51 protein-coding genes (2 of these 51 cut by a window edge) are annotated in these 56,832 nt (G+C 67.5%); 25 read left to right on the top strand and 26 right to left on the bottom strand.

The window, feature by feature from the left end; translation table 11 throughout:
• Window positions 1-943: the 3' portion of a UDP-N-acetylmuramate dehydrogenase gene (gene murB / locus ACSHSS_RS09290; RefSeq protein WP_059782760.1), read on the top strand. The gene continues 107 nt to the left of window position 1, outside the view; only the last 943 of its 1,050 coding nucleotides appear in the window; the start codon falls outside the window, past its left edge; the stop codon is at window positions 941-943.
• A 126-nt stretch (window positions 944-1,069) separates the two neighbouring features.
• Here the strand turns inward: murB and argF are convergent, their stop codons facing one another.
• Complete coding sequence (gene argF, locus ACSHSS_RS09285; RefSeq protein ID WP_012212838.1) at window positions 1,070-1,999, bottom strand: ornithine carbamoyltransferase; 930 nt, start codon at window positions 1,997-1,999, stop codon at window positions 1,070-1,072.
• 415 nt (window positions 2,000-2,414) lie between these two features.
• Between argF and ACSHSS_RS09280 the strand changes: the two genes are divergently transcribed.
• A complete protein-coding gene (locus ACSHSS_RS09280) occupies window positions 2,415-2,744 on the top strand; it encodes a DUF3579 domain-containing protein (protein ID WP_006398493.1) in 330 nt (109 codons plus the stop codon).
• 142 nt (window positions 2,745-2,886) lie between these two features.
• Here the strand turns inward: ACSHSS_RS09280 and rpsT are convergent, their stop codons facing one another.
• A complete protein-coding gene (rpsT, locus tag ACSHSS_RS09275; protein ID WP_006398494.1) occupies window positions 2,887-3,159 on the bottom strand; it encodes a 30S ribosomal protein S20 in 273 nt (90 codons plus the stop codon).
• Window positions 3,160-3,463: 304 nt separating this feature from the next.
• On the opposite strand from rpsT, the gene murJ reads away from it, so the two are divergent.
• On the top strand, window positions 3,464-5,014 hold the full coding sequence (murJ, locus tag ACSHSS_RS09270) for a murein biosynthesis integral membrane protein MurJ (protein WP_006406421.1): 1,551 nt from the start codon (window positions 3,464-3,466) through the stop codon (window positions 5,012-5,014).
• Window positions 5,015-5,022: 8 nt separating this feature from the next.
• On the top strand, window positions 5,023-5,865 hold the full coding sequence (locus tag ACSHSS_RS09265) for a SirB1 family protein (RefSeq protein WP_006398496.1): 843 nt from the start codon (window positions 5,023-5,025) through the stop codon (window positions 5,863-5,865).
• A gap of 71 nt (window positions 5,866-5,936) precedes the next feature.
• Here ACSHSS_RS09265 and adk read toward each other — a convergent pair whose 3' ends face one another.
• The 5 genes from adk to ACSHSS_RS09240 all read right to left on the bottom strand — a co-directional run bounded on the left by adk (window position 5,937) and on the right by ACSHSS_RS09240 (window position 9,367).
• A complete protein-coding gene (gene adk / locus ACSHSS_RS09260) occupies window positions 5,937-6,599 on the bottom strand; it encodes an adenylate kinase (protein ID WP_217261856.1) in 663 nt (220 codons plus the stop codon).
• 207 nt (window positions 6,600-6,806) lie between these two features.
• Window positions 6,807-7,598: a 3-deoxy-manno-octulosonate cytidylyltransferase gene (gene kdsB / locus ACSHSS_RS09255; RefSeq protein ID WP_006398498.1), complete on the bottom strand. Its 792-nt coding sequence runs from the start codon at window positions 7,596-7,598 to the stop codon at window positions 6,807-6,809.
• A gap of 114 nt (window positions 7,599-7,712) precedes the next feature.
• A complete protein-coding gene (locus ACSHSS_RS09250) occupies window positions 7,713-7,907 on the bottom strand; it encodes a Trm112 family protein (RefSeq protein ID WP_006398499.1) in 195 nt (64 codons plus the stop codon).
• Window positions 7,888-8,916 carry a tetraacyldisaccharide 4'-kinase gene (gene lpxK, locus ACSHSS_RS09245; protein ID WP_059782756.1) on the bottom strand — a complete coding sequence of 343 codons (1,029 nt, stop codon included), beginning with the start codon at window positions 8,914-8,916 and terminating at the stop codon, window positions 7,888-7,890. The genes ACSHSS_RS09250 and lpxK overlap by 20 nt, the downstream gene beginning before the upstream one ends.
• A gap of 289 nt (window positions 8,917-9,205) precedes the next feature.
• Window positions 9,206-9,367, bottom strand: coding sequence for a hypothetical protein (locus ACSHSS_RS09240; protein WP_006406417.1), 162 nt, complete (start codon window positions 9,365-9,367; stop codon window positions 9,206-9,208).
• Between ACSHSS_RS09240 and xseA the strand changes: the two genes are divergently transcribed.
• A complete protein-coding gene (gene xseA / locus ACSHSS_RS09235) occupies window positions 9,366-10,748 on the top strand; it encodes an exodeoxyribonuclease VII large subunit (protein WP_445544858.1) in 1,383 nt (460 codons plus the stop codon). The two genes, ACSHSS_RS09240 and xseA, sit on opposite strands and share 2 nt — an antisense overlap.
• A gap of 232 nt (window positions 10,749-10,980) precedes the next feature.
• Window positions 10,981-11,559, top strand: coding sequence for a superoxide dismutase [Fe] (sodB, locus tag ACSHSS_RS09230; RefSeq protein ID WP_006398503.1), 579 nt, complete (start codon window positions 10,981-10,983; stop codon window positions 11,557-11,559).
• A 96-nt stretch (window positions 11,560-11,655) separates the two neighbouring features.
• Here the strand turns inward: sodB and chrA are convergent, their stop codons facing one another.
• Window positions 11,656-12,867 (bottom strand): chromate efflux transporter, encoded by a 1,212-nt coding sequence (chrA, locus tag ACSHSS_RS09225; protein ID WP_217061026.1) that lies wholly within the window; start codon window positions 12,865-12,867, stop codon window positions 11,656-11,658.
• Between the two features lie 102 nt (window positions 12,868-12,969).
• Window positions 12,970-13,677 (bottom strand): Crp/Fnr family transcriptional regulator, encoded by a 708-nt coding sequence (locus tag ACSHSS_RS09220; protein WP_445544857.1) that lies wholly within the window; start codon window positions 13,675-13,677, stop codon window positions 12,970-12,972.
• Between the two features lie 80 nt (window positions 13,678-13,757).
• Here ACSHSS_RS09220 and ACSHSS_RS09215 point away from each other — a divergent pair, with 80 nt between their 5' ends.
• Together ACSHSS_RS09215 and ACSHSS_RS09210 are read left to right on the top strand one after the other, a co-directional pair.
• Window positions 13,758-14,282 (top strand): Mpo1 family 2-hydroxy fatty acid dioxygenase, encoded by a 525-nt coding sequence (locus ACSHSS_RS09215; RefSeq protein WP_445544856.1) that lies wholly within the window; start codon window positions 13,758-13,760, stop codon window positions 14,280-14,282.
• Window positions 14,283-14,371: 89 nt separating this feature from the next.
• Window positions 14,372-14,977, top strand: coding sequence for a class I SAM-dependent methyltransferase (locus ACSHSS_RS09210; protein ID WP_445544855.1), 606 nt, complete (start codon window positions 14,372-14,374; stop codon window positions 14,975-14,977).
• A gap of 9 nt (window positions 14,978-14,986) precedes the next feature.
• Here the strand turns inward: ACSHSS_RS09210 and ACSHSS_RS09205 are convergent, their stop codons facing one another.
• Together ACSHSS_RS09205 and mdtD are read right to left on the bottom strand one after the other, a co-directional pair.
• Entirely contained in the window at window positions 14,987-16,261 is a 1,275-nt protein-coding gene (locus ACSHSS_RS09205; protein WP_445544854.1) for an EAL domain-containing protein, read from the bottom strand.
• Between the two features lie 136 nt (window positions 16,262-16,397).
• On the bottom strand, window positions 16,398-17,834 hold the full coding sequence (gene mdtD, locus ACSHSS_RS09200; protein ID WP_217261852.1) for a multidrug transporter subunit MdtD: 1,437 nt from the start codon (window positions 17,832-17,834) through the stop codon (window positions 16,398-16,400).
• Window positions 17,835-18,032: 198 nt separating this feature from the next.
• Here mdtD and ACSHSS_RS09195 point away from each other — a divergent pair, with 198 nt between their 5' ends.
• The gene (locus ACSHSS_RS09195) at window positions 18,033-18,344 is read left to right on the top strand and encodes a DUF2917 domain-containing protein (RefSeq protein WP_445544853.1); all 312 of its coding nucleotides are present in this window, start codon (window positions 18,033-18,035) and stop codon (window positions 18,342-18,344) included.
• On the opposite strand, the gene ACSHSS_RS09190 is transcribed toward ACSHSS_RS09195, so the two are convergent.
• Window positions 18,317-19,549, bottom strand: coding sequence for a citrate/2-methylcitrate synthase (locus tag ACSHSS_RS09190; protein WP_217061029.1), 1,233 nt, complete (start codon window positions 19,547-19,549; stop codon window positions 18,317-18,319). The genes ACSHSS_RS09195 and ACSHSS_RS09190 overlap by 28 nt on opposite strands.
• A gap of 139 nt (window positions 19,550-19,688) precedes the next feature.
• Here ACSHSS_RS09190 and ACSHSS_RS09185 point away from each other — a divergent pair, with 139 nt between their 5' ends.
• Window positions 19,689-21,080 carry a CoA transferase gene (locus tag ACSHSS_RS09185; RefSeq protein WP_445544852.1) on the top strand — a complete coding sequence of 464 codons (1,392 nt, stop codon included), beginning with the start codon at window positions 19,689-19,691 and terminating at the stop codon, window positions 21,078-21,080.
• Window positions 21,081-21,105: 25 nt separating this feature from the next.
• On the opposite strand, the gene ACSHSS_RS09180 is transcribed toward ACSHSS_RS09185, so the two are convergent.
• Window positions 21,106-21,852, bottom strand: coding sequence for a GntR family transcriptional regulator (locus tag ACSHSS_RS09180; protein ID WP_006398515.1), 747 nt, complete (start codon window positions 21,850-21,852; stop codon window positions 21,106-21,108).
• A 166-nt stretch (window positions 21,853-22,018) separates the two neighbouring features.
• Here ACSHSS_RS09180 and ACSHSS_RS09175 point away from each other — a divergent pair, with 166 nt between their 5' ends.
• The gene (locus tag ACSHSS_RS09175; RefSeq protein WP_105789570.1) at window positions 22,019-22,864 is read left to right on the top strand and encodes an aldo/keto reductase; all 846 of its coding nucleotides are present in this window, start codon (window positions 22,019-22,021) and stop codon (window positions 22,862-22,864) included.
• A gap of 19 nt (window positions 22,865-22,883) precedes the next feature.
• Here ACSHSS_RS09175 and ACSHSS_RS09170 read toward each other — a convergent pair whose 3' ends face one another.
• From ACSHSS_RS09170 to ACSHSS_RS09150, 5 genes are all read right to left on the bottom strand, one after another.
• Complete coding sequence (locus ACSHSS_RS09170) at window positions 22,884-23,897, bottom strand: HoxN/HupN/NixA family nickel/cobalt transporter (protein ID WP_105779608.1); 1,014 nt, start codon at window positions 23,895-23,897, stop codon at window positions 22,884-22,886.
• A gap of 132 nt (window positions 23,898-24,029) precedes the next feature.
• The gene (fusA, locus tag ACSHSS_RS09165; RefSeq protein WP_006398518.1) at window positions 24,030-26,135 is read right to left on the bottom strand and encodes an elongation factor G; all 2,106 of its coding nucleotides are present in this window, start codon (window positions 26,133-26,135) and stop codon (window positions 24,030-24,032) included.
• Between the two features lie 222 nt (window positions 26,136-26,357).
• Window positions 26,358-26,858, bottom strand: a complete 501-nt coding sequence (locus tag ACSHSS_RS09160; protein ID WP_006405897.1) for a DUF192 domain-containing protein — start codon at window positions 26,856-26,858, stop codon at window positions 26,358-26,360.
• Between the two features lie 158 nt (window positions 26,859-27,016).
• Window positions 27,017-27,229, bottom strand: coding sequence for a hypothetical protein (locus tag ACSHSS_RS09155; RefSeq protein ID WP_006398520.1), 213 nt, complete (start codon window positions 27,227-27,229; stop codon window positions 27,017-27,019).
• A 280-nt stretch (window positions 27,230-27,509) separates the two neighbouring features.
• Window positions 27,510-28,088: a pseudouridine synthase gene (locus ACSHSS_RS09150; RefSeq protein WP_059782739.1), complete on the bottom strand. Its 579-nt coding sequence runs from the start codon at window positions 28,086-28,088 to the stop codon at window positions 27,510-27,512.
• Between the two features lie 270 nt (window positions 28,089-28,358).
• Between ACSHSS_RS09150 and icd the strand changes: the two genes are divergently transcribed.
• Together icd and ACSHSS_RS09140 are read left to right on the top strand one after the other, a co-directional pair.
• A complete protein-coding gene (gene icd, locus ACSHSS_RS09145; protein ID WP_006398522.1) occupies window positions 28,359-29,615 on the top strand; it encodes an NADP-dependent isocitrate dehydrogenase in 1,257 nt (418 codons plus the stop codon).
• 274 nt (window positions 29,616-29,889) lie between these two features.
• The gene (locus ACSHSS_RS09140; protein WP_006398523.1) at window positions 29,890-32,115 is read left to right on the top strand and encodes an NADP-dependent isocitrate dehydrogenase; all 2,226 of its coding nucleotides are present in this window, start codon (window positions 29,890-29,892) and stop codon (window positions 32,113-32,115) included.
• 123 nt (window positions 32,116-32,238) lie between these two features.
• On the opposite strand, the gene ACSHSS_RS09135 is transcribed toward ACSHSS_RS09140, so the two are convergent.
• Window positions 32,239-32,463: a hypothetical protein gene (locus ACSHSS_RS09135; protein ID WP_012212852.1), complete on the bottom strand. Its 225-nt coding sequence runs from the start codon at window positions 32,461-32,463 to the stop codon at window positions 32,239-32,241.
• Between the two features lie 566 nt (window positions 32,464-33,029).
• Between ACSHSS_RS09135 and ACSHSS_RS09130 the strand changes: the two genes are divergently transcribed.
• Window positions 33,030-34,631: a multicopper oxidase family protein gene (locus tag ACSHSS_RS09130; protein WP_217261847.1), complete on the top strand. Its 1,602-nt coding sequence runs from the start codon at window positions 33,030-33,032 to the stop codon at window positions 34,629-34,631.
• Between the two features lie 488 nt (window positions 34,632-35,119).
• Window positions 35,120-36,952, top strand: coding sequence for a YadA-like family protein (locus tag ACSHSS_RS09125; protein ID WP_445544851.1), 1,833 nt, complete (start codon window positions 35,120-35,122; stop codon window positions 36,950-36,952).
• A gap of 246 nt (window positions 36,953-37,198) precedes the next feature.
• Here the strand turns inward: ACSHSS_RS09125 and ACSHSS_RS09120 are convergent, their stop codons facing one another.
• On the bottom strand, window positions 37,199-37,402 hold the full coding sequence (locus tag ACSHSS_RS09120) for a cold-shock protein (RefSeq protein WP_004196460.1): 204 nt from the start codon (window positions 37,400-37,402) through the stop codon (window positions 37,199-37,201).
• A gap of 542 nt (window positions 37,403-37,944) precedes the next feature.
• Between ACSHSS_RS09120 and clpS the strand changes: the two genes are divergently transcribed.
• The 4 genes from clpS (at window position 37,945) to ACSHSS_RS09100 (ending at window position 42,963) form a co-directional block, all read left to right on the top strand.
• Window positions 37,945-38,259: an ATP-dependent Clp protease adapter ClpS gene (gene clpS, locus ACSHSS_RS09115; protein WP_006398529.1), complete on the top strand. Its 315-nt coding sequence runs from the start codon at window positions 37,945-37,947 to the stop codon at window positions 38,257-38,259.
• Window positions 38,256-40,556, top strand: a complete 2,301-nt coding sequence (clpA, locus tag ACSHSS_RS09110) for an ATP-dependent Clp protease ATP-binding subunit ClpA (RefSeq protein WP_006398530.1) — start codon at window positions 38,256-38,258, stop codon at window positions 40,554-40,556. The genes clpS and clpA overlap by 4 nt, the downstream gene beginning before the upstream one ends.
• Window positions 40,557-40,659: 103 nt before the next feature.
• Complete coding sequence (locus ACSHSS_RS09105; protein WP_445544850.1) at window positions 40,660-42,039, top strand: amino acid permease; 1,380 nt, start codon at window positions 40,660-40,662, stop codon at window positions 42,037-42,039.
• 153 nt (window positions 42,040-42,192) lie between these two features.
• Window positions 42,193-42,963: a COG4705 family protein gene (locus tag ACSHSS_RS09100; RefSeq protein WP_012212856.1), complete on the top strand. Its 771-nt coding sequence runs from the start codon at window positions 42,193-42,195 to the stop codon at window positions 42,961-42,963.
• A 70-nt stretch (window positions 42,964-43,033) separates the two neighbouring features.
• On the opposite strand, the gene dut is transcribed toward ACSHSS_RS09100, so the two are convergent.
• The 5 genes from dut to ACSHSS_RS09075 all read right to left on the bottom strand — a co-directional run bounded on the left by dut (window position 43,034) and on the right by ACSHSS_RS09075 (window position 49,249).
• On the bottom strand, window positions 43,034-43,480 hold the full coding sequence (dut, locus tag ACSHSS_RS09095) for a dUTP diphosphatase (protein ID WP_006398532.1): 447 nt from the start codon (window positions 43,478-43,480) through the stop codon (window positions 43,034-43,036).
• 52 nt (window positions 43,481-43,532) lie between these two features.
• Window positions 43,533-44,744, bottom strand: a complete 1,212-nt coding sequence (gene coaBC, locus ACSHSS_RS09090; RefSeq protein ID WP_445544849.1) for a bifunctional phosphopantothenoylcysteine decarboxylase/phosphopantothenate--cysteine ligase CoaBC — start codon at window positions 44,742-44,744, stop codon at window positions 43,533-43,535.
• Between the two features lie 68 nt (window positions 44,745-44,812).
• Complete coding sequence (gene lspA, locus ACSHSS_RS09085) at window positions 44,813-45,313, bottom strand: signal peptidase II (protein WP_006398534.1); 501 nt, start codon at window positions 45,311-45,313, stop codon at window positions 44,813-44,815.
• A gap of 2 nt (window positions 45,314-45,315) precedes the next feature.
• On the bottom strand, window positions 45,316-48,153 hold the full coding sequence (gene ileS, locus ACSHSS_RS09080; protein ID WP_039219768.1) for an isoleucine--tRNA ligase: 2,838 nt from the start codon (window positions 48,151-48,153) through the stop codon (window positions 45,316-45,318).
• Window positions 48,154-48,256: 103 nt separating this feature from the next.
• Window positions 48,257-49,249 (bottom strand): bifunctional riboflavin kinase/FAD synthetase, encoded by a 993-nt coding sequence (locus ACSHSS_RS09075; protein WP_006398536.1) that lies wholly within the window; start codon window positions 49,247-49,249, stop codon window positions 48,257-48,259.
• A gap of 121 nt (window positions 49,250-49,370) precedes the next feature.
• Here ACSHSS_RS09075 and purN point away from each other — a divergent pair, with 121 nt between their 5' ends.
• The 6 genes from purN to nadC all read left to right on the top strand — a co-directional run bounded on the left by purN (window position 49,371) and on the right by nadC (window position 56,311).
• Complete coding sequence (purN, locus tag ACSHSS_RS09070; protein ID WP_006398537.1) at window positions 49,371-50,033, top strand: phosphoribosylglycinamide formyltransferase; 663 nt, start codon at window positions 49,371-49,373, stop codon at window positions 50,031-50,033.
• Complete coding sequence (locus ACSHSS_RS09065) at window positions 50,030-51,295, top strand: RsmB/NOP family class I SAM-dependent RNA methyltransferase (RefSeq protein WP_006398538.1); 1,266 nt, start codon at window positions 50,030-50,032, stop codon at window positions 51,293-51,295. The genes purN and ACSHSS_RS09065 overlap by 4 nt, the downstream gene beginning before the upstream one ends.
• A gap of 18 nt (window positions 51,296-51,313) precedes the next feature.
• Window positions 51,314-52,702, top strand: coding sequence for a mechanosensitive ion channel family protein (locus ACSHSS_RS09060; RefSeq protein ID WP_445544848.1), 1,389 nt, complete (start codon window positions 51,314-51,316; stop codon window positions 52,700-52,702).
• 197 nt (window positions 52,703-52,899) lie between these two features.
• The gene (locus ACSHSS_RS09055) at window positions 52,900-54,093 is read left to right on the top strand and encodes a DesA family fatty acid desaturase (RefSeq protein ID WP_006398540.1); all 1,194 of its coding nucleotides are present in this window, start codon (window positions 52,900-52,902) and stop codon (window positions 54,091-54,093) included.
• A gap of 203 nt (window positions 54,094-54,296) precedes the next feature.
• Window positions 54,297-55,433, top strand: coding sequence for a quinolinate synthase NadA (nadA, locus tag ACSHSS_RS09050; protein ID WP_006398541.1), 1,137 nt, complete (start codon window positions 54,297-54,299; stop codon window positions 55,431-55,433).
• Entirely contained in the window at window positions 55,430-56,311 is an 882-nt protein-coding gene (gene nadC / locus ACSHSS_RS09045) for a carboxylating nicotinate-nucleotide diphosphorylase (RefSeq protein WP_006416142.1), read from the top strand. The genes nadA and nadC overlap by 4 nt, the downstream gene beginning before the upstream one ends.
• 86 nt (window positions 56,312-56,397) lie before the next feature.
• Here nadC and nadB read toward each other — a convergent pair whose 3' ends face one another.
• Window positions 56,398-56,832 carry the 3' portion of an L-aspartate oxidase gene (gene nadB / locus ACSHSS_RS09040; protein ID WP_006398543.1) on the bottom strand. The gene runs 1,152 nt beyond the window's last position, so 435 of the gene's 1,587 nt are visible here — the last part of the coding sequence; its start codon lies off the right edge, out of view — the gene reads right to left on this strand; its stop codon occupies window positions 56,398-56,400.

Genomic DNA, 56,832 nt, shown 5'->3' with positions numbered 1-56,832 from the left:
CACACATCCCGCGCAGTTCGAGGCGCTGCATCGCGACGCGCGCGTCGCGACGCTGCCGCATCTCGTGCTCGGCGGCGGCAGCAACGTCGTGTTCACGCGCGACTTCGACGGCCTCGTGCTGCTCGATGAAATCGCCGGGCGCCGCGTCGTGCGCGACGACGACGACGCGTGGTACGTCGAAGCCGGCGGCGGCGAGAACTGGCATGCGTTCGTCGGCTGGACGCTCGAGCAGGGCATGGCGGGCCTCGAGAACCTCGCACTGATCCCGGGCACCGTCGGCGCGGCGCCGATCCAGAACATCGGCGCGTACGGCCTCGAAATGAACGCGTATTTCGATTCGCTCGTCGCGGTCGAACTCGCGACGGGGCGCAGCGAGCGTTTCGACGCCGCGCGCTGCGCGTTCGGCTATCGCGACAGCTTCTTCAAGCGCGACGGGCGCGGGCGCTTCGCGATCGTATCGGTGACGTTCCGGCTGCCGAAACGCTGGACGCCGCGGCTCGGCTATGCGGACGTCACGCGCGAACTCGATGCGCGCGGCATCTCGCCGGACGCGGCGACGCCGCGCGACGTATTCGATGCGGTCGTCGCGATCCGGCGCGCGAAGCTGCCCGATCCGCGCGAGCTCGGCAACGCGGGCAGCTTCTTCAAGAATCCGGTGATCGATCGCGCGCAGTTCGACGCGCTGCATGCGCGCGCGCCGGGCGTCGTGTCGTACCCGCAGCCGGACGGCCGCGTGAAGCTCGCGGCGGGCTGGCTGATCGACCGCTGCGGATGGAAAGGGCGCGCGCTCGGCGCGGCGGCCGTGCACGACCGGCAGGCGCTCGTGCTCGTCAATCGCGGCGGCGCGACGGGCGCCGACGTGCTCGCGCTCGCGCGCGCGATCCAGCACGACGTGCGCACGCAGTTCGGCGTCGAGCTCGAGCCCGAGCCGGTCTGCCTGTAGCGCGGACGGATCCCGGGCGACTGCGGCCGGCGCGCCGGTTTCCCGTGCCGTACAAAACGAAACGCCGATCGGACGATCGGCGTTTTTCATGCGATGCACGCGGCGCAGGCCGCGCAGCGCGCGCGTTCAGTGCTTGAGGCGGCCCAGCAGCAGGAACTCCATCAGCGCCTTCTGCACGTGTAGACGGTTTTCCGCTTCGTCCCACACGACGCTTTGCGGGCCGTCGATCACGCCGGCCGTCACTTCCTCGCCGCGATGCGCGGGCAGGCAGTGCATGAACAGCGCGTCCGGATTCGCGTGACCCATCATTTCCTCGTCGACGCACCAATCGGCAAACGCCTTCATCCGTGCCTCGTTCTCGGCCTCGAAACCCATGCTGGTCCAGACGTCGGTCGTGACGAGATCGGCACCCTTGCACGCTTCGTTCGGATCGTCGAACACCTCGTAGAACGGTGCGCTGTCGGGCGACACGAGCTTCATGTCGAGCGCGTAGCCGGGCGGCGTCGACAGGCGCAGCTTGAAGCCGAGGATCTGCGCGGCCTGAATCCACGTGTAGAGCATGTTGTTCGCGTCGCCGACCCATGCGACGGTCTTGCCCGCGATCGGGCCGCGGTGCTCGTAGTACGTGAAGATGTCGGCGAGCACCTGGCACGGGTGGTATTCGTTGGTCAGCCCGTTGATCACCGGCACGCGCGAGTTTTCCGCGAAGCGCTGGATGATGTCCTGCTCGAACGTGCGGATCATGATGATGTCGACCATCCGCGAGATGACCTGCGCGGAATCCTCGACCGGCTCGCCGCGGCCGAGCTGCGTGTCGCGCGTGCTCATGAATACCGCGTGGCCGCCGAGCTGGAAGATCCCCGCTTCGAACGACAGGCGCGTGCGCGTCGAACTCTTCTCGAAGATCATCGCGAGCGTGCGGTCGTGCAGCGGATGGTAGGTCTCGTAGTTCTTGAACTTGCGCTTCAGGATACCCGTGCGTTCGAGCACGTACTCGTAGTCTTCCAGCGAGAAATCCTTGAACTGCAGGTAGTGACGAATGGTTTTGGCGGTCATGAAACGAAATACGGCGGGCTTCACCCGGCGGCGACGCCGGACGGCGCCGCCGTCGGATGTGAATAACTCAAAGCAGCATAAAGGATTTTCCGTGCTTTGACGAGCCGCGCAGGCGAACGGGGAGCGATCGCGGCGCAGCGCGGCCCGCTGTCCGGGAGGGGCGGCGAAACGACGCGCGATGGCGCGCTGCGGTATAATTTCGAAGTTTTCTCCAGCCCGGCACGCAAGCCGTTTCGCGGTTCTGCCGGACACAAGCCGTGCGCTGCACAAATCCCGTGCGGCGTGCCGGCCGCACGTGTCGATCGCCCGTTTTTCGGCGCGCCCGGCGCGCGCGAGCCGCGTCGATTCCAGCTTTGTGTTCGCGTGCTCACGCACTGTCGCGTGGGTATCGCCGGGCCGTCACTTGGGTAACCACATGGCTGAAACCCCCCCGACCGAATACTTCATCCAGGGCGTCACGAAAGACGGGAAAAAGTTTCGCCCGAGCGACTGGTCGGAACGTCTGGCCGGCGTGATGTCCTGTTTCGGGCCAGGGGCGAGCGGGCCGAATGCGCGTCTCCAGTACTCGCTCTACGTGCGCCCGACGCTGCTCGGCGACACCAAATGCGTGATCCTCGACTCGCGGCTGCGCGATGTCGAGCCCATGGCCTTCGATTTCGTGATGAACTTCGCGAAGGACAACAATCTCGTCGTGACCGAAGCGTGCGAGTTGCCGGACTATAACGAGAAGAACGAGAAGAAGTGAGGCGCACGGGCGCGCTGCGCCTGTTGCGGCCTTGCATGACACCGCGCAGGTATGCAGCGCCCACGCAAAAAAGCCCGCCGAAGCGGGCTTTTTTGCGATCGCAGGAAACAGGAGTGCCCGCACGAGGCGGGCACGCCGGAATTTACGCTGCTGCCTGCAGGCCCTTGACGGCTGCGGCGAGGCGGCTCTTGCTGCGAGCGGCCTTGTTCTTGTGAACGATCTTCTTGTCGGCGATCGTGTCGATCGTCTTGACGGCAGCCTTGAACAGCTCGGCAGCCTTTGCCTGGTCGCCGGCGTCGACGGCCTTGCGAACAGCCTTGATCGCGGTACGGAATTTCGAGCGCAGCGCCGAGTTGTGCGAGTTTGCCTTCGCGGCCTGGCGGGCGCGCTTGCGTGCTTGTGCGGAGTTAGCCATGACGGTTCCTTATCCTGTCCTGTTTCCAGAGCTTGGAGCCTGACGGCCAAGCGCTGCTTTTCGATCCGTCCCCTGAGAACGATTGCCCAGGGGCGCATAAAAAAACGGTGATTTTAACCGAGGCCGAGACATGGAAACGGCAGCCGCCGTGCATGTAACAGGCTCAGAAACCGGCGATTATAGCAACAAAATCAAGCGCGTGGCAAGTTCGGCGTGATCCCGCCGGACACGGGCGCCGGCGGCCCGCCGCGTTTTCGGCATCGCGCCGCGTCCGGTCGCGCAACGTCCGTATAATAAGCGCCCCATGAATCTATTCCGAGCCCTGCTGACGGTCAGCGGCTTCACGCTGCTGTCGCGCGTGACCGGACTGGCCCGCGAGACGCTGATCGCCCGTGCGTTCGGCGCCAGTCAATACACCGACGCGTTCTACGTCGCGTTCCGCATTCCGAACCTGCTGCGCCGGCTGTCCGCCGAAGGTGCGTTCTCGCAGGCGTTCGTGCCGATCCTCGCCGAGTTCAAGAATCAGCAGGGCCACGATGCGACGAAGGCGCTCGTCGACGCGATGTCGACCGTGCTCGCGTGGGCGCTCGCCGTGCTGTCGATCGTCGGGATCGCCGGCGCGTCGTGGGTCGTGTTCGCGGTCGCCTCGGGCCTGCGCACCGACGGCCAGGCGTTCCCGCTCGCGGTCACGATGACGCGCATCATGTTCCCGTACATCGTGTTCATTTCGCTGACGACCCTCGCGTCCGGCGTGCTGAACACGTACAAGAGCTTCTCGCTGCCGGCGTTCGCGCCGGTGCTGCTCAACGTCGCGTTCATCGTCGCGGCGGTGTTCGTCGCGCCGCACCTGAAGGTGCCGGTGTTCGCGCTCGCATGGGCCGTGATCGCCGGCGGCGTGCTGCAGTTCCTCGTGCAGTTGCCGGGCCTGAAGAAGATCGACATGGTCCCGCTGATCGGGCTGAACCCGCTGCGCGCGCTGCGTCACCGCGGCGTGAAGCGCGTGCTCGCGAAGATGGTGCCCGCGACCTTCGCCGTGTCGGTCGCGCAGCTGTCGCTGATCATCAACACGAACATCGCGTCGCGGCTCGGGCAGGGCGCCGTGTCGTGGATCAACTATGCGGACCGGCTGATGGAGTTTCCGACCGCGCTGCTCGGCGTCGCGCTCGGCACGATCCTGCTGCCGAGCCTGTCGAAGGCACACGTCGACGCCGATGCGCACGAATATTCGGCGCTGCTCGACTGGGGGCTGCGCGTCACGTTCCTGCTTGCCGCGCCGAGCGCGCTCGCGCTGTTCTTCTTCGCGACGCCGCTGACGGCGACGCTGTTCAATTACGGGAAGTTCGACGCGCACACCGTGACGATGGTCGCGCGCGCGCTCGCGACTTACGGCATCGGACTGATCGGCATCATCCTGATCAAGATTCTCGCGCCCGGCTTTTACGCGAAGCAGGACATCAAGACGCCGGTGAAGATCGCGGTCGGCGTGCTGATCGTCACGCAGCTGTCGAACTACGTGTTCGTGCCGCTGATCGGACACGCGGGGCTCACGCTGAGCATCGGCGTCGGCGCGTGCCTGAACTCGCTGCTGCTGTTCCTCGGGCTGCGCCGCCGCGGGATCTACCAGCCGTCGCCGGGCTGGCTGCGCTTTTTCGTGCAGCTCGTCGGCGCGTCGCTGGTGCTGGCGGGGCTGATGCACTGGTTCTCGATCAGCTTCGACTGGACCGGCATGCGCACGCAGCCGCTCGAGCGCATCGTGCTGATGGGCGCGTGCCTCGTGCTGTTCGCTGCACTATATTTCGGTATGTTGTGGCTGATGGGCTTCAAATACGCTTACTTCAGAAGGCGCGCCAAGTGACGACCGCTATGACCCGCGTCCTCGACTACTTCAGCACGCTCGTGGCGGACGACGATAGCCTGCCCGTCACGGAAGCCGCGCTGTCGCTGGCGCAGGACGCGTACCCCGACCTCGATCTGCAGGGCACGCTCGCGGAGATCGACATGCTCGCCGCGCGGCTGCGGCGCCGGCTCGCCGACGATGCGGATCTGAAGCACCGCGTCGTCGCGCTGAACGACTTCTTCTTTCGCGAACTCGGCTTCGCGTGCAATCACAACGACTACTACGACCCCGATAACAGCCACCTGAACGCGGTGCTGAAGCGGCGGCGCGGCATTCCGATCTCGCTGTCGGTGCTGTATCTGGAACTGGCCGAGCAGATCGGCGTGCCGGCGCGCGGCGTGTCGTTCCCCGGACATTTCCTGCTGCGCGTGACGCTGCCGGACGGCGACCTCATCATCGATCCGACCAACGGCCATTCGCTGTCGGAAGCCGAGATGGTCGAGATGCTCGAGCCGTACGTCGCGCGTGCGGCGGGCGCCGTCGACAGCGCGTTGCGCGCGTTGCTGCAGCCGGCGACGAGCCGCGAGATCATCGCGCGGATGCTGCGCAACCTGAAGACGATCTATCTGCAGACGGAACGCTGGCAGCGGCTGCTCGCGGTCCAGCAGCGGCTCGTGATCCTGCTGCCCGATCATGTCGACGAGGTGCGCGATCGCGGCTTCGCGTATGCGCGGCTCGACTATCTGCGCCCCGCGCTCGAGGATCTCGAACAGTATCTCGGCGAGCGGCCGGACGCCGAAGACGCGACCGTCGTCGAGTCGCAGGTCAGCGAGTTGCGGCAGCGGATGCAGCGCGACGCCGAAGACTGACGCGGTACAAACAGGCGCAAAAAAAGCCGCCCGGAAGGGGCGGCTTGCGTAGCGCAACGTATGCGCGCCGATTACTTCAGCGCGTCGAATGCGCGCTCGCGGATTTCCTCGACGGTGCCGAGCCCGGAGATCTTGCGATACTGCGGCGCCTTCAGGCCGTTTTCCTCGCCGCGCTTCGCCCAGTCGCCGTAATACGTGATCAGCGGCTTGGTCTGCGCCTCGTACACCTCGAGGCGCTTCTTCACCGTTTCTTCCTTGTCGTCGTCGCGCTGGATCAGCGGCTCGCCCGTCACGTCGTCCTTGCCTTCGACCTTCGGCGGATTGAACTTCACGTGATACGTGCGGCCCGACGCCGGGTGCGTGCGGCGGCCGCTCATCCGTTCGACGATTTCCGAGAACGGCACGTCGATCTCGAGCACGTAGTCGATCGCGACGCCCGCTTCCTTCATCGCGTCAGCCTGCGCGATCGTGCGCGGAAAGCCGTCGAACAGATAGCCGTTCGCGCAGTCCGCTTCCTTCAGACGTTCCTTCACGAGGCCGATGATCAGCGCGTCAGGGACGAGCTTGCCGGCGTCCATGTAGCCCTTCGCTTCGACGCCGAGCGGCGTGCCGGCCTTGACGGCCGCGCGCAGCATGTCGCCGGTCGAGATCTGCGGGATGCCGAACTTTTCCTTGATGAAGTTTGCCTGGGTGCCCTTTCCCGCGCCGGGCGCGCCCAACAGGATCAAACGCATGATGATATCTCCGGTATGTAGATTCGTATGGCGAGACGCGAAGGTGTCGGCGACAGCGTGCACGGCGCTTGCGCGGCGCGGCGGCGGACCGGTCTGACGCGGCGCGTCGATCGGGCGACGCGCGGCTGCCGGCGGGGGCCGCGGCGGGAGCAAGCGAGCACGCGCAGGTCGCAGACGGCTCGCACAATCGCCCGATTATGCCATGGGTTATTTTGAATCCGGCCGAAAAAGGGCCTGCACCCGCGCGAGGTCGGCCGGCGTATCGACGCCGGCCGCGGGTGCGCGCTCGGTGACGAGCACCGCGATGCGTTCGCCGTGCCACAGCGCGCGCAGCTGTTCGAGCTGCTCGGCCTGCTCGATCGGCGCCTGCGCGAGCGACGGATAGGTGCGCAGGAAACGCGCGCGATAGGCGTACAGGCCGATGTGCCGATAGACGGGCGCGGCCGGGGCCGGCATCGCGGCGACGTCGGGCCAGTGCGGCTGATAGGCGTCGCGGCTCCACGGAATCGGCGCGCGCGAGAAGTAGAGCGCGACGCTTTGCGCATCGAGCGCGACTTTCACGACGTTGGGGTTGAACACGTCGGCCGCGTCGTGAATCGGGTGCGCGGCGGTCGCGATCGCGCAGGCCGGATGCGCGGCGAGATGCGACGCAACGTCGCGCACCAGTGCGGGATCGATCAGCGGCTCGTCGCCCTGCACGTTGACGACCACCGTGTCGTCCTGCCAGCCGCACGCGGCCGCAACTTCCGCGAGCCGGTCGGTGCCGGACGGATGATCGGCGCGCGTGAGCACCGCGTCGAAGCCGTGTTCGCGCGCCGCGTCGAGCACGCTCTGCGCGTCGGACGCGATCAGCACCTGCTGCGCGCCCGCTTCGCGCGCGCGTTCGGCGACGCGCACGACCATCGGCTTGCCGCCGAGATCGGCGAGCGGCTTGTTCGGCAGGCGCGTCGACGCGAGCCGGGCAGGGATGACGGCGATGAAGGGTTGCGGATGAGTCATCGGAATCGGGCCGTGAGAGGAGGTCGGAACGGGCGCCGCCGTCGCGACGGCGGCGCGCCCGGCGGCCGCGGCGGCCGGGAATGCGGCGCGCGGCCGCGTGGGGCGACGCGGCGCTCAGCGGCCGGACGGATCGACCGGCGTGCCTTCGACGGTCTGCCGCGCTTCGTCGACGAGCATCACGGGGATGCCGTCGCGAACCGGATAGGCGAGCTTGTCCGCGTTGCAGATCAGTTCCTGCGCGGCGCGGTCATAGTGGAGCGGGCCTTTGCAGATAGGGCACACAAGGATTTCAAGCAGGCGAGCGTCCACGGAGTTTCTCCACAACGAGGGCAATGAGGCGGGGATCGAGCGCGGCTTCGACGGGGACGACCCACAGCCGAGCGTCGCGCCAGGAAGCGCCCAATTTTACTGCATCCTTCTCGGTGATCAGGATCGCGTCGACGGCATCGTCGACGAACGGGTTGTCGGCGAACGCGTAATGGTCGGGCAGCGCGCGCGTCGCCGGCGCGAGGCCCGCTGCGCGCAGCGTCGCGAAGAAGCGCTCCGGCGCGCCGATCCCGGCCGCGGCCAGTACGCGCTCGTTCGCGAACTGCGACAGCGGGCGGCGCAGCGTCGGCTGGTCGAGATGCCATGCGGCGCCTGGCGTCAGCGCGAGCGAATAGGTATCGGGCCACGGCGGCAGCGCGCCGCTGTACGGGTCGTTCACGAGCGTCGCGTCGCGGTGCCGCGACAGCGGCTCGCGCAGCGGCCCGGCCGGCAGCAGAAAGCCGTTGCCGCCGAGCCGGTGGTCGAACACGACGAGCTCGACCGTGCGCGCGAGGCGGTAGTGCTGCAGGCCGTCGTCGCTGACGATCACGTCGACGTCCGGGTGCGCGGCGCGCAGCGCCTGTGCGGCCGCGACGCGGTCCGGACACACCCAGACCGGCGCGCCGGTGCGGCGCGCGATCAGCAGCGGCTCGTCGCCGGCCGCGCCGGCACGCGAGGCGGGCGTGACGGCGGTCGGCGTTTTGACGTTCGCGCCGTAGCCGCGCGACACGACGCCCGGCGTGAAGCCGGCCGCGCGCAGCGCATCGACGAGCGCGATCACGGTCGGCGTCTTGCCGGTGCCGCCGACGGTCACGTTGCCGACCACGACGACCGGCACGCCGACGTCGACGGCCTCTTTCCAGCCGCGCGCGTACGCGGTGCGCCGCAGCGCCGCGCAGAGGCCGAAGGCGCACGCGAACGGCGTGAGCGCCCACGCGAACGCGCCGCGGCGCTGCCATTCGCGCGTCACGCGCGTTTCGAGCCGCGCGAGCAGGCCGTCGGCCGCGCTCATCGGGCCGGACGCGGCATCGCAGGCGCCGCAGCGTGGGACGGGTTCGTCAAGGCGGATTCTCCGTTGGGCGGCGCGTGCCGCAAGGGGTTCGGAAGGCGGCACTCTAGCGCGCCGTCCGCGCTCGCCGCAAGCGCGGATGGATGCGGCGCGAGACGGGGACGGAACGCGCGAGCTTGTGGATAACTCTGTGAAAAACTTGCCTGCCATTGGCCGCAAAGGCCCGCCGGACGGGCCTCGAATCGGATGAGAATCATTTCGAAAGGTTTAAAAAGAGATATAAATCAACGAGTTAAACCAAATAGTCAGGTTTTTTGCGCGATTTTTCAGCGGTTTTCGCCGGCGCTTGCCAGAGTGTGGACACTTCGGTGCACGGCAGCGGCGCGGCGTGACGCTGGACGCCGCGCGGATGTCGGACTATCGTGTCGCCGCCAGCATTCAATCGACCTTCCATGCTCTCCGACTCTCCTTTTGCCGCACCCGGCGCAACGCGCGGCGGCGACGAAGTGATTCCCGTTTCGGCGCTGAACCGCGCGATTTCGACGATGCTCGAACGCTCGTTCCCGCTGCTGTGGATCTCGGGCGAAGTATCGAACTTCACGCGCGCGGCGAGCGGCCACTGGTATTTCTCGATCAAGGATCAGCAGGCGCAGATGCGCTGCGTGATGTTCCGCGGCCGCGCGCAATACGCGGAATTCATGCCGCGCGAAGGCGACCGCATCGAAGTGCGCGCGGTCGTCACGATGTACGAGCCGCGCGGCGAGGTGCAGCTGAATGTCGAGGCCGTGCGGCGCACCGGACAGGGGCGGCTCTACGAGGCGTTCCTGCGGCTGAAGGCGCAGCTCGAGGCCGAAGGGCTGTTCGCGCCCGAGCGCAAGCGGCCGCTGCCCGCGCACCCGCGCGCGATCGGCATCGTCACGTCGCTGCAGGCCGCCGCGCTGCGCGACGTGCTGACCACGCTCGCGCGTCGCGCGCCGCATGTCCCCGTGATCGTGTATCCGGCGCCCGTGCAGGGTGCGGGCGCGGCGGAGAAGCTCGTCGCCGCCGTGCAAACGGCGAACGCGCGGCGCGAGGTCGACGTGCTGCTCGTCTGTCGCGGCGGCGGCTCGATCGAAGATCTGTGGTCGTTCAACGACGAAGCGCTCGCGCGCGCGATTGCGGCGAGCGAACTGCCGGTCGTCTGCGGCGTCGGGCACGAAACCGATTTCACGATCGCCGATTTCGCGGCCGACGTGCGCGCGCCGACGCCGACCGGCGCGGCCGAGCTCGCGAGCCCGCAGCGCGCGCTGCTGCTGCGCGAACTGGCCGAGCGCGAACGGGCGCTTGCCCGCGCACTGGCGCGCGGGCTCGAGCAGCGCGCGCAGCAGCTCGACTGGCTCGCGCGCCGGCTCGTGAGCCCGGCCGAACGGCTGCAGCGGCAACGCGCGCACGTCGGCCAGCTCGCGGTGCGGCTCGCGACGGCCGCCGCGCGCCCGGTGCGCGACGCACGCGCACGGTTTGCGCTCGCGCAGCTGCGCTGGCAGCGCGCGCGACCCGATCCCGCGCATGCGCGCCACGTGCTGGCCGGGCTGTCGCAGCGTCTCGCGGTTGCGCTGCAGCGCCGTCACGAGCGCGATACCGCGCGCGTCGCCGCATGCGCGGCACGGCTCGAGGTGCTGAGCCCGCAACGCACGCTCGAGCGCGGTTACGCGGCGCTGATCGATGCGCGGACGGGCCGCGCGGTGCGCGCGCCGAGCGCGCTGAAACCGCAGCGCCGGCTGACCGTGCATCTCGCCGAAGGCTCGGCCGACGTGTCGCTGGCGGACGTGCAGCCGCGGCTGACCGATACGATCTGAGCTGGCCTGCGAGCCGACGCGCGAGCGCCGTCGAACGCGTCGCGCGGCGGCCGGCGGCGCGGGCACGCGCGCTGCGCGTCCCGCCCGCGTGCCGCCCGTTGCGCGAACGCCGCTTTTCCGCATACCGCGGATAAATGGCCCACGAGTTTGCGGGGTTATTCGTCCTCGCCTACAATCGGACGCTCGGCAGCATTCAACACAGCCTCCCTACATACTCAACGAAGGAATCGCCATGGCTCATACGCTCCCGCCGCTCCCGTACGCTGAAGACGCACTCGCGCCGACCATCTCGAAAGAGACGATCGAGTACCACTACGGCAAGCATCACCAGGCTTATGTGACGAACCTGAACAACCTGATTCCCGGCACCGAGTTCGAGAACATGCCGCTGGAAGAGATCGTGAAGAAGTCGTCGGGCGGCATCTTCAACAACGCCGCGCAAGTCTGGAACCACACGTTCTTCTGGAACAGCCTGTCGCCGAACGGCGGCGGCGCACCGTCGGGCGCGCTCGGCGACGCGATCAACGCGAAGTGGGGTTCGTTCGACGCGTTCAAGGAAGCGTTCACGAAGGCCGCAGTCGGCACGTTCGGCTCGGGCTGGGCATGGCTCGTGAAAAAGGCCGACGGTTCTCTCGACATCGTGTCGACGAGCAACGCCGCCACGCCGCTGACGACGGCCGACAAGCCGCTGCTGACGATCGACGTGTGGGAACACGCGTACTACATCGACTACCGCAACGCACGTCCGAAGTTCGTCGAAGCGTTCTGGAACATCGCGAACTGGGACTTCGCCGCGAAGAACTTCGCGTAAGTCCCTGCGTCGCCGCGCCGTGCGGCGCGCGACGTCGACGAAAAGCCCTCGATTTCGAGGGCTTTTTTCTTTTCGGGCGCCGCGTTCGCATTCGCCTCACGCGAGCGTCGTCGCCAGCCAGCCGAACGCCGCGCTCGCGATCACGACGGCCCACGGCGGCACGCGCCAGAACGTCAGCGCGACGAACGCGACGAGCGCTGCGCCGAAGTCGCGCGGCGACACGATCGTGTCGGTCCAGACCGGGTGATAGAGCGCCGCGAGCAGCAGCCCGACGACGGCCGCATTGACGCCCGCGAGCGCGGCCTGCATCCGTGCGTTGCGCCGCATGCGCGCCCAGAACGGCGCCGTGCCGGCCACGAGCAGGAACGACGGCGCGAAGATCGACACGAGCGCGATCATGCCGCCGAGCCAGCCGTTCGGCTCGATGCGCAGCGACGCGCCGAGGAATGCCGAAAACGTGAACAGCGGCCCGGGCACTGCCTGTGCGACGCCGTAGCCGGCGAGGAAGGTCGAATCGTCGACCCAGCCCGGCGCGACGACGGTCGCCTGCAGCAGCGGCAGCACCACGTGACCGCCGCCGAACACGAGCGCGCCGGTGCGGAAGAAGGCGTCGACGATCGCGAGGCTGTCGGCATGCAAGGCGCGGGCGGCGAGCGGCAGCGCGACGACGAGCGCCGCGAACGATGCGAGCCACAGCACGCCGGCGCGCGGCGACACGTGTAGCGGCAGCGGATCGTGCGCATCGCGCGCCGCTTGCGGCAGCAGCACGACGCCCGCCGCACCGGCCGCCGCGATCACGGCGATTTGCATCCATGCGGCCGGCGCGAGCAGCGCGACGCACGCGGCCGCGGCCATCAGCGTCGCGCGCCGCGCATCGGCGCACAGCGTGCGCGCCATGCCCCATACCGCCTGCGCGATCACCGCGACCGACACGATCCGCAGCCCGTGCAGCGCGCCCGCGCCGAGCGGCGCGCCGCCCGCGTGCATGCCGAGCGCCGCCAGCACCATCAGCACGGCCGACGGCAGCGTGAAGCCGAGCCACGCGGCGAACATGCCCGCATAGCCGGCGCGCGACAGCCCGATCGCCATCCCGACCTGGCTGCTCGCCGGGCCCGGCAGGAACTGGCACAGGCCGACGAGATCCGCATAGGCGCGTTCGGTCAGCCAGCCGCGCCGCGTGACGAATTCGTCGCGGAAATAGCCGAGATGCGCGACGGGGCCGCCGAACGACGTGAGGCCGAGCCGCAGGAATGCGACGAACACGGGCCACGCGCGGCGGCCGGAGGCGGACAGCGTCGAGGGGTTCAAGGCGGGGCGCACCGGCGGCTCACGAAGACGAATGGGACGCGAACGGCGGTCGGCCGATCGGACGAGCCGCCACGATAGCGCAATGCGCGCGCGGCGGCGCGCTCAGCGCGGCCCGTCATGCAGCCCGCTCGCGCGCCGCAGCGCGTCGACGTCGACGATTTCGATCTCGCCGACATGCAGTCGCACGACGCCGTCCGCCTGCAGCGCATTCAGCAGCTGATTGGTCGTCTGGCGCGTCAGCGACAGCATCGCCGCGAGCTTCTCCTGCGACAGCCGCACGTGCGTGCGGCCCGCGCTGATCCCGCCGTAGCCGTCGGCGATCATCAGCAGACGCGCGGCGAGACGCTGCGCGGCCGACATCACGCTCATCGATTCGACGGTCAGGAAGCTCAGGCGCAGCTTCTGCGCCATCAGCAGCGCGAACTGCCGCCAGTATTGCGGCGTCGCGTCGAGGATCGCGAGCAGCGCGGGCTGCGGCACGTGCAGCAGCAGCGCGTCGTCGAGCGCGACCGCGTCGTGCGTGCGCGGCTGCCCGTCGAACAACGCGATTTCGCCGAACCACGTGACGGGATCCGCCACGGTCAGCAGCGCTTCCTTGCCGTGCGCGTCCACCGCGCCGATCGTCAGCGAGCCGTCCAGCACCGCGTACAGCCCGCACGGCGGATCGCCGCGCCGGAACAGCGCGTGTCCGGCCGGCAGGCGGCGCAGTCCGGCGGCGGCGAGCAGTTGCGTGCGCAGCGCCGGCGGCAGCGCGGCGAACCACGGATGCGCGTCGAGCTGCGGCAGGTGCGGGGGGAGCGAGGCAGGCATGGGGCGCGATGTCGGGTAACTGACAGAGGGACGCTGGCGTGACGGGCATCATAGCGCCAACAACCGTTTCAGGAGACGCGATGAAGACGCTCGAAGACCATCTGTCGCAATACGCGGCCTACCATCGCGATGCGCGCAATATCGCGACGCATCTGGTCGGCATTCCGCTGATCGTGTTCGCGGTCGAGGTGCTGCTGTCGCGGCCGGCGCTCGCGGTCGCGGCCGGCGTCGCGCTGTCGCCGGCGCTGCTGCTCGCGCTCGCGATCGCGGTGTTCTACGTGCGGCTCGACCTGCGCTTCGGGATCGCGATGGGCGCGTTGCTCGCGCTCGGGCTGTGGGCCGCGCAGACGGTCGCGCGGCTGCCCACGGCGCAGTGGCTCGCGATCGGCGTCGGTGCGTTCGTGATCGGCTGGATCGTGCAGTTCGTCGGCCACTGGTTCGAAGGGCGCAAGCCCGCATTCGTCGACGATCTGATCGGCCTGGCGATCGGGCCGCTGTTCGTCGTCGCCGAACTCGCCTTTTTCGCGGGGTGGCGCGACGACGTGCGGCGTGAAGTCGAGCGGCGCGCGGGGCCGGCGCACGGCGGCAGGCATTCGCACGTCTGAGCGGCGGGCAACGCGTGCCGCGCACGCGCCCTGCACAACGACTAAGATGCGGAGCATGCGTCGCAAGACGCGCCTGCGGAGCAATCGCCATGGTGGATCGTCCGACTCTCGACGCTTACGACATGCACGCCGCGCAGTACGCGCAAGACTGGCTCGACCAGGCGCCGCCCGACGACATGTACGCGCTGCTTGAACAGCATTTCGCGCCGGGCCCGACCGCGGACGTCGGCTGCGGCGCCGGGCGCGACACCGCGTGGCTTGCGGCGCGCGGGTTCGACGTGCGCGGCTACGACGCGAGCGCGGCGCTGCTCGACGAGGCGCGGCGCCATCATCCGTCACTGCAGTTCGAAGTGGCTGCGCTGCCGGCGCTGGCCGGCGTGCCGTCGCGCGCGTTTCGCAACGTGCTCTGCGAGACGGTCGTGATGCACCTCGAGCCGGCCGATGCGGCGGCCGCGGCCGCGCGGCTCGCCGATCTGCTGATGCCGGGCGGCACGCTGTATCTGAGCTGGCGCGTAGCCGGCAGCGGCGCGTCGCGCGACGAGCGCGGCCGGCTGTACGCGTCGCTCGATGCCGCGCGCATGCGCGCCGCGCTCGGCGCGGACATGCGCGTGATCGACGAACACGAAGTCGTCAGCGCGTCGTCGGGCAAGCGCGTGCATCGGCTGATCGCACGCAAGGCGGACGCGGCCGCGTAGCCGCGCGTGTCATTCGCGGTTCAGCGCCGCTTCCCAGTTGATGTCGACGCACAGCACCTGCATGCCGGTCGCGCCCGGTGCGGCGATCGAGGCCGTCACGCACAGGTGCGCCTCGTTGATCGACAGGTACGGCGAGGTCAGATGTACGCGCCCCGGCGTGCGCATCGCGTCGATGAAGTACGGGCGACGCTCCCAGCTCGCGCCTTCCGAATGCAGCAGCGGCCGGAAGCGCTTCGCGCGCTGCGACACGCTGCCGCGCGCGAGCACGTTGTCGCCGATCTGCCGGCCGGACGCGTCGAGCAGGAAGCAACGCGCGGTGTCCGGCAAGCCGAGCACGCCGGCGGCCGCCGCGATCAGCGTGTCGCCGGCGCCGAGCCGGGCGCTCGCTTCCTCGAGCGCGGCGACGTAGGGCGCGAGCCGCTCGGCCTGCGTGCGCTCGCGTTGCGCGACGCGCAGCCGCAGCGCGGCCGACAATGTGTCCATGCAGCCCGCGGCGGCCTGCGGCTGCACCGGATCGACGCTCGGCCCCGCGAAGTACTGGCCCTGCACGAAATCGACGTTGCATTCGAGCGCGATCAGCGCATCGCGCTCGGTCGCGAGGCCGCCCATCAGCACGAGCTGACCGGACTCGTGCAGCAGCGACACGAGCCCCGGCAGCACGCGCTCCAGATGCGAGTGCTCGCTCGCCTGCGCGAGGATGCCGCGATCGAGCGTGACGATGTCCGGATGCAGATGCCAGACGCGGTCGATGTTCGAATGCTTCGCGCCGAAGCCGCCGAGCGCGATCAGGAAGCCGGCCTTGCGCAGCCCGTCGACGATCGCCGCATAGCGCGGCGTTTCGCCGCCCGCCTGCTCGGGCACTTCGAGCACGACGCGGTGCGGCGGCAGTCCGAGCGTCTTCAGGTTCGCGAGCAGCGCGTCGCCGTACACGGTATCCATCAGCGCGGCCGGATGCAGGCTCAGGAAGAGCCATTCGTCGTGGCTGTCGAAGGCGTGGAAGTTGCCCAGATGCAGCGATTCGGCGAGGCGGCCGAGCTCGAGCAGATCGCCGCGGCGCGCGGCCTGCGTGAACACCTCGTGCGACGCGACCTGACGGTTTTCCTCGTCGTGTGCGCGCAGCGACGCGTGATAGCCGATCGCGCGGCGGTGCGACACCGAGAAAACGGGCTGGAACACGCTGAACACGGTGTAGCCGCCGTACAGCACGGTGCGCCGGTTTCCGTCGTCGCCGGCGACCGGGTGGGGCGGCTGAAAGCCGGGAGGGTCGATGTCGAGCATGCTCATGATGTCGGCCGTGGGAAGCTGCCAGTTTACCTACAGAATAGGCCAGCAAGAAGCATGCGCAGTTGCGACCCCGGCGCGGGCGCGCTGCGCGGGCACAGGACGCGCCCGCGCGCACCGCGCTGGTGCGCGCCGCGCGTCATGTGCGCTCGGACGGATCGGTCTTGTGCGCGCGGCCGCGTACCTCGGGCGCGAGCTGGCCGAAAATCCACGCCGACGCGGCCGTGATCAGCCCGACGCAGATGAAGGTCGCGTGGAACGCGGGCAGCGTGTTGCTCGGCGTCACGGTGCGCAGCATCCCGGTGAAGGTCGCGAGCAGCGCGCCCGCGACGGTCACGCCGAGGCTCATCGACAGCATCTGCACGAGCGAGAACAGGCTGTTGCCGCTGCTCGCGCCGCCCGTGCCGAGATCCTTCAGCGTCAGCGTGTTCATCGCGGTGAACTGCATCGAGTTGAAGCCGCCGAACAGCGCGAGCTGCACGACCTTCAGCCAGACGGGCATCGTGTCGCGCATCAGCGCGAAGCTCGCCATCATCACGCCGACCATGATCGTGTTCGCGAGCAGCACCTTGCGGTAGCCGTACTTCATGATCAGCCGCGTGATGAGCCGCTTCGAGAACATGCCGGCCGCCGCGACGGGCAGCATCATCAGCCCGGCTTCGAACGCCGAATAGCCGAGGCTCACCTGCAGCAGCAGCGGGATCAGGTACGGCATCGCGCCGCTGCCGATCCGCGCGAACAGGTTGCCGAGCAGCCCGACGCTGAACGTATGAATCTTGAACAGTTCGAGCGAGAAGATCGGCTGCGGCGCGCGCACCGCGTACAGGCCGTATGCGACGAAGCAGGCGAGGCTCAGGATCAGCAGCACGAGCACGGCCGCGTGCCGCATCCCGAGATCGGCGAGCCCGTCGAGCGACAGCGAGATCGCGACCATGCCGATCGTCAGCAGCAGATAGCCCTTCACGTCGAAACGGCCGACGGCCGCGTTGCGCGCGTCGGGCATCGACAAGAACGTGGCGACGCAGCCGGCGATGCCGACCGGGACGTTGATCAGGAAGATCCAGTGCCACGACGCGATCTTCACGAGCCAGCCGCCGAGCGTCGGCCCGATCAGCGGGCCGATCAATCCCGGAATCGCGACGAACGACAGCGCGGGCAGATAGCGCTCGGCCGGAAACGTGCGCAGCACCGCGAGCCGCCCGACCGGCAGCAGCATCGCGCCGCCGACGCCCTGCACGATGCGGAACGCGACCAGTTGCGGCAGCGTATGTGCGTTCGCGCACAGCAGCGAGCCGAGCGAAAACACGAGGATCGCGCTGAAGAAGACGCGCCGCGTGCCGAACGTGTCGGCGAGCCAGCCCGACACCGGAATCATCACGGCCATCGTCAGCGAATACGCGATCACGACCGATTGCATGCGCAACGGCGATTCGCCGAGGCTCGCGGCCATCGACGGCAGCGCGGTGTTCACGATCGTCGAATCGAGCGTCTGCATGAAGAAGCCCGTGGCGACGAGCCAGAGCATGACGGTGAGGTTCTTTTCGCCGGGAGCGGCGGCAGACGAGCGGTCGGACATGAGGCGAGGGCGGGGGCGCAGGACACCCGACATTGTAGGGAAAGCGCTCGCGCCGTGCAGACGGGCGTCACCTCGCGCGACGCTGTCTCGTGCGCGCGGCAGTACAGTTCTGCCGAAAGTGTCTGCAGGCGTATCTGTCGGCGTGCCGCTGCCGTCCGAAATACTGGCGTCATCGGACAAAGCGACCGGGAGGGGGCGATGCGCGAGTGGCGACTCTACGCGATGGACGGCGACGAGCCGGCCGGCCGGTGGCGGATCGTCGACCGTACCACGCTGCACGTGACGCACGGCGTGCTGTGGGTCACGATCGAAGGCCGGCTCGACGATCACTGGCTGCGCGCCGGCGATGCGCTGACGTTCGCGCCCGGCATGCGCGTCTGGATCGGCGCGGAGCGCGGCGGCGCGACGTTCGCGTTCGGGCCGCATCGCGCGCCCGTTGCGCGCGTCACATCGGCGGTGCGGCACGCGCCCGACGGACGGCATCACGCGGCCGCGTCGTTGCCGACGTAGCGTGCGCGCGGGCGGATCAGCTTGCCGTTCGCCGACTGTTCGAGCGCATGCGCGATCCAGCCGGCCGTGCGGCCCGCCGCGAACAGCGTGAACGCCGCGCCGTCCGGCAGTGCGAGTGCGCGTTCGAGCGCCGCGAGCGCAAAGTCGATCGTCGGCTGCAGCCCGGTCGCCGCTTCGACGCGTGCGGCCAGCGTGCGCGCCGCGCGCAGGGCAGACTGCTGCGGCAGCGCCGCGTGCAATGCGTCGAGCAGCGCCCGCGCGCGCGGATCGCCGTCCGGATACAGCGGGTGCCCGAAGCCGGCCAGCGCGGTGCGGCCGCCGTCCGCGCGTTCGTCGTGCGCGATCCGCAGCGCGAGGTAGCGGTCGAGATCGGCGGCGCGCGCGGCTTCGTCGAGCAGCGTCGCCGCGCGGAACGTCTCGCCGCCGTGGCGCGGTCCCGATAGCGCGGCGAGCCCGCCCGCGATCGCGCCGAACAGGTGCGTGCCGGTCGACGCGATGCAGCGCACGGCGAATGTCGACGGGTTCAGTTCGTGGTCCGCACAGAGTACGAGCGCGCGGCGCAGCAAATCGGCGTGATCGCGGCGACGCACGCGCCAGGCAGCGGCGAGTTGCCGATGCACGGGCGCGTCGGACGGTGCACAGCCGGCCAGTGCGGCGGCCGCGACACGCAGCAGCAGGGCGGCCGAATCGAGCTGCGCGTCGCGCTCCTGCGCCCACAGTCGCGGCAGCGACGCGGCGGCAGCCGGCAGCAGCACGAGCGCGCGGTCGAGCGGCGCGAGATGCGCCCAGCGGCGCGCCCAGTCGTCCCATTGCGCGCGATCGAAGCCGCTCGCGTCGAGCGAGGCGGCCGCGAGCCGCGCCGGTGCGCAGTCCCAGAGCCGCGCGGCGGTCGCTTCGAGCGTCGCGTCGTTCGCGAGTGCGATCGCATCGGCGCCGCGGTAGCGCAGGCGGCCGTCGGCGATCTGCGTGATCCGCGATTCGAGCACGGGCACGCCCCAGTCGAGCGAACGCTCCGCGACGCCGCCCGCCCGTTTCGCATCGGCACGCCGGCGCGCGAGCAGGCGCACTTCGTCGGCGTCGTAGCGACGCCGCTTGCCGGCGCCGTCCGGCAGCGAGCGCAGCAGCCCGCGGCTCACGTATGCATAGAGCGTGCTCACGCTGATGCCGAGCTGATCGGCCGCTTCGGGCGCGCTGAGAGACGTCATGTCGATCGCTCCTGTCGGCGCGCATAAGGCGCGCTCGCGCTACAACTATTCGTTATGTATTGATTCGCGCAATCAAGATTGATCGCGTGTGTGGCGAATTCTAGACTCGATTCCGTCTTCGCAACGACGGACTGCCGCCATGACACCCGAACACGCACTGACCCATTTGTGGCAACGCGCGCACGGCGACGCCGACGCGCTGTCGCGAGCGGCCGTGACCGGACACGATCCGGTCCTGCCCTCGACGTTTCGCATCGGTACGCTCGCGGCCGCAACGATCGCAGCGGCCGGCCTCGCGGCGGCCGAATGCCATCGGTTGCGTACCGGCGTCGCGCAGCGTGTCGACGTGTCGGTGCGCGACGCGCTCGTCGCGTTTCGCAGCGAACGCTATCTGCGCGTCGACGACGGACCGCCGCCCGAGCTGCGCCACCCGGTCACGGGCTTCTACGCGACGCGCGACGGCCGCTGGATTCAGCTGCATGCGAACTTTGCGCATCATCTGCACGGCATCCTCGACGTGCTCGATTGTGGCGAACGGCCGGCCGATGTCGCCGCGGCGATCCGCACCTGGGATGGCGCCGCGCTCGATACCGCGCTGGCCGACGCCGGGCTGTGCGCGGCGTTGATCAGAACGCCTGACGAGTGGGCCGCGCACGAACAGGCCCGCGCGATCGCGGCGCTGCCGCTGTTCGAGATCGAACGGATCGGCGACGCGCCGCCGGAGCCGATCGGCGGCGGCACCGCCGCGCGCCCGCTCGAGGGCGTACGCGTGCTCGATCTGACGCGCATCATCGCGGGGCCGGTCGCAGGGCGCACGCTCGCTTCGCACGGCGCGCAGACTCTGCTCGTGAACGGGCCGCACCTGCCGAACATCGCGCCGCTCGTGATCGACAACGGTCGCGGCAAGCGTTCCGCGTGGCTCGATCTGCGCGAGACGGCGGGCGTCGACGCGCTGCGCGCGCTCGTGCGCGACGCCGACATCTTCCTGCAGGCATATCGTCCGGGTGCGCTCGCCGCGCGCGGCTTCGGACCGGAGGCGCTGGCGGCGTCGCGTCCCGGCATCATCTGCGTATCGGTGTCGGCGTACGGGCATGCGGGCCCGTGGGCCGCACGGCGCGGCTTCGACAGTCTCGTGCAATCGGCGAGCGGCATCGCGTCGCGCGAGCAACAGGCCGCGCACGCGGACGCACCGCGCCATCTGCCCTGCCAGGCGCTCGATCATGCGACCGGATACCTGGCCGCATTCGGCGCGATGATTGCGCTGATACGTCGCGCGCGAGAAGGCGGAAGCTGGCATGTGCGCGTGTCGCTCGCGCAGACGGGGCACTGGCTGCAATCGTTCGGCGCGGTGCCGGACGGCATGCAGGCGCGCGATCTCGCGCTCGACGACGTACGCGACCGGATCGATCGCATCGCGTCGACGTTCGGCACGATCGATACGGTCCGGCCGGCCGAGCGGCTCTCGGCGACGCCGCCGTCGTTCGCGCGCCCGCCGGTGCCGCTCGGCAGCGACGACGCCCGCTGGCTCTGAACGCCGCGCGCGAAGCGCGGCTTGCCTATTTGCGAAGTTCGACGACGAAGTCGTAGTAGTCGTTGCGGCAATACGTGTCGGTCAGCTCGATCGCGCGCTGATCGGCCGTATAGCCGATACGCGTGATCAGCAGCAGTGCGTCGTGCGGCGCGATGCCCATCTGCGCGGCGATCTCGTCGGTCGCGTTGACCGCGCGGAAGTGCTGCAGTGCGCGCACGATCGGCGTGCCGCGCGCTTCGAGATAGCTGTAGAGCGATCCGCCGATCGCTTCGGGATCGGGAATCAGCGTCGCGGGGAACGTCGAGTTCTCGACGGCCATCACGATGCCGTCCGCGAGCCGCAGCCGCTTCAGGCGCGTGACCGATGCGGCCGGCGACAGCCCGAGCTGAATCACCTCGTCGCGGTTCGCGGGCTGGATCTCGCGCGCGAGCCACTGCGAGCTCGGCTTGAAGCCGCGGCGCTCGAGCATTTCGCTGAAGCTCGACAGCCGCGACAGCGGATCTTCATAGCGCGGCCGGATGAAGTTGCCGGCGCCTTGCGTCCGACGGATCAGCCCTTGTTCGACCAGCAGCGCGATCGCCTTGCGCGCGGTGATCCGCGACACGCCGAGCGCCTCGGACAGCACACGTTCGGAGGGCAGCGCCTCGCCGGCCGCCCAGCGATTGTCGTGAATCGCATCGCCGAGCTTGCGGGCGAGCTGCAGATAGAGCGGCGTGTCGTTGTCGGGGTCGGGGCGCAGGTCCTGCCAGCGATCGTCCGTGGGTGCCTTCATGGAATGGGTATCGATCAGATTGCGGCCATTCTAAGTCATCATGCGGCGCCGTTATAGCCGGTTTTTGCGATCCTGCAGGTGCCTGCGGCGGCGATTGACTACACTGATACGTCGCATTCGATGCTTCGGCCGCGGTGCGCGGCCACGAATCCGCAGCGAGGAATTCATGACAGACACGATGGCCACGGTCGTCCTGCCCGACGGCGAGACGATCCCGAAGCTCGGGCAGGGCACTTGGGAAATGGGCGAGCGGCCGGCGCGGCGCGCGGACGAGATCGCAGCGCTGCGCGAAGGCATCGCGCTCGGGATGACGCTGATCGATACCGCGGAAATGTACGGCGAAGGCGCGACCGAGGCGCTCGTCGGCGAAGCGCTGCACGGCTTGCGCGACGACGTGTTTCTCGTCAGCAAGGTCTACCCGCACCATGCGAGCCGGCGCGGTGTCGTCGCCGCGTGCGAGGCGAGCCTGAAGCGTCTGCGCACCGACCGTCTCGACCTGTATCTGCTGCACTGGCGCGGCTCGGTGCCGCTCGAGGAGACGGTCGAAGGCTTCGAGGCGCTGCGGCGCGCCGGCAAGATTCGCCACTGGGGCGTCAGCAACTTCGACACCGCGGACATGATCGAACTCGTCGACGAAGCGGGCGGCGCCGCGTGCGCGACCAACCAGATCCTCTACAACATCGCGCGGCGCGGCCCCGAATTCGACCTGCTGCCGTGGCTTGCCGAGCACCGGATGCCGGCGATGGCGTACAGCCCGGTCGATCACGCGCGGCTGCCGAAACGCTCGCCGCTCGACGAGATCGCGCGGCAACGCGGCGTGTCGGTGATGCGCGTCGCGCTGGCGTGGGTGCTCGCGCAGCCGGGCGTGTTCGCGATTCCGAAGGCGTCGCGGATCGAGCACGTGCGCGACAATCGCGCGGCGCTCGAGCTGGCGCTGACCGACGACGAGCATGCGCAGCTCGATGCGTATTTCCGCGCGCCGCGCAGCAAGCGGCCGCTCGAGATGCTGTGAGCGGCGGCGCGCGCGGTGCTCAGCGCGCCGGCGCGCCTGCCGCGCGCTGCCAGCGGTGGAACAGGATCGACGCGATCCAGCAGACGATAAACAGCGCGACGATCGCGTAGCCGAGCGTGCCGAAGCGTTCGCCGAGCGCATCGAGCGCGTCGCGCACGGGGCCCGTGAGCGCGAGCTTGTCGGCGAGCAGCCCGGCCGCTTCGATGCCGCCGATCGCGAGCGCGACGATCGCCGACACGAGCGTGATGCTCGCGTTGTAGAGTAATTTGCGCTGCGGGTCGTCCATTGCCCACCCGTACGCATGAATCATCAGCACGTTGTCGGTCGAATCGATCAGCGTCATGCCGGCCGTGAACAGCGCGGGAAACAGCATCACCGTATAGATCGGCAAGCCCTGGCTCGCCTGCGCGGCCGCGATCGCGAGCAGGCCGATTTCGGTCGCCGTGTCGAAGCCGAGACCGAACAGCACGCCGATCGGATACATGTGCCAGCTCTTCGAGACGAAGCGGAACAGCGGGCGCAGCAGGCGCGACAGCAGGCCGCCTCGCCGATGCCGATGCGCGCCGTCGTGTGCGTGGGCCGGCGCGCGGCGGTAGCGCCGCCAGACGTCGCGCAGGATCATCAGGTTCACGCAGGCGAGCGCCAGCAGGAATGTCGCCGACACGGCCGTGCCGATCGTCCCGCCGATGTCGCGAAACACATCGAAGTGTGTGCGCAGCGCGAACGCGGTGAGCGCGATGCCGAGCGTCGCGGCGATCACCACAGTCGAGTGGCCGAGCGAGAACGCGAGGCCGACCGTCAGCGGGCGCCGGCCGTCGTGCATCAGCTTGCGCGTCGCGACGTCGATCGCCGCGATGTGGTCGGCGTCGACCGCATGGCGCAGCCCGAGCCCGTAGGCGATCGCCGCGGTGCCGAGCAGCAGCGGATGCGCGCGCAGCACCGCGAGCGCCCATAGCCAGACGGCCGCATTGGCGGCGATCAGCCCCGCATAGAGGATCAGCAGGCGGCGCAGCGCAGGCGTGGCGGACAACATCGGCAGGTTCCATCGGACGATACGCCGGCCATTGTGGCACGCGAAAAAAATGCGCGGCGTGCGGATGGCGCGCCGAAAAAAAAGCTCGTCCGGAACCGGACGAGCTTTCGTACTCCGCGACGAACGCCGCGCTTATTTCGTCTTCGCGTTGATCACCGCTTCGGACACGTTCGTCGGCGTTTCGGCGTAGTGCTTGAACTCCATCGTGTAGGTCGCGCGACCTTGCGTGGCCGAGCGCAGCGCCGTCGAATAGCCGAACATCTCCGCGAGCGGCACTTCGGCGCGCACGAGCTTGCCGCCGCCGCCGGCGATGTCTTCCATCCCCTGCACGATGCCGCGCCGGCTCGACAGGTCGCCCATCACGTTGCCCATGAAGTCCTCGGGCGTCTCGACCTCGACGGCCATCATCGGTTCGAGCAGCACCGGCTTCGCGCGGCGCATCGCTTCCTTGAACGCCATCGAACCGGCCATGCGGAACGCGTTTTCGTTCGAATCGACGTCGTGGTACGAACCGAACGTCAGGTGCACCTTCACGTCGACGACCGGGTAGCCCGCGAGCACGCCGCTCTTCAGCGTTTCCTCGATGCCCTTGTTGACCGCCGGAATGAATTCGCGCGGAATCACGCCGCCCTTGATCTCGTCGAGGAACTCATAGCCCTTGCCGGGGTTCGGCTCGAGCGTGATCACCGCGTGACCGTACTGGCCGCGCCCGCCCGACTGCTTGACGAACTTGCCCTCGACGTCGGCGGCCGTCGTGCGCACCGTCTCGCGATACGCGACCTGCGGCTTGCCGACCGTCGCCTCGACGCCGAACTCGCGCTTCATCCGGTCGACCAGAATTTCGAGGTGGAGCTCGCCCATCCCCGAGATGATCGTCTGCCCGGATTCCTCGTCGGTCTGCACGCGGAACGACGGATCTTCCTGCGCGAGACGGTTCAGCGCGAGGCCCATCTTCTCCTGGTCGGCCTTCGTCTTCGGCTCGACCGCCTGCGAGATCACGGGCTCGGGGAATTCCATCTTCTCGAGAATGATCGGCTTGGCCGGGTCGCACAGCGTGTCGCCGGTCGTCGCTTCCTTCAGGCCGACGGCCGCCGCGATGTCGCCCGCGCGCACTTCCTTGATTTCCTTGCGCTCGTTCGCGTGCATCTGCAGGATCCGCCCGAGCCGCTCCTTCTTGTCCTTCGTCGCGTTGAGCACGGTGTCGCCCGAGTTGACGACGCCCGAGTAGACGCGGAAGAAGATCAGCTGGCCGACGAACGGGTCGGTCATGATCTTGAACGCGAGCGCGGAGAACGGCTCGTCGTCGCTCGGATGGCGTTCCGCTTCCTGATCGTCGAGCGTGTGGCCGAGGATCGCGGGCACGTCGACCGGCGACGGCAGATAGTCGATCACCGCGTCGAGCATCGCCTGCACGCCCTTGTTCTTGAACGCGCTGCCGCACAGCATCGGCACGATCTCGTTGGCGATCGTGCGCTGGCGCAGCGCGGCCTTGATCTCGTCCTCGGTCAGCGATTCGTGGTCGTGCAGATACTTCTCGAGCAGTTCCTCGCTCGCCTCGGCGGCCGCCTCGACCATCTTCTCGCGCCACTCGTGTGCGAGATCGACGAGGTTCGCGGGGATGTCCTCGTACGTGAACTTCACACCCTGGCTTTCGTCGTCCCAGACGATCGCCTTCATCTTCACGAGATCGACGACGCCCTGGAAATGATCTTCCGCACCGATCGGAATCTGGATCGGCACCGCGACGCCTTTCAGCCGCTCGCCGATCTGCCGCTGCACGCGGAAGAAGTCCGCGCCGACGCGGTCCATCTTGTTGACGAACGCGATGCGCGGCACCTTGTACTTGTTCGCCTGGCGCCACACGGTTTCGGACTGCGGCTGCACGCCGCCGACCGAGTCGTAGACCATGCAGGCGCCGTCCAGCACGCGCATCGAGCGCTCGACCTCGATCGTGAAGTCGACGTGCCCGGGCGTATCGATGATGTTGATCCGGTGTTCTGGATAGTTGCCGGCCATGCCTTTCCAGAAAGCGGTGGTCGCAGCCGACGTGATCGTGATGCCGCGTTCCTGCTCCTGCTCCATCCAGTCCATCGTGGCCGCACCGTCGTGCACTTCACCGATCTTGTGGCTCACGCCGGTGTAAAACAGGATGCGCTCGGTCGTCGTGGTCTTGCCGGCATCGATGTGAGCGCTGATCCCGATGTTGCGATAGCGCTCGATGGGGGTTTTGCGGGGCACGTGAACCTCCTGGTGGTTCGGATCGTAAGCGGGCCGGCTGCGCCGGTCCGGGCTTGGAAACAAGCGAGACTTCAAGGATAGCGCTTGCGCGCGGCTTTTGCAGATGCGGGCCGCGACCGCGGAATCAAGACGGCGCCGCCGGCGGCGGACGAAAAAAAACCGGCGCGCGACGCGGCCGGTTTCGGGCGGGGCAGGGCGCGGCCCGCGCGCGGGCGCTGTGCGTCACTGCGGCTTCGGCAGCCCTTCGAGCTTCATGCCGGGCTTGATGCCCTTCGCGGCGAACCAGCCCTTGCTCATTTCGAGCGCATAGACGCCGTTGTTGCGCGGGCAGTGGTTGTCGGTCGTCTCGGCCTGCATCTCGTCGATGTCGGTGATCGTGCCGTCGGCGCGGATGAACGCGATCGACAGCGGGATCAGCGTGTTCTTCATCCAGAAGCAGTGCACGGCGTTCTCGTTGAACACGAACAGCATCCCTTCGTTCGGCGCGAGCTGCGAGCGGTACATCAGCCCCTGTTCGCGGTCGGCGTCGTTCGCGGCGACGGCCGCATCGATCACGTACATGCCGGCGCGCAGCTTCACGCGCGGAAACTCGCTGGGCTGCTTCGCGCCGGGCGGTATTTGCGCGCCGGCGCTCTGCATGCCGAGCGCAAGCACGGCGAGTGCGGCGGGAAACACGGCGGCGCGCGCAAGGCGGCCGAGCGACGAGCGCAGGGAGAATCGCACAGCAGGGCTCCTATCTGGAAAACGAGACCGCATGGTACGCGATCCGCACCGGCGGGCACAAAAAGAAAAAGGCAGATCGCCTTGCGGTGATCTGCCTTTCAACGCCGTAAGAACGGCACGAACGTGTGTTCTTGACTGCGTTATTACAACCAGCTTGCTTAGTTCGAAGCAGCTGCCGGGGCTTCGGCTTCGCTAGCAGCCTTCTTCGCTGCGTGGTGCTTCTTGGCGTGGTGCTTCTTCGCAGCCTTGTGCTTTGCCGGTGCCGAAGCAGCTGCCGGAGCAGCAGCCGAAGCAGCTTCCGGAGCCGAAGCTTGTGCGAAAGCAGCCGTTGCGAAGAGACCAGCGACCAGAGCGGCGATCAGTTTGTTCATGTTGTGTTCCTCAGCTTTAGTTAATTAACCAAATGACCCGGCATAGGAGTCATGACGTCTAACGGTGCCATCCACCTTTCGGTTGACAGACGCTCCGAGAAATTTCTCTTTGCGCTGCGGGCGCCGAATCGTATTCGACGAAAACGTCGGTTTCGTGACGCAAACGCGGATTCGGCCGCCAATGCCGGATAGCTCAGGGTGGCATCTGCGTCGTTTAACGCGCGATCTTCGCAGGCGGTTGACGAAAAAGATGAGGAAAAGTGCGCGCGCGTCGCGCCGCTCAGGCTTCGCGTGCGAAACCGTCCCATGGCGCGCGCGGCGGCAGCGCGATTGTTTCGCCGGGTGCAATGCCGAGCGCGAATATGTCGAGCGCGCCGATGCCGACGCGCACGAGGCGCAACGTCGGGAAGCCGACCGCCGCCGTCATCCTGCGTACCTGCCGGTTCTTGCCTTCGGTGATCGCGAGTTCGATCCAGGTCGTCGGGATCGCCGCGCGGTAGCGGATCGGCGGGTTGCGCGGCCATAGCGTCTCGGGCGGTTCGATGAATTCGGCGCGGCACGGGCGCGTCACATAGTCGCCGAGATCGACGCCGCGCGCGAGCGCTTTCAGGTCGGCCGGGCCCGGCGCGCCCTCGACCTGCGCCCAGTAGCGTTTCACGAGCTTGTGGCGCGGCTCCGCGATGCGCGCCTGCAGCGCGCCGTCGTCGGTGAGCAGCAGCAGGCCTTCGCTGTCCGCGTCGAGGCGGCCGGCCGGATAGACGCCGGGCGTTTTTACCCAGTCGCCGAGCGACGGCCGCGTTTCGTGCGCGGAAAACTGGCAAATCGTGCCGAACGGCTTGTTGAGGGCGATCAGGGTCATGGGCGACACGCAGGCCCGCGGCGCGCGGGGCGGCGGGCGCTCTATGGCAAATGGCGGAATCTTAATGCATAATATGGAACGGCAAGTCCTCTGTCTTATATAAGACATAAGTGAAGACTTGATACGCAGCACCGCGCTTCGTGCCGCCGTGCCCGGTTGGGGCGCTAGAATAGCGGCTCGCTGTCGGCGCCGGGGAGCTCAGGCCTTGCTCCTGCGGCGCGCGCAGCTTCGACCAGCAACACCTGCTCAGCCACGTCACTGGAGTCGATCATGCCGTATCAGCACATCAAGGTTCCGGACGGCGGTGACAAGATCACCGTCAACCAGGATTTCACGCTCAACGTTTCCGATCAGCCGATCATTCCGTATATCGAAGGCGACGGGACGGGCTTCGACATCACGCCGGTCATGATCAAGGTGGTCGATGCGGCGGTCGAGGCGGCGTACAAGGGCAAGCGCAAGATCCACTGGATGGAGATCTACGCCGGCGAGAAGGCGACCAAGGTGTACGGCCCGGACGTGTGGCTGCCGGACGAGACGCTGCAGGTGCTGAAGGAATACGTGGTGTCGATCAAGGGGCCGCTGACGACGCCGGTCGGCGGCGGCATCCGTTCGCTGAACGTCGCGCTGCGCCAGGAGCTCGATCTGTACGTGTGCCTGCGGCCGGTGCGGTACTTCAAGGGCGTGCCGTCGCCGGTGCGCGAGCCGGAAAAGATCGACATGGTGATCTTCCGCGAGAACTCCGAAGACATCTACGCCGGCATCGAATGGCCGGCCGGTTCCGAGCAGGCGAAGAAGGTGATCGCGTTCCTGCGCGACGAGATGGGCGTGAAGAAGATCCGCTTCCCGGAAACGTCGGGGATCGGCGTGAAGCCCGTGTCGACCGAAGGCACCGAGCGCCTCGTGCGCAAGGCGATCCAGTACGCGATCGACAACGATCGCAAGTCGGTCACGCTGGTGCACAAGGGCAATATCATGAAGTTCACGGAAGGCCTGTTCCGTGACGCCGGCTATGCGCTCGCGCAGAAGGAATTCGGCGGCGAGCTGATCGACGGCGGCCCGTGGATGCGCGTGAAGAACCCGAAGACGGGCGGCGAGATCGTGATCAAGGATTCGATCGCCGACGCGTTCCTGCAGCAGATCCTGCTGCGCCCGGCCGAATACGACGTGATCGCGACGCTGAACCTGAACGGCGACTATATTTCGGACGCGCTGGCCGCGCAGGTCGGCGGCATCGGCATCGCGCCGGGCGCGAACCTGTCGGATTCGGTCGCGATGTTCGAAGCGACGCACGGCACGGCGCCGAAGTATGCCGGCAAGGATTACGTGAACCCCGGTTCCGAGATCCTGTCGGCCGAAATGATGCTGCGCCACCTCGGCTGGACGGAAGCGGCCGACACGATCATCGCCGCGATGGAGAAGTCGATCCTGCAGAAGCGCGTCACGTACGACTTCGCGCGCCTGATGGAAGGGGCGACGCAGGTGTCGTGCTCCGGTTTCGGCGAAGTGCTGATCGAGAACATGTAAGACCCCTTCCGGGATGGGCCGGCGCGCAGCCGGCCGCCCCGGCGCCTGCTGCCGGCGCCGGGGCGTTTCGTGGATGGCAGCTTTGGCAGGGCGGTCCGATCCGGGCCGCGGCGCCGCGAGGCGGCCCGCAAGCCCTGCAAGGTAGAACATGACGGCCCTCGCAACATTCCCGCCCGGCTAGCCGGCGCGCCCCTTTTCGCGACCGACCCGGTCGCTCCCCGCCGGTTACCGCCGGCGATCTTCAGTCCCACTTTCACGTAGCAACGCATCGACCATGTCCACTTCGCCCAAGATCATCTACACGCTCACCGACGAAGCGCCCGCGCTCGCGACCTATTCGCTGCTGCCGATCGTCAAGGCCTTCACGCGTTCGTCCGGCGTCGCCGTCGAAACGCGCGACATTTCGCTCGCGGGCCGCATCATCGCGGCATTTGCAGACACCCTGCCGCCCGAGCAGAAGGGTTCCGACGATCTGGCCGAGCTCGGCCAGCTCACGCTGAAGCCCGAGGCGAACATCATCAAGCTGCCGAACATCAGTGCGTCGGTGCCGCAGCTGAAGGCTGCGATCGCCGAGCTGCAGGCACAGGGCTACAAGCTGCCGGCCTATCCGGAAGAGCCGTCGACCGACGAAGAGAAGGCGATCAAGGCCCGTTACGACAAGATCAAGGGCAGCGCGGTGAACCCGGTGCTGCGCGAAGGCAACTCCGACCGCCGCGCGCCGCTGTCGGTGAAGAACTACGCACGCAAGCACCCGCACAAGATGGGCGCATGGCAGTCGAACTCGAAGGCGCACGTCGCGCACATGACGGAAGGCGACTTCTACGGCAGCGAGAAGTCGGCGCTGATCGCCGAGCCGGGCAGCGTGAAGATCGAGCTGACCACGGCCGACGGCGTGAAGAAGGTCCTCAAGGAAAAGACGGCCGTGAAGGCCGGTGAAGTGATCGACGCGTCGGTGATGAGCCGCAAGGCGCTGCGCAGCTTCCTCGAAGCGCAGATCGCGGACGCGAAGGCGCAGGACGTGCTGTTCTCCGTGCACCTGAAGGCGACGATGATGAAGGTCTCCGATCCGATCCTGTTCGGTCAGGTCGTCTCGGTGTTCTATCGCGACGCGCTCGAGAAGCATGCGGACGTGCTGGCCAAGGCGGGCTTCAACCCGAACAACGGCATCGGCGATCTGTACGCGCGCCTGAAGGACCTGCCGGCCGACACGCGCGAAGCGATCGAAGCCGACATCAAGGCCGAGTACGCGGTGCGTCCGCGTCTCGCGATGGTGAACTCCGACAAGGGCATCACGAACCTGCACGTGCCGAGCGACGTGATCGTCGACGCCTCGATGCCGGCGATGATCCGCGAGTCGGGCCGCATGTGGGGCCCGGACGGCGAACTGTACGACGCGAAGGCCGTGATTCCGGACCGCTGCTACGCGGGCGTCTACCAGGCCGTGATCGAGGACTGCAAGCAGCACGGCGCGTTCGATCCGGTCACGATGGGCAGCGTGCCGAACGTCGGCCTGATGGCGCAGGCGGCCGAGGAATACGGTTCGCACGACAAGACCTTCCAGATCCCGGCCGACGGCGTCGTGCGCGTGATCGACGAAGCGGGCAACGTGCTGCTCGAGCATGCGGTCGAGTCGGGCGACATCTGGCGCATGTGCCAGACGAAGGACGCACCGGTGCAGGACTGGGTCAAGCTCGCGGTGAACCGCGCACGTGCGACCGGCGCACCGGCCGTGTTCTGGCTCGATCCGGCGCGCGCGCACGACGCGCAGATCATCGCGAAGGTCGAGCGTTACCTGAAGGATCACGACACGAACGGTCTCGACATCCGCATCATGACGCCGGTCGAAGCGACGCGTTTCTCGCTCGAGCGCATCCGCGCGGGCAAGGACACGATCTCGGTCACCGGGAACGTGCTGCGCGACTACCTGACCGACCTGTTCCCGATCATGGAGCTCGGCACCAGCGCGAAGATGCTATCGATCGTGCCGCTGATGGCGGGCGGCGGGATGTTCGAGACGGGCGCAGGCGGTTCGGCGCCGAAGCACGTGCAGCAGTTCGTCGAGGAAGGCTTCCTGCGCTGGGATTCGCTCGGCGAATTCCTCGCGCTCGCGGCGTCGCTCGAACACCTCGGCAACGCGTACCAGAACCCGAAGGCGCTCGTGCTCGCGAAGACGCTCGACCAGGCAACCGGCAAGTTCCTCGACGAGAACAAGTCGCCGGCGCGCAAGGTGGGCGGCCTCGACAACCGCGGCAGCCACTTCTACCTGTGCCTCTACTGGGCGCAGGCGCTCGCCGCGCAGGACGAGGATGCGGCGCTGAAGGCGCAGTTCGAGGGTGTCGCGAAGGCGCTCGCCGACAACGAGGCGCGCATTCTCGAGGAACTGTCGGCCGCGCAAGGCAAGCCGCAGAACATCGGCGGCTACTATCGCCCGAACGTCGAGCTGACGAGCCAGGCGATGCGCCCGAGCGCGACGCTCAACGCGATCGTCGACGCGCTCTGATCGCGATCGGCGCCGGCAGGCGGACGCGGCGGCGCTGACCGGCCGCCGCCCGACGGACGGCCGCCCGAGCGCAACAAGAAACGCCCCGGAGGTCCGGGGCGTTTTGCTTGGGTGACGCGTCATTCAGACGTGAACGACTTCCCACTCGGCGATTTCGTGCGGCACTTCGAGCGTCGCGGTATCGAGGTCGGACAACTGCGGGCAGTCGCCGCGAGAGATGTGGTCTGCCGCGTGTTCCGGGCACGAGAATGCGCCGAGCACGGCGTTGCCGAACGTCGCTTCCCAGCCGCCGTTACCCGGCAGGATGTAGAACGACCCGAGCGCTGAACCAAAGCGAAATCCCATCATTTCCGTTCTCCCTTTCTGATCACAAGCGATTCTGTGCGTGCCGCCGGTTCGACCGGCCCTGGCTCGACTGGCTGCTTGCGTCCGGTCCGGTATCGACCATCGTCGCGAAGCGTCAGTGCATGGAGCAAAGTCTACGTCCGGCGACGGCCCGGATGGTGCGCGTAGAACGGCGACTCGATAGAAAAATTATCCTGTAAAAACAAAAGGATACGCGCTTCATTTTGTATTGCGGAACGTTTTTCGGCATCGCGAAACGGGGAATTTGTGCCATGCACCACGAATTTTTATAACGCAGTGATTCTTTCCGCATCGTGAAAAATTGACGGTTTGGCGATCGACGAGCATGCGGGCGCGCCCAATAGGTGGGAATCGCCATGCGCCGAGTGCGGAACGGGCGCCGCGATGCGCAGGCTGCACTGCGACGTATCGCCGCTCGACCGGCGCTCGCGCGTCGCGGTACGGACGCGCGGTTATGATGGCGCGGGGCACGGCTTCGCATCGTGCCCGCGGTATGCGGCCCGTCCGCGTGGCGCCGCTGCCGCCGCACGAATAACGAGGAACGATTGATGATTCGAAGAACCTTTCTGTCGCGCGCGATCGGGGTCGCGGCGGCATCGCTCGTCGCACGCGGTGCATGGGCGCAACATGCGGGACATGCCGGTATGGCAGGCATGGACGACATGCGCGACATGCCGGGCATGGGCGGCATGGCCGGGCACGGGCAGCACGCTAACAAGCCCGCGCCTGCGGCGCTCGCGGCAGCCGACGCGCTGCCGGCCGGCGCGCCGCTGGCCGCATTGCGCACGCTCGTCAACGAAAGTCGCGAGCCGGGCACGTTCCGCGCGACGCTGATCGCGCAGCCGGTCGCGCGGCCGCTGCTGCGCGGTGCGCGCCCGACGACGTTCTGGCAGTTCGGCGCGGGCGCCGACGGCCCCGTCGTCGGTCCGCTGATCGACGTGCGCGAGGGCGATACGGTCGAGATCCGGTTCGAGAACAAGCTGCCGCAGCCGTCGACGATTCACTGGCACGGGCTGCCGGTGCCGCCCGATCAGGACGGCAATCCGTCCGATGCCGTTGCGCCGGGCGCGTCGCGCGTCTACCGCTTCACGCTGCCGAAGGGCAGCGCGGGCACGTACTGGTATCACCCGCATCCGCACATGATGACGGCCGAACAGGTGTTCCGCGGGCTCGCGGGGCCGTTCGTCGTGCGTGCGGCCGACGATCCGCTCGCGGGCTGGCCCGAGCGCCACCTGTTCGTGTCCGATCTGAAGCTCGCGCGCGACGGGACGATTCCGCCGAACGACATGATGGACTGGATGAACGGTCGCGAAGGACAGTTCGTGCTCGTCAACGGTGCGCGCCGGCCGCGGATCGAGGTCGCCGGCGACGAACGCTGGCGCGTGTGGAACGCGTGCAGCGCGCGTTACCTGCGCGTCGCGTTCGACGATGGCCGCGCGTTCGAGCATGTCGGCACCGACGGCGGCCTGTTCGGCGCGCCGCGTCGCGTCACGTCGCTGCTGCTCGCACCGGGCGAGCGCGCGGAGATGCTGGTTCGGGCCGGCGACCGCGCGTCGCGCGCGGTGCTGCAGGCAGCCGAGTACGACCGCGGCAAGATGGCGATGTCGCACGACGAGGGCCACGGCAGCCTGCCGCCCGATCCCGCACGCGCGCTGGCCGACGTCGTGTTTGCGCCGGCCGCGCCGCGCGAGTTGCCCGCGACGCTGCGCACGGTGCCGCCGCTCGGCGAGCCCGTCGCGCACAAGGAGGTCGCGTTCGGCGAAGAGATGGACATGGACGCGATAATGAAGCCTGGCGCGCATGGTCGCCCGGCCGGCATGCGTTTCACGATCAACGGCGACACCTATGCGCCGGGGCGCGTCACGCTGACGAGCCGCCGCGGCGACGTCGAACGCTGGACGATACGTAACGCCACCGACATGGATCATCCGTTCCATCTGCACGGCACGCAGTTCCAGGTGATCGAGCGCGCGACGGAAGGCGCGCGCACGATCGAGCCGTTCCGCGCATGGCGCGACACCGTGAACGTCCGCAGCGGCGAGACGGTGACGATTCTGACGACGCAGGATATGGCCGGCGAACGCATGTTCCACTGCCACATTCTCGAACACGAAGACCTCGGCATGATGGGTACGCTGAAGGTCGTCTGACGTATCGCTCGTCCGGGTGTCGTCGGCACCCGGCGTTCGCCGTTCGCAGGAAAGCAGGCCGCGCATCGTTGTCGATGCGCGGCTTTTTCTTTCTCTGGCGACATTGGGGCGCGCGCAGCGTAATGATTTGTCTTGTCCTATCGGTCAAATGCGAATTGAGTTAGTTGTCCCATAAATATTGGTACGTGTCAGATATGTCTGACGTGTCGCCGTCCCTATACTCGATTTCCGCCGCCGGCTCGCACGCGAAGTCCTGAGCGTAACGCGTCGGTGCGCTTCCCGGCGGTTCATGTGCGGCACAGGTCGCTTCCGATTTCCGATGCGGATTCGACGTGTGCCGAAGACCGAAAAATACGATTAGGAAAACGATGAAAAATACGAGAGACCGAGGCATCAACACGAACACCTTCAGTGCGAAAGACGAGTCGCGATGCGCGCGCTCCGCGCGGTCGCGCGCCCGCCGCGCGCTGGCATCCGGCGTGGCCGGCATGCTCGGATGGGCCGTTCCCGACGCATATGCGCAGCGGTATGACGATGCGCCGGCGCTGTCGCGCAGCGTGTCCGCCGACGCGATCCTGCGAGCCGGCGCGAACGCGCTGGCACCCGACGACGGTATCGCGATCGTCGTCGATGCGGGCAACGCGCATGACATGAACGGCACGCGTGCGCGCGCGCCGGGGCCGAACAGCTTCGCGATCGGCGGCAACGCACTCGCTGCCGGCGCCGACAGCATCGCGCTCGGTCCGCAGGCGTGGGCGGCAGGCGATGCGAGCCTGGCCGCAGGTGTCGCGGCGGCGGCCTACCAGACGGATGCCGTTGCGGTCGGCGCCGGCGCGAAGGCGAAGGGCGAACAGAGCATGGCTGCCGGTACGCAGGCGCTGGCAGCTTCGTCGGGCAGTACGGCGGTGGGCGTGCAATCGAGCGCAACGGGTGCGGCGAGCACCGCGCTCGGCGCGGACGCGGCGGCGTTCGGCGACGGAAGCATCGCGCTTGGCAGCGGCGCAAGCGCGAACGAGTTCGACAGCATCGCGCTCGGGACGGTCGCGAGCGCTTTCGCGGACGAGACGATTGCGATCGGCGGCTCGGCCAGCGCGGACGGCACGGGCAGCATTGCGCTCGGTGCGGAAGCATCGGCGTTCAACGACGGCAGCGTCGCGGTGGGCTACGGCGCAAACGCGCAGGCATCGGGCGGTGTGGCGATCGGCGTCGCGGCGGACGCGTCGGCGGAGCACGGCATTGCGCTCGGTTCGAGCGCGAATGCGAGCGGGACGGGTGCGGCGGCCGTCGGTATGTCGTCGAACGCGGCGGGCGTCGACAGCGGGGCATTCGGTCCGAATGCATCGGCGCTCGGCGACGCGAGCCTCGCGATCGGTGGCGGCGCCAACGCGTCGGCGTCGGATGGCGTCGCGATCGGCGTTGCCGCGAACGCATCGGCGGAGCGCGGCATCGCGGTCGGCGCGACCGCGAGCGCCGACGGCGCGAACGGTGCCGCGATCGGTGCGGCGTCGCGCGCGGCAGGCGCGGACAGTGCCGCATTCGGCATCGACGCGTCCGCGCTCGGCGACGCGAGCCTCGCGATGGGCCGTCGCGCGATCGCGACGAACGATGGCAACGTTGCAATCGGCGCCGATGCGCATGCAACGGCAAGCAGCGGCATCGCGATCGGCGTGGGCGCGCGCGCCGAGGGCGCAGACAGTACCGTCCTCGGCGCCGGTGCGCGCGTAGGCCGCACCGGCGGAGTCGCAGTCGGCGTCGCGGCGACCGCAACGGGCACCGACGGTCTCGCGACGGGCGCTCGCGCACAGGCTGCGGGCTTCCGAAGCACCGCGATCGGCGCCGACGCGACGGCAGCCGGCGATCGCAGCACGAGCGTCGGAAATGGCGCGTCGGCGACGGCCGCGCACAGCATCGCGCTCGGTTCGGACGCCGTGGCGAGCGGCACGAATTCGGTCGCGCTTGGCCGCGCGTCGGTTGCGGATCGCGACGATACGGTGTCGGTCGGCGCAGCGGGGCGCGAGCGGAAGATCGCACATGTCGCGGACGGCGTGCTGCCTTTCGATGCGGTGAACATGCGGCAGCTTCACTCGGTTGCACGGCGCGCATACGGCGGCGTGGCAGCGGCGACCGCGCTGTCGATGATTCCCGACGTCGACGCGGGCAAGACGATCGCCGTCGGGATCGGCACGGGCGGCTATCTCGGCTATCAGGCCGTCGCGCTCGGCGCATCGGTGCGGTTCGGCGAGAATCTCAAGCTGCGTGCCGGCGCGAGTCTGAATGCCGCGACGACGACGTGGGGCGCGGGCGCCTCATATAGCTGGTAACGCCACGGCGAACATGCGCGATAAACGCGCATGTAAATATTGCGCGACGATGACGGCGCGCGCGATCGCGAATCGGTAAAACGGTCGCGCGCGTCGACAAAATCGATTTGCACGCCTATGCGGACAATCTCGGAGCTTGTGTCGTCATTGTGCAAACTCGCCGATCAATCGACGCGGTGCATCTACGATGCACAAAAAAAGAAACCCGGCATCTCGCCGGGTTTCTTCATCCGAAATCCGTTGCCCTCAGGCGGCCTGGATATTCGAAGCTTGCTTGCCCTTCGGTCCTTGGACGACTTCGAAGCTCACCTTCTGGCCTTCCTTCAGGGTCTTGAAACCCTGCATGTTGATCGCCGAGAAGTGCGCGAACAGGTCTTCACCGCCCTCGTCGGGAGTGATGAAACCGAAGCCCTTTGCGTCGTTGAACCATTTGACAATACCAGTTGCCATACCTACTTCCCCTGTCACACAGTCGCTACTTACCACGAGCACGCTCGAAAAGCTAAACGACCGGAAAACTGCAGCCGTTCCCCCCTCACAAGCTCACCTCGGCCTCTTTCATTTCGCCCGCAGGCAATTTGAAAAAAGTGCCAGCTTGATTGTTGGCGCTCTTTATTTGAGTGTCAAGGAAATTTTTAGACGGTTAGGGGGACGTTGTAAAGAACCCATTTTCAGGGTTTTTCCGGCTTTGCTTCGCCGCACGACGGCAAGCGCGGCAACTTGAAAAGTCGCATAATCGGCTCATATACCAGGCTCGAGTGACACGCGTTCGAGTCGTCCCGGCTTGTGGGATACTGGATGCGAACACGACGTTCCGGCGCGACACCCGGCGACGATTCGCGTTCCGCGCCACGCGTGAAAGCCGGCACCGCAGCCGGCTTTCGCATGGCGCGAAGACGATCGCGTGTTTCCGGGATACCGGGGAGGGCGCCGGCCGGTCGGTCGGGTAATGGCAGGATTGCGGGCCTGTCCGAGTTGTTTAGAATGGGTGTATGGCGATTATCCCGGACAAGCAGGACAGCACGGTCCTGGAACGCAAGCAACAGAAGCTGAAGCCACCTTCGATGTACAAGGTGGTGTTGCTGAACGACGACTTCACGCCGATGGAATTCGTCGTGATGGTCGTGCAGGAGTATTTCAAGAAGGATCGCGAGACGGCCACGCAGATCATGCTGAAGGTCCATCGCGAAGGGCGAGGGGTTTGTGGGGTCTATACGCGGGACATCGCGTCGACCAAAGTTGAGCAAGTCGTTACCCATGCGCGGCAGGCCGGGCATCCGCTGCAGTGCGTGATGGAGGAAGCATGATTGCCCAGGAATTGGAAGTCAGCCTGCACATGGCGTTCATGGAAGCACGCCAGGCGCGCCATGAGTTCATTACGGTCGAGCACCTGCTGCTCGCCCTGCTGGATAATCCGACGGCAGCCGAGGTGTTGCGCGCGTGCGCGGCCAACATCGAGGATCTGCGTCAGAACCTGCGCAATTTCATCCACGACAACACGCCTACCGTCCCCGGTACCGACGACGTCGATACCCAGCCGACGCTCGGCTTTCAGCGCGTGATTCAGCGCGCGATCATGCACGTCCAGTCGACGTCGAACGGCAAGAAGGAAGTGACCGGCGCGAACGTGTTGGTCGCGATCTTCGGCGAGAAGGATTCGCATGCCGTCTACTACCTGCAGCAGCAGGGCGTCACGCGTCTGGACGTCGTGAATTTCATCTCGCACGGCATCGCGAAGACGAACAGCGGCGAGGCCGCGAAGTCGGGCGATCCGAGCGCGGAAAGCGACGACGCGAACGCGCAGAAGGAAACGCCGCTCGCGCAGTTCACGCAGAACCTGAACCAGATGGCGAAGGACGGCCGCATCGATCCGCTGATCGGGCGCGAGCCCGAGGTCGAGCGCGTCGTGCAGGTGCTGTGCCGCCGTCGCAAGAACAATCCGCTGCTCGTCGGCGAAGCCGGCGTCGGCAAGACCGCGATCGCGGAAGGGCTCGCGTACCGCATCACGCGCGGCGAAGTGCCCGACATCCTCGCGAATGCGCAGGTCTACTCGCTCGACATGGGCGCGCTGCTCGCGGGCACCAAGTATCGCGGCGATTTCGAGCAGCGTCTGAAGACGGTGCTGAAGGAACTGAAGGAGCGTCCGCACGCGATCCTCTTCATCGACGAGATCCACACGCTGATCGGCGCGGGCGCCGCGTCGGGCGGCACGCTCGATGCGTCGAACCTGCTGAAGCCGGCGCTGTCGTCGGGCACGCTCAAGTGCATCGGCGCGACGACGTTCACCGAATATCGCGGGATCTTCGAGAAGGATGCGGCGCTGTCGCGGCGCTTCCAGAAGGTCGACGTGACGGAGCCGACCGTCGAGCAGACGGTCGCGATCCTGCGCGGGCTGAAGTCGCGCTTCGAGGAGCATCACGGCGTCAAGTATTCGTCGGGCGCGTTGTCGGCCGCCGCCGAACTGTCGGCGCGCTTCATCACCGACCGTCATCTGCCGGACAAGGCGATCGACGTGATCGACGAAGCCGGTGCCGCGCAGCGCATCCTGCCGAAGTCGAAGCAGAAGAAGACGATCGGCAAGAGCGAGATCGAGGAAATCATTTCGAAGATCGCGCGCGTGCCGGCGCAAAGCGTGTCGCAGGACGATCGCAGCAAGCTGCAGACGCTCGATCGCGATCTGAAGAGCGTCGTGTTCGGCCAGGATCCGGCGATCGACGCACTCGCGGCGTCGATCAAGATGGCACGCGCGGGCCTCGGCAAGATGGACAAGCCGATCGGCGCGTTCCTGTTCTCGGGCCCGACGGGCGTCGGCAAGACCGAGGTTGCGCGCCAGCTCGCGTTCACGCTCGGCATCGAGCTGATTCGCTTCGACATGTCCGAATACATGGAGCGCCATGCGGTGAGCCGGCTGATCGGCGCGCCGCCGGGCTACGTCGGATTCGATCAGGGCGGTCTGCTGACCGAAGCCGTCACGAAGAAGCCGCACTGCGTGCTGCTACTCGACGAAATCGAGAAGGCGCACCCGGACATCTTCAACGTGCTGCTGCAGGTGATGGACCACGGCACGCTGACGGACAACAACGGCCGCAAGGCGGATTTCCGCAACGTCATCATCATCATGACGACGAACGCGGGCGCCGAGTCGATGCAGAAGGCGACGATCGGCTTCACGACGCGTCGCGAAACCGGCGACGAGATGGCCGACATCAAGCGCCTGTTCACGCCGGAGTTCCGCAACCGTCTCGACGCGATCATCAGCTTCCGTGCGCTCGATGAGGAAATCATCATGCGCGTGGTCGACAAGTTCCTGATCCAGCTCGAGGAACAGCTGCACGAGAAGAAGGTCGACGCGCTGTTCACCGACGCGCTGCGCAAGCATCTGGCGAAGCACGGCTTCGACCCGCTGATGGGTGCGCGGCCGATGCAGCGGCTGATCCAGGACACGATCCGTCGTGCGCTCGCCGACGAGCTGCTGTTCGGCAAGCTGGTGAACGGCGGCCGCGTGACGGTCGACGTCGACGAAAACGACAAGGTGCAGCTCTCGTTCGACAAGCTGCCGAATCCGCCGCACAAGCCGAACGAAGAGACGGTCGAAGTCGAATAAGCGATAATTGCGGGTTCATCCGAACGGCGCGGGAAGTTCTCCGCGCCGTTTCGTTTTATCCGGCGCCGGCGGCGCGTTCGTAGGGCAGGGGAGTGGCAACGCAGTGACACGACAACAGCAGTCGTTCGACACCATCGTCGAACGCGAACAGGGGCTGCGCCACGCGCTGACGTCGGGGCAGATGGCGATGATCGCGATCGGCGGCGCGATCGGCACGGGACTCTTTCTCGGCAGCGGTTTCGCGATCGGGCTCGCCGGCCCGAGCGTGCTCGTGTCCTATGTGATCGGCGCGCTGATCGCATTGCTGCTGATGGGCGCGCTGGCCGAAATGACGGTCGCGCATCCGACGGCCGGCTCGTTCGGTGCGTATGCCGAACATTACGTCGGCCCGCTCGCCGGCTTTCTGGTCCGTTACGCATACTGGTTCGCGGTCGTATTCGCGATCGGCACCGAGATCAGCGCGATCGCCGTGTTCATGAAGTACTGGTTTCCGGCGGTGCCGGGCTGGTACTGGGTCATCGGCTTCTCCGCGCTGCTGATCGCGGTGAATCTCGCGAGCGTCACGCTGTACGGTTCGGTCGAATATGCGTTCTCGCTGCTGAAGATCGCGGCGATCGTCGTCTTCATCGTGCTCGGCGCGTATCTCGTGTGGTCCGCGCCGCCCGCATCCGGCATCGGCTTCGCGAACTACACCGCGCACGGCGGTTTCATGCCGAAAGGGCCGTGGGGCACCTGGGTCGCGGTGATCGTCGCGATCTTCAGCTACATGAGCATCGAGGCGGTCGCGATCGCGGCCGGCGAAGCGCGCGATCCGCAGCACGCGGTCACGCGCGCATTCCGCTCGACCGTGTTTCGCCTCGTGCTGTTCTATCTGCTAACGCTGTCGCTGATGCTCGCGATCGTCCCGTGGACGCAGGCCGGCACCGACGAGAGCCCGTTCGTGAAGGTGATGGCCGCGACGCACGTGCCGTACGCGGCCGGCGTGATCAACTTCGTGCTGCTGATCGCCGCGTTGTCCGCGATGAACAGCCAGCTGTACGTGACGACGCGGATGATGTTCAGCCTGTCGCGCGCGCGTCTCGCGCCCGCGGTGTTCGGCCGGCTCGGCGCGAACGGCGTGCCGCGCGCGGCGCTCTGGATCTCGACGAGCGGCGTCGCTGTCGCGGCCGTGCTCGTCGCGGTGTCGCCCGATACGGCGTTTACCGTGATGATGGCGATCGCGATGTTCGGCGCGCTGTTCACCTGGCTGATGATCTTCGTCACGCATCTGCGTTTTCGTGCGCGCTACCGCGGCCCGGCGCTCCCATTCCGTATGTGGGGACATCCGGTCGGCAGTCTGCTTGGGGTCGCGCTCGTCGCGTCGATCCTGTTGACGACGGCGTTCACGCACGAATTCCGCATGACGATGGCGGTCGGCGTCGTGTTCGTCGTGCTGCTGGTGGGCGCGTATGCGCTGCATTACCGGCACGAACACGCACGCTGAGCGCGCGGCGGTGCGCCGCGCGATACGGCGCCGGCACGCGGCATCGCCTGTCCGTCGAATGCTAAGGTTGCGTTAAGCCGTCGGCGATTACATTCGAGCCTGTCTGCGATGCGCGCGGCACGTCCGCGCGCTGCGTTTCCGCAAGAGGTTCGAATGAAAAAACTTCCCGAAATCACGCTCGCGTTCTGGATCATGAAGATCTGCGCGACGACGCTCGGCGAAACCGGCGGCGACCTGCTGTCGATGACGCTGAACGTCGGCTATGCGATGAGCTCGATCCTGCTGTTCGGTTTCTTCCTCGTCACGCTCGGCGCGCAACTGCGCACCACACGCTATCGGCCGGCGATCTACTGGGCGGTGATCGTCGCGACGAGCACGGCCGGCACGACGATGTCCGACTTCATGGACCGCACGCTCGGGCTCGGCTACGCGCTCGGCGCATCGATTCTCGTCGCGATCCTGCTGTCGATCTTCGCGATCTGGCGACTGAGCGGCGAATCGCTGTCGGTCGACCGGATCCGCACGCGCAAGGTCGAGATGCTCTACTGGATCGCGATCCTGTTCTCGAATACGCTCGGCACCGCGCTCGGCGATTTCCTCGCGGACAGTTCCGGCCTCGGCTTCGGCGGCGGTGCGCTGCTGATCGGCGGCCTGATTGCGGCGATCGTGGTCGCACACTACTTCACGCGGATCTCCGGCGTGCTGCTGTTCTGGGCCGCGTTCGTGCTGACGCGGCCGTTCGGCGCGACGGTCGGCGACTTGCTGACGAAGCCGATCGACAAGGGCGGTCTCGCGCTCGGCACGGTCGGATCGTCGGCGGTGCTGCTCGGCGTGCTCGTCGCGATGGTGGCCTATGCGATGCTCGCGCAGCAGCGGCAGCGCGGCATGACGCCCGCACGGGTCGCACAGCGCGTCGACGATTGACGCGCGCCGCGCCCGGACGCCGCGCAACAAAAAAGGGCCCGCGGGCCCTTTTGTATCTCCGGTACGACGCTCAGTGACGACCGGTGCTGCCGAAACCGCCGGCGCCGCGCTCGCTTTGCGCGAAGTCGTCGACGATGTTGAACTGCGCCTGCACGACCGGCACGATCACGAGCTGCGCGAGGCGCTCGAACGGGTTCAGCACGAATTCCGTTTGCCCGCGGTTCCAGGTCGATACCATCAGCTGGCCCTGGTAGTCGGAATCGATCAGCCCGACCAGATTGCCGAGCACGATGCCGTGCTTGTGGCCGAGACCCGAGCGCGGCAGGATCAGCGCCGCGTAGTTCGGGTCCGCCAGATGGATCGCGAGACCGGTCGGCACGAGCGCCGTGTCGCCCGGCTTCAGCGTCAGCGGCGCGTCGAGGCACGCGCGCAGATCGAGGCCCGCGCTGCCGGCGGTTGCGTAGGCGGGCAGATAGTCGCGCATGCGCGCGTCGAGAATCTTCAGGTCGAGTTTCATGCGGTTCGAATCGGTCGGAAGGGCGCGGCGGCGCATGCCGCCGCGCGGGAGTTCAGATCAGGCTGTTGTCCGGCAGGCGCTTCGCGATTTCGTCGACGATCACGTGCGCGAGCTCGTCCTTCGGCGCGCGCGGCAGCCGCGTGAGGCCGCTTTCGTCGAACAGCACGACTTCGTTGTCGTCGCGGCCGAACGTCAGCGGGCCGAGATTGCCGACCAGCAGCGGCACGTTCTTGCGCTTGCGCTTTTCGTCGCCGTACACGTCGAGGTCGCCGCTCTCGGCCGCGAAGCCGACGCAGAACGGCGGATCGGGCAGCGCCGCGACCGACGCGAGGATGTCGGGATTCTCGACGAATTCGAGCGGCGGCATCTTGCGGTCGGCCGTCTTCTTCATCTTGTGCTCGGCCGGCTGCGCGACGCGCCAGTCGGCCACCGCGGCAACCGCGATGAAGATGTCGGCATCGTTGATCGCGTTCATCACCGCGTCGTACATCTGCTGCGCGGTCTGCACATCCTCGCGGTACACGCCCCACGGCGTGTCGAGTGCGACCGGGCCGGCGACGAGATGGACTTCGGCGCCTGCCTGCAGCGCGGCGCGCGCGAGCGCGAAACCCATCTTGCCGCTCGAGCGGTTCGTGAGGCCGCGCACCGGATCGAGCGGCTCGAAGGTCGGGCCGGCCGTGATCAGCACGCGCCGATGCGCGAGCCGCTTCGGCCGGAAGTGCGAGACGATCGCTTCGTAGATCGCTTCGGGTTCGAGCATGCGGCCGTCGCCGACTTCGCCGCACGCCTGCGCGCCGGAGTCGGGGCCGAGCACCGACACGCCGTCGGCGCGCAGTTGTGCGACGTTGCGCTGCGTGGCGGGGTTCTGCCACATCTGCCGGTTCATCGCGGGCACGACGAGCAGCGGACAGTCGCGCGCGACGCAGAGCGTCGACAGCAGATCGTCCGCGAAGCCGTGTGCGAGCTTGGCGAGGAAATCGGTCGACGCGGGCGCGATCACGATCGCGTCGGCTTCGCGCGACAGGTCGATGTGCGCCATGTTGTTGTCGATGCGCGCATCCCACTGGCTCGTGTAGACGGGGCGGCCGGACAGCGCCTGCATCGTGACGGGCGTGATGAACTGCGTGGCGGCTTCGGTCATCGCGACCTGCACGGTCGCTCCGGCTTTCGTGAGCAGCCGGGTCAGCTCGGCGATCTTGTAGCAGGCGATGCCGCCGGTCAGGCCGAGAACGAGGTGTTTTCCTGCGAGTTCCGCGTGTGCCAACTCAGGCCTCCAAGGGTCGAACGAGACGGCCGGCACGCACGCCGGCCGTCGACGCAGAGTATGCGCGCTTAGCGTGCGCCGCGCACGCGACGCAGTTCGTCGTAGATCAGCAGCACGGCGCCGATCGTGATCGCGGAGTCGGCAAGGTTGAATGCCGGAAAGTGCCAGCCGCCGAGATGGAAATCGAGGAAGTCGATCACGTGGCCGTAGACGAGCCGGTCGATCACGTTGCCGAGCGCGCCGCCGAGGATCAGCGCGAGCGACAGGCTGAACAGCCGCTGGTGGCCGTGGCGCTTCAGCAGGAAGCAGATCACGAGCGTCGCGCCGACGCCGAGCGCGGTGAACGCCCAGCGCTGCCAGCCGCTCGCGGTCGACAGGAAGCCGAACGCGGCGCCGCGGTTGTAGACGAGCACGAGGTTGAAGAACGACGTCAGCGCATGCTGCGCGCCGTAGGCAAACGTCTTCAGGATCGCGATTTTCGACAGCTGGTCGAACAGGATCACGATCAGCGAAATGCCCAGCCACGGCGCGAGTGCGCCGCTGGCCGGTTTCGACAGGGTTTTCGCCATATTTACGCAGCGCTCCGGATTTCGCCGTTTTCAAACAGGTTCGAGAAGCAGCGGCCGCACAGCGTCGGATGATCGGCGTGCGCGCCGACGTCTTCGCGATAGTGCCAGCAGCGTTCGCATTTCTGATACTTCGACGCGGCCACGTCGACGCCTTCCTGCGCTTCGTCGTCGACCTTGACGACCGTCGCGGCCGACGTGATCAGCACGAACTTCAGATCGTCGCCGAGGCTCGCGAGCGCATCGTAACGCGCGCCGCTCGCGTGCACCGTCACTTCGGCCTGCAGCGACGAGCCGATGCGGTTCGCGGTGCGCGCTTCCTCGAGCGCCTTCGTCACGGTGCCGCGCACATCGCGCAGCAGCGACCACTTGTCGATCAGCGCATCGGCGTGGGCGACGTCCGGATACGCGTAATACGTTTCGGTGAAGATCGTGTCGCTCGCCGGCTGGAACACCTTCCACGCTTCCTCCGCCGTAAACGACAGGAACGGTGCGAGCACGCGCAGCAGGCCCTGCGTCAGGTGGTACAGCGCCGTCTGTGCGGAGCGGCGTGCGCGCGAGTCGGGCGCGCTCGTGTACAGGCGGTCCTTCAGCACGTCGAGGTAGAAGCCGCCGAGGTCTTCCGAGCAGTACGTCTGCAGCTTCGCGACGACCGGGTGGAATTCGTACTTCTCGTAGTACGCGAGCAGTTCGGTCTGCAGCTGCGCCGAGAACGCGACGGCATAGCGATCGATCTCGAGCCATTCGTCGACCGGCACCGCATGCTGCGCGTAGTCGAAGTCGGACAGGTTCGCGAGCAGGAAGCGCAGCGTGTTGCGGATCCGGCGATAGCCTTCCGTCACGCGCTTCAGGATTTCCTCGGAGATCGCGAGCTCGCCCGAGTAGTCGGTCGATGCGATCCACAGGCGGATGATTTCCGCGCCGAGGCGATTCGCGACTTCATGCGGATCGACGCCGTTGCCGAGCGACTTGCTCATCTTGCGGCCTTCGCCGTCGACCGTGAAGCCGTGCGTGAGCAGCCCCTTGTACGGCGCGCGGCCGTCGAGCATCGACGCGGTCAGCAGTGACGAATGGAACCAGCCGCGATGCTGGTCCGAGCCTTCGAGGTAGAGGTCAGCCGGGAACTGCAGCTGATCCTTGTGCGAGCCGCGCAGCACGTGCCAGTGCGTCGTGCCCGAGTCGAACCACACGTCGAGCGTGTCGCGGTTCTTTTCGTACAGGTTCGCGTCGTCGCCGATCAGCTCGCGCGGATCGAGCGTCTGCCACGCCTCGATGCCGGACTTTTCGACACGCTTCGCGACTTCCTCGAGCAGCTCGAGCGTGCGCGGATGCAGCTCGCCGGTTTCCTTGTGCACGAAGAACGCCATCGGCACGCCCCACTGGCGCTGACGCGACAGCGTCCAGTCGGGCCGGTTCGCGATCATGCTGAACAGGCGCTGCTTGCCCCACGACGGATAGAACGCGGTGGCTTCGACGCCTTCGAGCGCGGTCTCGCGCAGCGTCTTGCCGCCTTCGCGCGGCGTGACGTCCATCCCGGCGAACCATTGCGACGTCGCGCGGTAGATGATCGGCGTCTTGTGGCGCCAGCAGTGCATGTAGCTGTGCGTGTACTTCTCGCTGCGCAGCAGCGTGCCGGCGTCGCGCAGCGCGTCGACGACCTTCGGATTCGCGTCCCAAATCGACAGCCCGCCGAACAGCGGCAGCGATTCGATGTAGCGGCCGTCGCCCATCACCGGGTTGATGATGTCGGAGTCGGTCATGCCGTGCGTCTTGCACGAGATGAAATCTTCGACGCCGTATGCGGGCGACGAGTGCACGACGCCGGTGCCGGTGTCGGTCGTCACGTAGTCGCCGAGATAGACGGGCGCCGTGCGCTTGTAGCCCGGATGAGCCGACGCGAGCGGATGGTGGAAGCGCAGGTTGACGAGCTTCACGCCGGGCGCGGTCGCGACGACGCGGCCGCTCAGCTTGAATTCCTCCATGCACGCGGCGACGCGCTCTTCGGCGACGATCAGCAGCCCGCGCTCGGTATCGACGAGCGCATAGACGATTTCGGGATGCAGGTTCAGCGCCTGGTTCGCGGGGATCGTCCACGGCGTCGTGGTCCAGATCACGATGCCGCCTTCGGCGCGCGGCAGCGCGGGCAGTCCGAACGCCTGCGCCGTCTTTTCCGGTTCGGCGAACGGGAACATCACGTCGATCGTCGGATCCGTGCGGTCCTTGTACTCGACTTCCGCTTCGGCGAGCGCCGAGCCGCAGTCGAAGCACCAGTTCACGGGCTTCAGCCCGCGATAGACGTAACCCTTCTCGATGATCTTGCCGAGCGCGCGGATTTCTTCCGCTTCGTTCACGAAATTCATCGTCTTGTACGGATCGGCCCAGTCGCCGAGCACGCCGAGGCGCTTGAAGCCGGCCTTCTGCTTCTCGATCTGCTCGGTCGCGTACGCGCGCGCCTTGCTCATCACTTCGGCGGCCGGCAGCGACTTGCCGAACTGCTTCTCGATCTGGATTTCGATCGGCATCCCATGGCAGTCCCAGCCCGGCACGTAGGGCGCGTCGAAGCCGGCCATGTTGCGCGACTTCACGACGATGTCCTTCAGGATCTTGTTGACCGCGTGACCGAGGTGGATGTCGCCGTTCGCATACGGCGGGCCGTCGTGCAGGATGAACTTCGGCCGGCCCTTGCTGGCCGCGCGGATCTTCTCGTAGACGCCGCGCTCCTCCCACTCCTTGACCCACTGCGGCTCGCGCTTGGGCAGATCGCCGCGCATCGGGAACGGCGTGTCGAGCAGGTTGACCGGATACTTGGCCTGCGGTTTCGAATCGGCTTTCTTGTTGCTCATGATGGGATCGCTATCTAAATCGGGGGGACGCACGTGCGTCGTGAATCGGGCGCGCGCGCAGCGCGGCGCGAGGTGTGCGGCGCGCTATGCGCCGCCGGCCGGATCAGCTAATTCGGTCGGTCGCCGACGTCGAGAAGCCGGTCGCGCGGCTGCCCGGCGCACGGTCGCGCTCGATGAAGTACGCGCGCGCGTTCGCGACGTCCTGCGCGATCGCGCGGGACAGCGCCTCGAGATCGTCGAATTTCGCCTCGTCGCGCAGCTTTTTCAGGAATTCGACGCGCACGAGCTTGCCGTAGGCGTCGCCGTGCCAGTCGAGCAGGTGCACCTCGAGCAGCACGCGGCCAGAATCGTCGACGGTCGGACGCAGGCCGAGGCTCGCGACGCCGGGCAGCGGTGCGGGGCCGAGGCCGTGCACCTGCACGACGAAGATGCCCGCGAGCGCAGGGCGCTTGTGCGCGATCGGCAGGTTCAGCGTCGGGAAGCCGAGGTCGCGGCCGAGCTTGAGCCCGTGTGCGACGTGGCCGCTGATCGCATAGCTGTGGCCGAGCGCGCTCGCGGCCGCCTCGAGATCGCCCGCGGCGAGCGCGGTGCGCACGCCGGAGCTCGAGATGCGCGTGCCGTCGCTGCCGGCGATCGTGCCCATCTGCTCGACTTCGAAGCCGTACTGCTCGCCGGCCGCCTTCAGCGTATCGAAGGTGCCCGCGCGCTTCGCGCCGTAGCAGAAATCGTCGCCGACCATCATCCAGCGCGTGTGCAGCCCGTTGACCAGCGTGCGTTCGACGAACGCCTGCGGCGACTGGCTCGCGAACGTGTGGTTGAAGTGCTCGACGACCACGCGATCGACGCCGTGCTCGCGCAGCGCCTCGAGCTTGTCGCGCAGCATCGCGATGCGCGGCGGCGCGCCGGCCGGGTTGAAGAATTCGCGCGGATGCGGCTCGAACGTCATCACGCACACGGGCAGGCCGCGCGCGTCCGCTGCCGCGCGCACGCGCGCGAGCAGGGCCTGATGCCCGCGATGGACACCGTCGAAGTTGCCGATCGTCAGCGCGCAAGGCGCGCGGCTCTCGGCGTTGGGCAGGCCGCGGAAGACTTTCACGATAGCGGATGCAGCGTCGGGGATGGGCGGTGGGATGCCGCAAAGCAGAAGATTATAAACGTTCGGGCGGCGCGGCGGCTGAGGAGGCGGGAAACGCGGGGCCGAATGGTAAAATTCGCGGATGAAAAAACTCGTGATCCTGATTTCCGGTCGCGGCAGCAACATGGAGGCCATCGTCCGCGCATGCACGCACGAACGCTGGCCGGCCGAGGTCGCCGCCGTGATCGCCAACCGGCCCGACGCGGCCGGCCTCGCCTTTGCCGCGTCGCACGGCATTGCGACCGCGGTGGTCGACCATCGGTCGTTCGACGGCCGCGACAGCTTCGATGCGGCGCTCGCCGCCGAGATCGACCGCTTCGCGCCCGATCTCGTCGTGCTCGCCGGCTTCATGCGCATCCTGACGCCCGAATTCGTCAGACGATATGAAGGCCGGCTGCTGAACATTCATCCGTCGCTGCTGCCGAGCTTCAAGGGCATCCGCACGCACCAGCAGGCGCTCGACGCGGGCGTCGCGCTGCACGGCGCGACGGTCCATTTCGTCATTCCGGAACTCGACAGCGGCGCGATCGTCGCGCAGGGCGCGGTGCCGGTGCGCGCGGGCGACGACGCCGCGGCGCTCGCGCAGCGCGTGCTGGCGGTCGAGCACGTGCTGTATCCGCGGGCGGTGCGCTGGTTCGTCGAAGGGCGCCTGCGCCTCGAAGGCGATCGTGCGATCGTCGCGCCCGAAGAGGCGCGCTGGATTTTCGCGGATCAACCGCAAACCGAAACGAGCGAGGGTGTATGAAGCTGCACGGATTCCTGATCGGCCAGACCGAGACGCTGCTGGCCGAAGTGCTGAAATTTGCCGGTCCCGCCGACGCGACGACGAGCCGCTTTTTCCGCGCGCATCCGAAGCTCGGCCACGCGGAGCGCGGCGTGATCGCCGAAGCGGTGTTCGCGGTACTGCGCCGCAAGATGGAGTTCGCGCATCTGGCCGAGAGCGGCACGGGCAGCCCCGCGCGGCGCCTGACGCTGCTCGGCCTGATGCAGACGATGGGCCGCAACGCGCTGAAGCCGTTCGTGTCGCCCGCCGAGGCGGCGTGGCTCGAGCATGTATCGAAGATCGATCCGGCGAGCCTGCCGGTGCGCATCCGCACGAACCTGCCGGACTGGATCCAGCAGGCGCTGTCGACGCGCTTCGATGCCGAGGAGCTTGCGCAGCTCGCCGCCGCGCTGAACTATCCGGCGCCGCTCGATCTGCGCGCGAACGTGCTGAAGGCCACGCGCGAGCAGGTGATCGACGCGCTGCGCGCGAACGGCATCGACGCGGGCGAGACGCCGTTCGCGCCGCACGGCGTGCGCGTGGTCGGCAAGCCGGCGCTCACGCGTCTGAAGCTCTTCGAGGAAGGGCAGATCGAGGTGCAGGACGAGGGCAGCCAGCTGCTGTGCTCGCTCGTCGCGCCGCGTCGCGGCGAGATGGTCGTCGACTTCTGCGCGGGCGCGGGCGGCAAGACGCTCGCGCTCGGCGCGATGATGCGCTCGACCGGCCGGCTGTATGCGTTTGACGTGTCGGAGAAGCGTCTCGCGAAGCTCAAGCCGCGCCTGGCGCGCAGCGGGCTGTCGAACGTGAACCCCGTGCTGATCGACAGCGAGCATGACGCGAAGATCAAGCGGCTCGCCGGCAAGATCGACCGCGTGCTCGTCGACGCGCCGTGCAGCGGTCTCGGCACGCTGCGCCGCAATCCCGACCTGAAGTGGCGCCAGACGCGCACGTCGGTCGACGAACTCACGCCGAAGCAGGCGTCGATCCTCGCGAGCGCGGCGCGCCTCGTGAAGAAGGGCGGCCGCCTCGTCTACGCGACCTGCAGCGTGCTCGACGCCGAGAACGAGCGCATCGTCGAGCAGTTCCTCGCCGATCATCCCGACTTCGTGCTCGTGCCGGCGCAGAAGGTGCTCGCCGATCAGCGCATCGAGCTCGAGACGGGCGATTACCTCTCGCTGTGGCCGCACCGCCACGCGACCGACGGCTTCTTCGCCGCGGTGCTCGAGCGGCGCGCGGCGCAGTAACGGAGCAGGGCACGGACGATGGAGAACCGATTGCTGTCGCACCGGCTCGCGTCGGTGATCCGCGACTTCAACGAGCCGGTCATGATCTGGCAGGCCGCGATTCTCGTCGGCGCGCTGGCGTTCGCCTGGGTCGCCGCGCGCTTCGTGCACGGCCGGATCGACGCACGCCGGCGGGCGGCCGGCCGCCTGCCGGGCGCGGGTGCGCAGAGCCTGAAGCGCGCGCTCTTTCCGCTGTTCGGCGGGCTGTTCGTGCTGGCCGCGCAGCTGGCGTTCGAGCCGTTCATGTCGACATCGCTGCTGTCGCTCGCGCTGGTGCCGCTGTTCGGCATCGGGCTCATCTACGTGCTGTTTTTCTTCGCGCGGCGCGTGTTCGCGCGCGACGGCCACTCGCATGCGTGGCTGTCGATCGTCGAGAAGCTCGTGTCGGTGATCGTGTGGGCCGCGATGGTGCTGACCGTGCTCGGCATCCAGCGCGACGTGCTCGACTGGCTCGACAGCGTGCAGTTCCGCGTCGCGAACGCGCACCTGACGCTGCTGTCGCTGATCTCCGGCGCGCTGTGGGTCTGCGTGACGCTGATGGTCGCGATGTGGCTCGGCTCGGTGCTCGAGGACCGGCTCGCTCGCGCGAGCACGCTCGATGCGAACCTGCGCGTCGTGCTCTCGCGCGTCGGCCGCGCGCTGCTCGTGTTCGCGGCGGTGCTGATCGGGCTGTCGCTCGTCGGCATCGACGTCACGGTGCTCGGCGTGTTCGGCGGCGCGGTCGGCGTCGGCCTCGGCTTCGGGCTGCAGAAGATCGCGAGCAACTACGTGTCGGGCTTCATCATCCTGCTGGACCGCTCGCTGCGGCTCGGCGACGCGATCAGCGTCGGCGGCCTGCAGGGCGTCGTCACGCAGATCCGCACGCGCTACACGGTCGTACGCGGCCTCGACGGCAACGAGACGCTGATTCCGAACGAGAAGCTGATCACCGACGTCGTGCAGAACCAGTCGTCGTACCTGACGCGCGGCTATGCGAAGCTCGCGGTGCAGGTCGCGTACACGAACGACGTCGAGCAGGCACTGGCGTTGCTTGCCGAGGCGGCGCGCGGCGTGCCGCGCGTGCTCGACGAGCCGGCGCCGACGCCGTTTCTCGCCGGTTTCGGCGCGGACGGGATCGACCTGGAGCTCGGCTTCTGGATTGCGGACGCGGCGACGGGCACCGGCAGCGTGCGCTCGAACGTGAACCGGAACATCTGGCGGCTGTTTTATGAGCACGGGATCTCGATTCCGTACCCGCAGCGCGAGGTGCGCGTGATCGGGCTGCCCGACGCGCTCGGCGGCACGGTGCGGGCGGCCAACGAGCCTCCTGCGGACGGCGGCGCGGCCGACGCGGCGCCCGCGTCGAGCGCGCAGCAGCCGGCCGCGTGACGCGCAGCGGCCGAAACGGGAGCGCAGCGGGCGCGGCGTCCGTCCGTGGACCGTTCCCGTTGCTTCTCGACAAGAAAATATTCATTTTTTACAAAGACTTGGAACGGTTGAAGTAAAATTTCGGTCTATTCGCGGTATGCTTTCATTTTTATGACGTCGGCCCGTTGCCGGCGTCGCACTCACCACAGGTAACTGCCTTGCTGAATTCCCTGCTCGATTTTCTTTCTCACGGGCTTCTGCGTTTTTCGTGGTGGCAGGTCGCGCTGTTCGCGCTGGCCGTCACGCACGTCACGATCATCGGCGTGACGGTCTATCTGCACCGCTGCCAGGCGCACCGCGCGCTGGAGCTGCACCCGATCGCCAGCCACTTCTTCCGCGCCTGGCTGTGGATGACGACCGGCATGCTCACCGGCCAATGGGCGGCGATCCACCGCAAGCACCACGCGAAGTGCGAAACCGAGGAGGATCCGCACAGCCCGCAGACGCGCGGGATCTGGAAGGTGTTCCTCGAAGGCGCTGAGCTCTATCGCGCGGAAGCGAAGAACGAAGAGACGCTGCGCAAGTACAGCCACGGCACGCCGAACGACTGGATCGAGCGCAACGTCTATTCGAAATACCCGATCCTCGGCGTGAGCCTGATGATGGTGATCGACGTCGCGCTGTTCGGCGTGATCGGCCTCACCGTGTGGGCCGTGCAGATGGTCTGGATTCCGTTCTGGGCGGCCGGTGTCGTCAACGGTTTCGGCCACTTCTGGGGCTATCGCAACTTCAACTCGGCCGACGCGAGCACGAACCTCTTTCCGTGGGGCATCGTGATCGGCGGCGAAGAGCTGCACAACAACCACCACACGTTCGCGACGTCCGCGAAGCTGTCGAACAAGTGGTACGAATTCGACATCGGCTGGATGTATATCCGCATCATGTCTGCGTTCGGCCTCGCGAAGGTGAAGAAGGTCGCGCCGACGCCGCGCCTGAACAAGCCGAAGACGGTGCTCGACCAGGAAACGCTGCAAGCCGTGCTGTCGAACCGCTACGAAGTGATGGCGCGTTACGGCAAGGCCGTGAAGCGCGCGTATCGTCAGGAGCTTGCGCATCTGAAGGCGCTCGGCGGCGAGAAGTATCAGCTGATGCGCGGCGCGCGCAAGTGGTTCCACAAGGATGCCGACGGCCTCGACGAGCCGCAGAAGAAGCTGCTGCCGGAAATCTTCGCGAACAGCCAGAAGCTGCACACGTATTTCCAGCTGCGCCAGGATCTGGCCGCGATCTGGGATCGTTCGACCGCGTCGCGCGAACAGCTTCTCGCACAATTGCAGGATTGGTGCCATCGCGCCGAACAAAGCGGCATCAAGGCATTGCAGGAATTTGCGATGCGCCTGCGCCGCTACGCCTGATTCGAAATCGATTAGAATCTCAGGACGTCACAAACCCCGCGCTGGCGGGGTTTTTTCATTTCGGCCGCCGGTTTTCGCGGTCGCGATGGGCGACGCTGAATGGTGTTTGGGGCCGGCACGCGCGGCGCGCGTACGCCGGCCGGTGCGAAGCATGGGGTCGCGGCATGCGCAGGCGCGTGCGGCGGCCGACAGGAGACTGTGAGATGCAATCGACGATCAAGTCCGTCGAATACGATCGGCCGCTCGCGGCAGGCGCCACGTGCGGCGTCGGGCAGGCGTGGGCGAAGGTGCCCGAGACGCCGTCTGCGGAGGAGCGTGCGGCGCTCAAGGCGCGCATCAAGGCGTTGCTCGTGCGTGAAAAGGCCGTGCTCGTCGCGCATTACTATGTCGACGCCGAATTGCAGGAACTGGCCGACGAAACTGGCGGCTGCGTCGCCGATTCGCTCGAGATGGCGCGCTTCGGGCGCGATCACGATGCGCAGACGCTCGTCGTCGCCGGCGTGCGCTTCATGGGCGAAACCGCCAAGATTCTGAGCCCGCACAAGCGCATCCTGATGCCCGATCTCGACGCGACCTGTTCGCTCGATCTCGGCTGCCCCGTCGACGAGTTCTCCGCGTTCTGCGATGCGCATCCCGATCGCACCGTCGTCGTCTACGCGAACACGAGCGCGGCCGTGAAGGCGCGTGCGGACTGGATGGTCACGTCGTCGATCGGTCTCGAGATCGTCGCCGATCTGCACGCGCGCGGCGAGAAGATCATCTGGGCGCCGGATCGCCATCTCGGTAGCTATATTCAGAAGAAAACCGGCGCCGACATGCTGATGTGGCAGGGCTCCTGCCTCGTTCACGACGAATTCAAGGGCATCGAGCTCGACCTGCTGCGCGCCGAATATCCGGACGCGAAGGTGCTCGTGCATCCGGAATCGCCGGAGAGCGTCGTCGCGCAGGCCGACGTCGTCGGCTCGACCACGCAACTGATCGACGCGGCCGTGAAGTTCGACGCGACGCGTTTCATCGTCGCGACCGATCTCGGCATCCTGCACAAGATGCAGCTGGCTGCGCCCGGCAAGACCTTCATTGCCGCACCGACGGCCGGCAACAGCGCGACTTGCAAGAGCTGCGCGCATTGCCCGTGGATGGCGATGAACGGCCTCGCGAATCTCGCCGACGTGCTCGAACGCGGCCACAACGAAATCTTTGTCGATCCCGCGATCGGCGAACGCGCGCGTCTGCCGATCGACCGCATGCTCGCGTTCGCGGCCGCGCACAAGAAGCGCGTGCAGGCGAGCGGCGATCTGCAGCGCGATCAGCCGCTGTTCGCGAACGTGGGGGCGGCATGACGAGCGCCGTTTCTCCGCTTTACGACGCGATCCGCGCGCAATACGGCGCGGCCTTCGACGACGCGATCGCGCGCAACGTCGCGGATGCGATCGCCGAGGACGTCGGCCCCGGCGATCAGACCGGGCGGCTCGTGCCGGCCGACGAGCGCCGCCGTGCGCGCATCATCGTGCGCGAGGAAGCCGTGCTGTGCGGCGTGCCGTGGTTCGACGCAGTGGTCGCGCGGATCGATCCGTCGATCGCCGTGCAGTGGCGCTACCGCGAAGGCGACCGGATGACGGCCGATTCGATCGTCTGCGAACTCGAAGGGCCGGCGCGCGCGCTGCTGACCGCCGAGCGCAATGCACTGAATTTCCTGCAGCTGCTGTCGGGTGTCGCAACGGCGACGCGCCGCTACGTCGATCGCATCGAAGGCACGCGCGCGAAGATTCTCGATACGCGCAAGACCTTGCCGGGGCTGCGGCTCGCGCAGAAGTACGCGGTGCGCGTCGGCGGCGGCGAGAACCAGCGTCTTGCGCTGTACGACGGCATTCTGATCAAGGAAAACCACATCGCGGCCGCAGGCGGCGTCGGCGAGGCGCTCGATGCGGCGTTCGCGCTGAACGCGGGCGTGCCCGTGCAGATCGAGGTCGAGACGCTCGCGCAGCTCGACACGGCGCTCGCGCACGGCGCGCAGTCGGTGCTGCTCGACAACTTCACGCTCGACATGATGCGCGAAGCGGTGCGCGTAGCGGCCGGCAAGGCGGTGCTCGAAGTGTCGGGCGGCGTCAATTTCGATACGGTACGCACGTTCGCCGAAACCGGCGTCGACCGCATCTCGATCGGCGCGCTGACGAAGGACGTGCGCGCGACCGATTATTCGATGCGCATCGTCGCCTGATCGCGCGGCGCGCAGCGACGCAATGAAAAGGCCGCCGGTGCGTATGCGCCGGCGGCCTTTCTCGTTCCGGTCAGCGCGCGCGTCGCTCAGCGACGCGAACGCGGCTGCAGCACGCTCGGCAGCGCCTTCGGCAGCGTGTTCGGCCAGTCGCGGCTGTAGTGCAGCCCGCGGCTTTCGCGGCGCGACTGCGCGCTCTTCACGATCAGCGTCGCGACGTCGACGAGATTGCGCAGTTCGAGCAGATCGCGCGTCACGCGGAAGTTCGCGTAGTACTCGTGGATTTCGTCGCGCAGCAGCGACAGCCGGTGCTTCGCGCGCTCGAGGCGTTTGTCGGTACGCACGATGCCGACGTAGTTCCACATCAGGCGGCGCAGCTCGTCCCAGTTGTGCGCGACGACGACTTCTTCGTCGGCATCGGACACTCGACTCTCGTCCCATGCGGGCAGCGGGCCTGTCGCTTCGACGTCGAAGCCGGCCGCTTCGATCGCCCCGGCCGCCGCACGGCCGATCACGAGGCATTC

The sequence above is a fragment of the Burkholderia sp. BC1 genome, from assembly GCF_052683555.1.
The sequence above is the reverse complement of the archived record's forward strand: the minus strand, read 5'-3'. Positions and strand labels throughout refer to the sequence as shown.

Bases quoted from the DNA above. Each gene is read 5' to 3' on its own strand.
- argF (WP_012212838.1), bottom strand. From the start codon at position 1,999: ATGACCGCCAAAACCATTCGTCACTACCTGCAGTTCAAGGATTTCTCG.
- ACSHSS_RS09280 (WP_006398493.1), top strand. From the start codon at position 2,415: ATGGCTGAAACCCCCCCGACCGAATACTTCATCCAGGGCGTCACGAAA.
- rpsT (WP_006398494.1), bottom strand. From the start codon at position 3,159: ATGGCTAACTCCGCACAAGCACGCAAGCGCGCCCGCCAGGCCGCGAAG.
- murJ (WP_006406421.1), top strand. From the start codon at position 3,464: ATGAATCTATTCCGAGCCCTGCTGACGGTCAGCGGCTTCACGCTGCTG.
- ACSHSS_RS09265 (WP_006398496.1), top strand. From the start codon at position 5,023: ATGACCCGCGTCCTCGACTACTTCAGCACGCTCGTGGCGGACGACGAT.
- adk (WP_217261856.1), bottom strand. From the start codon at position 6,599: ATGCGTTTGATCCTGTTGGGCGCGCCCGGCGCGGGAAAGGGCACCCAG.
- kdsB (WP_006398498.1), bottom strand. From the start codon at position 7,598: ATGACTCATCCGCAACCCTTCATCGCCGTCATCCCTGCCCGGCTCGCG.
- lpxK (WP_059782756.1), bottom strand. From the start codon at position 8,916: ATGAGCGCGGCCGACGGCCTGCTCGCGCGGCTCGAAACGCGCGTGACG.
- xseA (WP_445544858.1), top strand. From the start codon at position 9,366: ATGCTCTCCGACTCTCCTTTTGCCGCACCCGGCGCAACGCGCGGCGGC.
- ACSHSS_RS09240 (WP_006406417.1), bottom strand. From the start codon at position 9,367: ATGGAAGGTCGATTGAATGCTGGCGGCGACACGATAGTCCGACATCCG.
- sodB (WP_006398503.1), top strand. From the start codon at position 10,981: ATGGCTCATACGCTCCCGCCGCTCCCGTACGCTGAAGACGCACTCGCG.
- ACSHSS_RS09220 (WP_445544857.1), bottom strand. From the start codon at position 13,677: ATGCCTGCCTCGCTCCCCCCGCACCTGCCGCAGCTCGACGCGCATCCG.
- ACSHSS_RS09215 (WP_445544856.1), top strand. From the start codon at position 13,758: ATGAAGACGCTCGAAGACCATCTGTCGCAATACGCGGCCTACCATCGC.
- ACSHSS_RS09210 (WP_445544855.1), top strand. From the start codon at position 14,372: ATGGTGGATCGTCCGACTCTCGACGCTTACGACATGCACGCCGCGCAG.
- ACSHSS_RS09205 (WP_445544854.1), bottom strand. From the start codon at position 16,261: ATGAGCATGCTCGACATCGACCCTCCCGGCTTTCAGCCGCCCCACCCG.
- mdtD (WP_217261852.1), bottom strand. From the start codon at position 17,834: ATGTCCGACCGCTCGTCTGCCGCCGCTCCCGGCGAAAAGAACCTCACC.
- ACSHSS_RS09195 (WP_445544853.1), top strand. From the start codon at position 18,033: ATGCGCGAGTGGCGACTCTACGCGATGGACGGCGACGAGCCGGCCGGC.
- ACSHSS_RS09190 (WP_217061029.1), bottom strand. From the start codon at position 19,549: ATGACGTCTCTCAGCGCGCCCGAAGCGGCCGATCAGCTCGGCATCAGC.
- ACSHSS_RS09185 (WP_445544852.1), top strand. From the start codon at position 19,689: ATGACACCCGAACACGCACTGACCCATTTGTGGCAACGCGCGCACGGC.
- ACSHSS_RS09180 (WP_006398515.1), bottom strand. From the start codon at position 21,852: ATGAAGGCACCCACGGACGATCGCTGGCAGGACCTGCGCCCCGACCCC.
- ACSHSS_RS09175 (WP_105789570.1), top strand. From the start codon at position 22,019: ATGACAGACACGATGGCCACGGTCGTCCTGCCCGACGGCGAGACGATC.
- ACSHSS_RS09170 (WP_105779608.1), bottom strand. From the start codon at position 23,897: ATGTTGTCCGCCACGCCTGCGCTGCGCCGCCTGCTGATCCTCTATGCG.
- ACSHSS_RS09155 (WP_006398520.1), bottom strand. From the start codon at position 27,229: ATGAACAAACTGATCGCCGCTCTGGTCGCTGGTCTCTTCGCAACGGCT.
- ACSHSS_RS09150 (WP_059782739.1), bottom strand. From the start codon at position 28,088: ATGACCCTGATCGCCCTCAACAAGCCGTTCGGCACGATTTGCCAGTTT.
- icd (WP_006398522.1), top strand. From the start codon at position 28,359: ATGCCGTATCAGCACATCAAGGTTCCGGACGGCGGTGACAAGATCACC.
- ACSHSS_RS09140 (WP_006398523.1), top strand. From the start codon at position 29,890: ATGTCCACTTCGCCCAAGATCATCTACACGCTCACCGACGAAGCGCCC.
- ACSHSS_RS09135 (WP_012212852.1), bottom strand. From the start codon at position 32,463: ATGATGGGATTTCGCTTTGGTTCAGCGCTCGGGTCGTTCTACATCCTG.
- ACSHSS_RS09130 (WP_217261847.1), top strand. From the start codon at position 33,030: ATGATTCGAAGAACCTTTCTGTCGCGCGCGATCGGGGTCGCGGCGGCA.
- ACSHSS_RS09125 (WP_445544851.1), top strand. From the start codon at position 35,120: ATGCTCGGATGGGCCGTTCCCGACGCATATGCGCAGCGGTATGACGAT.
- ACSHSS_RS09120 (WP_004196460.1), bottom strand. From the start codon at position 37,402: ATGGCAACTGGTATTGTCAAATGGTTCAACGACGCAAAGGGCTTCGGT.
- clpS (WP_006398529.1), top strand. From the start codon at position 37,945: ATGGCGATTATCCCGGACAAGCAGGACAGCACGGTCCTGGAACGCAAG.
- clpA (WP_006398530.1), top strand. From the start codon at position 38,256: ATGATTGCCCAGGAATTGGAAGTCAGCCTGCACATGGCGTTCATGGAA.
- ACSHSS_RS09100 (WP_012212856.1), top strand. From the start codon at position 42,193: ATGAAAAAACTTCCCGAAATCACGCTCGCGTTCTGGATCATGAAGATC.
- dut (WP_006398532.1), bottom strand. From the start codon at position 43,480: ATGAAACTCGACCTGAAGATTCTCGACGCGCGCATGCGCGACTATCTG.
- lspA (WP_006398534.1), bottom strand. From the start codon at position 45,313: ATGGCGAAAACCCTGTCGAAACCGGCCAGCGGCGCACTCGCGCCGTGG.
- ileS (WP_039219768.1), bottom strand. From the start codon at position 48,153: ATGAGCAACAAGAAAGCCGATTCGAAACCGCAGGCCAAGTATCCGGTC.
- purN (WP_006398537.1), top strand. From the start codon at position 49,371: ATGAAAAAACTCGTGATCCTGATTTCCGGTCGCGGCAGCAACATGGAG.
- ACSHSS_RS09065 (WP_006398538.1), top strand. From the start codon at position 50,030: ATGAAGCTGCACGGATTCCTGATCGGCCAGACCGAGACGCTGCTGGCC.
- ACSHSS_RS09060 (WP_445544848.1), top strand. From the start codon at position 51,314: ATGGAGAACCGATTGCTGTCGCACCGGCTCGCGTCGGTGATCCGCGAC.
- nadA (WP_006398541.1), top strand. From the start codon at position 54,297: ATGCAATCGACGATCAAGTCCGTCGAATACGATCGGCCGCTCGCGGCA.
- nadC (WP_006416142.1), top strand. From the start codon at position 55,430: ATGACGAGCGCCGTTTCTCCGCTTTACGACGCGATCCGCGCGCAATAC.